This window comes from Agrobacterium tumefaciens (assembly GCF_013318015.2).
Taxonomy (GTDB): domain Bacteria; phylum Pseudomonadota; class Alphaproteobacteria; order Rhizobiales; family Rhizobiaceae; genus Agrobacterium; species Agrobacterium tumefaciens.
This window is the reverse complement of the sequence record NZ_CP115841.1, coordinates 170732-226851: the sequence shown is the minus strand read 5'-3', so window position 1 is coordinate 226851 and position 56120 is coordinate 170732. Positions and strand designations below refer to the sequence as shown.

The 56120-nt window shown below is 58.3% G+C and carries 59 protein-coding genes and 1 tRNA gene (2 of these 60 running past the window's edge); 28 read left to right on the top strand and 32 right to left on the bottom strand.

All coding sequences use genetic code 11. The features are described 5' to 3' along the window. From flgD to motA, 19 genes are all read right to left on the bottom strand, one after another. Positions 1-150 carry the 5' end (the start) of a flagellar hook assembly protein FlgD gene (gene flgD / locus G6L97_RS01130; RefSeq protein ID WP_003515114.1) on the bottom strand. Its footprint begins 321 nt before the window's first position, so 150 of the gene's 471 nt are visible here — the first part of the coding sequence; the start codon lies at positions 148-150; the stop codon falls past the left edge of the window. Then, positions 141-590, bottom strand: a complete 450-nt coding sequence (gene flbT / locus G6L97_RS01125) for a flagellar biosynthesis repressor FlbT (RefSeq protein ID WP_097171503.1) — start codon at positions 588-590, stop codon at positions 141-143. The genes flgD and flbT overlap by 10 nt, the downstream gene beginning before the upstream one ends. Continuing rightward, a complete protein-coding gene (gene flaF, locus G6L97_RS01120; RefSeq protein WP_003515112.1) occupies positions 587-931 on the bottom strand; it encodes a flagellar biosynthesis regulator FlaF in 345 nt (114 codons plus the stop codon). The genes flbT and flaF overlap by 4 nt, the downstream gene beginning before the upstream one ends. A 34-nt stretch (positions 932-965) precedes the next feature. Further along, positions 966-2069 (bottom strand): flagellar hook-associated family protein, encoded by a 1104-nt coding sequence (locus G6L97_RS01115; protein WP_003515111.1) that lies wholly within the window; start codon positions 2067-2069, stop codon positions 966-968. A gap of 3 nt (positions 2070-2072) precedes the next feature. Further along, positions 2073-3551, bottom strand: coding sequence for a flagellar hook-associated protein FlgK (flgK, locus tag G6L97_RS01110; RefSeq protein WP_003515109.1), 1479 nt, complete (start codon positions 3549-3551; stop codon positions 2073-2075). A gap of 22 nt (positions 3552-3573) precedes the next feature. After that, entirely contained in the window at positions 3574-4854 is a 1281-nt protein-coding gene (locus G6L97_RS01105; RefSeq protein ID WP_174002635.1) for a flagellar hook protein FlgE, read from the bottom strand. 104 nt (positions 4855-4958) lie between these two features. Next, positions 4959-5630 (bottom strand): transcriptional activator Rem, encoded by a 672-nt coding sequence (gene rem / locus G6L97_RS01100; protein ID WP_003515107.1) that lies wholly within the window; start codon positions 5628-5630, stop codon positions 4959-4961. A 282-nt stretch (positions 5631-5912) separates the two neighbouring features. Beyond that, positions 5913-6479: a lytic transglycosylase domain-containing protein gene (locus G6L97_RS01095; RefSeq protein WP_019564301.1), complete on the bottom strand. Its 567-nt coding sequence runs from the start codon at positions 6477-6479 to the stop codon at positions 5913-5915. Next, the gene (gene fliK, locus G6L97_RS01090) at positions 6427-7782 is read right to left on the bottom strand and encodes a flagellar hook-length control protein FliK (protein WP_065703822.1); all 1356 of its coding nucleotides are present in this window, start codon (positions 7780-7782) and stop codon (positions 6427-6429) included. Before fliK ends, G6L97_RS01095 begins: the two co-directional genes overlap by 53 nt. Then, complete coding sequence (gene motC / locus G6L97_RS01085) at positions 7779-9056, bottom strand: chemotaxis protein MotC (protein WP_003515101.1); 1278 nt, start codon at positions 9054-9056, stop codon at positions 7779-7781. The genes fliK and motC overlap by 4 nt, the downstream gene beginning before the upstream one ends. Further along, positions 9053-10336 carry a MotB family protein gene (locus G6L97_RS01080; RefSeq protein ID WP_019564303.1) on the bottom strand — a complete coding sequence of 428 codons (1284 nt, stop codon included), beginning with the start codon at positions 10334-10336 and terminating at the stop codon, positions 9053-9055. Before G6L97_RS01080 ends, motC begins: the two co-directional genes overlap by 4 nt. Then, on the bottom strand, positions 10333-10983 hold the full coding sequence (locus tag G6L97_RS01075; protein ID WP_111782816.1) for a hypothetical protein: 651 nt from the start codon (positions 10981-10983) through the stop codon (positions 10333-10335). The genes G6L97_RS01080 and G6L97_RS01075 overlap by 4 nt, the downstream gene beginning before the upstream one ends. A 251-nt stretch (positions 10984-11234) precedes the next feature. After that, the gene (locus G6L97_RS01070) at positions 11235-12527 is read right to left on the bottom strand and encodes a flagellin N-terminal helical domain-containing protein (protein ID WP_111782817.1); all 1293 of its coding nucleotides are present in this window, start codon (positions 12525-12527) and stop codon (positions 11235-11237) included. A 306-nt stretch (positions 12528-12833) separates the two neighbouring features. After that, positions 12834-13271, bottom strand: coding sequence for a hypothetical protein (locus G6L97_RS01065; protein ID WP_003515097.1), 438 nt, complete (start codon positions 13269-13271; stop codon positions 12834-12836). Between the two features lie 5 nt (positions 13272-13276). After that, the gene (gene flhB, locus G6L97_RS01060) at positions 13277-14359 is read right to left on the bottom strand and encodes a flagellar biosynthesis protein FlhB (RefSeq protein ID WP_003515096.1); all 1083 of its coding nucleotides are present in this window, start codon (positions 14357-14359) and stop codon (positions 13277-13279) included. Positions 14360-14485: 126 nt separating this feature from the next. Beyond that, complete coding sequence (gene fliG, locus G6L97_RS01055; protein ID WP_003515095.1) at positions 14486-15529, bottom strand: flagellar motor switch protein FliG; 1044 nt, start codon at positions 15527-15529, stop codon at positions 14486-14488. 27 nt (positions 15530-15556) lie between these two features. After that, positions 15557-16096: a flagellar motor switch protein FliN gene (fliN, locus tag G6L97_RS01050; protein ID WP_025592471.1), complete on the bottom strand. Its 540-nt coding sequence runs from the start codon at positions 16094-16096 to the stop codon at positions 15557-15559. 64 nt (positions 16097-16160) lie between these two features. Then, positions 16161-17120, bottom strand: coding sequence for a FliM/FliN family flagellar motor switch protein (locus G6L97_RS01045; RefSeq protein WP_003515092.1), 960 nt, complete (start codon positions 17118-17120; stop codon positions 16161-16163). Continuing rightward, positions 17117-17989, bottom strand: coding sequence for a flagellar motor stator protein MotA (motA, locus tag G6L97_RS01040; RefSeq protein WP_003515090.1), 873 nt, complete (start codon positions 17987-17989; stop codon positions 17117-17119). The genes G6L97_RS01045 and motA overlap by 4 nt, the downstream gene beginning before the upstream one ends. Positions 17990-18173: 184 nt before the next feature. Between motA and G6L97_RS01035 the strand changes: the two genes are divergently transcribed. From G6L97_RS01035 to G6L97_RS00955, 17 genes are all read left to right on the top strand, one after another. Further along, the gene (locus G6L97_RS01035; RefSeq protein WP_003515087.1) at positions 18174-18953 is read left to right on the top strand and encodes a DUF1217 domain-containing protein; all 780 of its coding nucleotides are present in this window, start codon (positions 18174-18176) and stop codon (positions 18951-18953) included. Position 18954: 1 nt separating this feature from the next. Next, entirely contained in the window at positions 18955-19689 is a 735-nt protein-coding gene (gene flgF, locus G6L97_RS01030) for a flagellar basal-body rod protein FlgF (RefSeq protein WP_003515085.1), read from the top strand. 11 nt (positions 19690-19700) lie between these two features. Continuing rightward, complete coding sequence (gene fliI / locus G6L97_RS01025) at positions 19701-21107, top strand: flagellar protein export ATPase FliI (RefSeq protein WP_003515084.1); 1407 nt, start codon at positions 19701-19703, stop codon at positions 21105-21107. Between the two features lie 3 nt (positions 21108-21110). After that, entirely contained in the window at positions 21111-21683 is a 573-nt protein-coding gene (locus tag G6L97_RS01020) for a hypothetical protein (RefSeq protein ID WP_174002633.1), read from the top strand. A 238-nt stretch (positions 21684-21921) separates the two neighbouring features. After that, entirely contained in the window at positions 21922-22314 is a 393-nt protein-coding gene (gene flgB / locus G6L97_RS01015) for a flagellar basal body rod protein FlgB (RefSeq protein WP_003515082.1), read from the top strand. A gap of 3 nt (positions 22315-22317) precedes the next feature. Continuing rightward, positions 22318-22737, top strand: coding sequence for a flagellar basal body rod protein FlgC (flgC, locus tag G6L97_RS01010; RefSeq protein WP_003515081.1), 420 nt, complete (start codon positions 22318-22320; stop codon positions 22735-22737). Next, positions 22734-23069: a flagellar hook-basal body complex protein FliE gene (locus G6L97_RS01005; protein ID WP_003515080.1), complete on the top strand. Its 336-nt coding sequence runs from the start codon at positions 22734-22736 to the stop codon at positions 23067-23069. The genes flgC and G6L97_RS01005 overlap by 4 nt, the downstream gene beginning before the upstream one ends. Positions 23070-23191: 122 nt before the next feature. Then, a complete protein-coding gene (flgG, locus tag G6L97_RS01000; protein WP_003515079.1) occupies positions 23192-23980 on the top strand; it encodes a flagellar basal-body rod protein FlgG in 789 nt (262 codons plus the stop codon). 20 nt (positions 23981-24000) lie between these two features. After that, positions 24001-24489: a flagellar basal body P-ring formation chaperone FlgA gene (flgA, locus tag G6L97_RS00995; protein ID WP_013635474.1), complete on the top strand. Its 489-nt coding sequence runs from the start codon at positions 24001-24003 to the stop codon at positions 24487-24489. Continuing rightward, on the top strand, positions 24486-25607 hold the full coding sequence (locus G6L97_RS00990) for a flagellar basal body P-ring protein FlgI (protein ID WP_174002631.1): 1122 nt from the start codon (positions 24486-24488) through the stop codon (positions 25605-25607). The genes flgA and G6L97_RS00990 overlap by 4 nt, the downstream gene beginning before the upstream one ends. Continuing rightward, a complete protein-coding gene (locus tag G6L97_RS00985; protein ID WP_003515063.1) occupies positions 25604-26140 on the top strand; it encodes a MotE family protein in 537 nt (178 codons plus the stop codon). Before G6L97_RS00990 ends, G6L97_RS00985 begins: the two co-directional genes overlap by 4 nt. After that, complete coding sequence (gene flgH, locus G6L97_RS00980; protein ID WP_003515062.1) at positions 26137-26853, top strand: flagellar basal body L-ring protein FlgH; 717 nt, start codon at positions 26137-26139, stop codon at positions 26851-26853. The genes G6L97_RS00985 and flgH overlap by 4 nt, the downstream gene beginning before the upstream one ends. Positions 26854-26881: 28 nt before the next feature. Next, positions 26882-27382, top strand: a complete 501-nt coding sequence (locus G6L97_RS00975) for a flagellar basal body-associated FliL family protein (RefSeq protein ID WP_013635471.1) — start codon at positions 26882-26884, stop codon at positions 27380-27382. Beyond that, positions 27379-28116, top strand: a complete 738-nt coding sequence (gene fliP / locus G6L97_RS00970) for a flagellar type III secretion system pore protein FliP (RefSeq protein ID WP_003515060.1) — start codon at positions 27379-27381, stop codon at positions 28114-28116. The genes G6L97_RS00975 and fliP overlap by 4 nt, the downstream gene beginning before the upstream one ends. Before the next feature lie 372 nt (positions 28117-28488). Next, entirely contained in the window at positions 28489-29499 is a 1011-nt protein-coding gene (locus G6L97_RS00965) for a flagellin N-terminal helical domain-containing protein (RefSeq protein ID WP_003515059.1), read from the top strand. A 591-nt stretch (positions 29500-30090) separates the two neighbouring features. Further along, positions 30091-31434, top strand: a complete 1344-nt coding sequence (locus tag G6L97_RS00960; RefSeq protein ID WP_065703815.1) for a flagellin N-terminal helical domain-containing protein — start codon at positions 30091-30093, stop codon at positions 31432-31434. Between the two features lie 262 nt (positions 31435-31696). Further along, positions 31697-33034: a flagellin N-terminal helical domain-containing protein gene (locus tag G6L97_RS00955; RefSeq protein WP_065703813.1), complete on the top strand. Its 1338-nt coding sequence runs from the start codon at positions 31697-31699 to the stop codon at positions 33032-33034. 196 nt (positions 33035-33230) lie between these two features. Here G6L97_RS00955 and G6L97_RS00950 read toward each other — a convergent pair. Further along, positions 33231-33305: transfer RNA gene (locus G6L97_RS00950), tRNA-Thr, on the bottom strand. Positions 33306-33460: 155 nt separating this feature from the next. Between G6L97_RS00950 and G6L97_RS00945 the strand changes: the two genes are divergently transcribed. The 10 genes from G6L97_RS00945 (at position 33461) to G6L97_RS00900 (ending at position 40364) form a co-directional block, all read left to right on the top strand. Then, a complete protein-coding gene (locus tag G6L97_RS00945) occupies positions 33461-33727 on the top strand; it encodes a hypothetical protein (RefSeq protein ID WP_013635467.1) in 267 nt (88 codons plus the stop codon). Positions 33728-33829: 102 nt separating this feature from the next. After that, positions 33830-35122, top strand: coding sequence for a UDP-N-acetylglucosamine 1-carboxyvinyltransferase (gene murA / locus G6L97_RS00940; protein WP_013635466.1), 1293 nt, complete (start codon positions 33830-33832; stop codon positions 35120-35122). 115 nt (positions 35123-35237) lie between these two features. Continuing rightward, positions 35238-35678 carry a DUF2948 family protein gene (locus G6L97_RS00935; RefSeq protein ID WP_065703811.1) on the top strand — a complete coding sequence of 147 codons (441 nt, stop codon included), beginning with the start codon at positions 35238-35240 and terminating at the stop codon, positions 35676-35678. Between the two features lie 131 nt (positions 35679-35809). Further along, complete coding sequence (hisD, locus tag G6L97_RS00930; RefSeq protein ID WP_003515053.1) at positions 35810-37108, top strand: histidinol dehydrogenase; 1299 nt, start codon at positions 35810-35812, stop codon at positions 37106-37108. A gap of 3 nt (positions 37109-37111) precedes the next feature. Continuing rightward, the gene (locus G6L97_RS00925; protein ID WP_003515052.1) at positions 37112-37585 is read left to right on the top strand and encodes a UPF0262 family protein; all 474 of its coding nucleotides are present in this window, start codon (positions 37112-37114) and stop codon (positions 37583-37585) included. A 2-nt stretch (positions 37586-37587) separates the two neighbouring features. Beyond that, positions 37588-38076, top strand: coding sequence for an arsenate-mycothiol transferase ArsC (locus tag G6L97_RS00920; protein WP_065688347.1), 489 nt, complete (start codon positions 37588-37590; stop codon positions 38074-38076). A gap of 210 nt (positions 38077-38286) precedes the next feature. Continuing rightward, on the top strand, positions 38287-38505 hold the full coding sequence (gene infA / locus G6L97_RS00915; RefSeq protein ID WP_003493814.1) for a translation initiation factor IF-1: 219 nt from the start codon (positions 38287-38289) through the stop codon (positions 38503-38505). 34 nt (positions 38506-38539) lie between these two features. Further along, positions 38540-39163, top strand: a complete 624-nt coding sequence (locus G6L97_RS00910; protein ID WP_003515050.1) for a Maf-like protein — start codon at positions 38540-38542, stop codon at positions 39161-39163. A gap of 3 nt (positions 39164-39166) precedes the next feature. Then, positions 39167-39394 (top strand): DNA gyrase inhibitor YacG, encoded by a 228-nt coding sequence (gene yacG / locus G6L97_RS00905; RefSeq protein ID WP_003515047.1) that lies wholly within the window; start codon positions 39167-39169, stop codon positions 39392-39394. A 148-nt stretch (positions 39395-39542) separates the two neighbouring features. Next, the gene (locus G6L97_RS00900) at positions 39543-40364 is read left to right on the top strand and encodes a DUF6030 family protein (protein ID WP_111782819.1); all 822 of its coding nucleotides are present in this window, start codon (positions 39543-39545) and stop codon (positions 40362-40364) included. Positions 40365-40391: 27 nt separating this feature from the next. On the opposite strand, the gene galE is transcribed toward G6L97_RS00900, so the two are convergent. The 3 genes from galE to mscL form a co-directional block, all read right to left on the bottom strand. Further along, entirely contained in the window at positions 40392-41423 is a 1032-nt protein-coding gene (gene galE / locus G6L97_RS00895) for a UDP-glucose 4-epimerase GalE (RefSeq protein ID WP_111782820.1), read from the bottom strand. 326 nt (positions 41424-41749) lie between these two features. Next, complete coding sequence (locus G6L97_RS00890) at positions 41750-42916, bottom strand: pyridoxal phosphate-dependent aminotransferase (protein ID WP_019564317.1); 1167 nt, start codon at positions 42914-42916, stop codon at positions 41750-41752. Between the two features lie 152 nt (positions 42917-43068). Then, a complete protein-coding gene (mscL, locus tag G6L97_RS00885; RefSeq protein ID WP_003515034.1) occupies positions 43069-43497 on the bottom strand; it encodes a large conductance mechanosensitive channel protein MscL in 429 nt (142 codons plus the stop codon). A 216-nt stretch (positions 43498-43713) separates the two neighbouring features. Here mscL and G6L97_RS00880 point away from each other — a divergent pair, with 216 nt between their 5' ends. Further along, the gene (locus G6L97_RS00880; RefSeq protein WP_174002629.1) at positions 43714-47223 is read left to right on the top strand and encodes a PAS domain-containing hybrid sensor histidine kinase/response regulator; all 3510 of its coding nucleotides are present in this window, start codon (positions 43714-43716) and stop codon (positions 47221-47223) included. 55 nt (positions 47224-47278) lie between these two features. Here G6L97_RS00880 and G6L97_RS00875 read toward each other — a convergent pair whose 3' ends face one another. The 9 genes from G6L97_RS00875 to cheR all read right to left on the bottom strand — a co-directional run. Continuing rightward, complete coding sequence (locus G6L97_RS00875) at positions 47279-49126, bottom strand: methyl-accepting chemotaxis protein (protein ID WP_111782822.1); 1848 nt, start codon at positions 49124-49126, stop codon at positions 47279-47281. A gap of 151 nt (positions 49127-49277) precedes the next feature. Then, positions 49278-49979 carry a transcriptional regulator VisR gene (visR, locus tag G6L97_RS00870; RefSeq protein WP_003515015.1) on the bottom strand — a complete coding sequence of 234 codons (702 nt, stop codon included), beginning with the start codon at positions 49977-49979 and terminating at the stop codon, positions 49278-49280. Positions 49980-50037: 58 nt separating this feature from the next. Beyond that, the gene (visN, locus tag G6L97_RS00865; protein WP_003515014.1) at positions 50038-50769 is read right to left on the bottom strand and encodes a transcriptional regulator VisN; all 732 of its coding nucleotides are present in this window, start codon (positions 50767-50769) and stop codon (positions 50038-50040) included. A 372-nt stretch (positions 50770-51141) separates the two neighbouring features. Further along, positions 51142-52824, bottom strand: a complete 1683-nt coding sequence (fliF, locus tag G6L97_RS00860; RefSeq protein WP_003515013.1) for a flagellar basal-body MS-ring/collar protein FliF — start codon at positions 52822-52824, stop codon at positions 51142-51144. Positions 52825-52955: 131 nt separating this feature from the next. Beyond that, a complete protein-coding gene (gene cheT / locus G6L97_RS00855; RefSeq protein WP_003515012.1) occupies positions 52956-53339 on the bottom strand; it encodes a chemotaxis protein CheT in 384 nt (127 codons plus the stop codon). Between the two features lie 14 nt (positions 53340-53353). Then, complete coding sequence (gene cheD, locus G6L97_RS00850) at positions 53354-53899, bottom strand: chemoreceptor glutamine deamidase CheD (protein ID WP_003515010.1); 546 nt, start codon at positions 53897-53899, stop codon at positions 53354-53356. Then, a complete protein-coding gene (gene cheY2 / locus G6L97_RS00845) occupies positions 53896-54285 on the bottom strand; it encodes a chemotaxis response regulator CheY2 (protein ID WP_003515008.1) in 390 nt (129 codons plus the stop codon). The genes cheD and cheY2 overlap by 4 nt, the downstream gene beginning before the upstream one ends. Continuing rightward, a complete protein-coding gene (gene cheB, locus G6L97_RS00840; protein WP_013635453.1) occupies positions 54285-55340 on the bottom strand; it encodes a protein-glutamate O-methylesterase CheB in 1056 nt (351 codons plus the stop codon). The genes cheY2 and cheB overlap by 1 nt, the downstream gene beginning before the upstream one ends. Then, on the bottom strand, positions 55337-56120 hold the 3' portion of the coding sequence (gene cheR, locus G6L97_RS00835; RefSeq protein ID WP_019564320.1) for a protein-glutamate O-methyltransferase CheR. The gene runs 125 nt beyond the window's last position; 784 of the gene's 909 nt are visible here — the last part of the coding sequence; its start codon lies off the right edge, out of view; the stop codon is at positions 55337-55339. The genes cheB and cheR overlap by 4 nt, the downstream gene beginning before the upstream one ends.

The following is a 56120-nucleotide window of genomic DNA, read 5'->3' as shown; positions in this document are numbered from 1 at the left end:
CGGGCTGGTCGGATCCTGGTTTTTCATCTGGGCGATGAGAAGCTTCAGGAAGCTGTCGTAGTTAAGCGAGGCCGCGCTTTTGTCGTTGCTGCTCGCCCCGGCATTTGCCCAGGGATTAGAGGCTGCCGACGTGACTGCATCTACCGCCATGGTGCGATCTCCTTGCGAATCTGCTCGATCGTTGCGGGGGTCATTTCCTGATTGTTGAGGATCTTTTCCTCGGTCGGGTACAGGCCACGAATGGCCTTCAGCGCTTCGAAAGCCTTACCCGAGGCAACCAGACCGTCGATACGCTTGAGTTCGGCCAGAATCTCATCATGCTGGAAGCAATTCAGCAGCATGCTCACGGATTTGCGGAACAGGTTCGTCGACTGTTCGCGTCCTTCCGGGTTGATGAGGATCATCTGGGCGATGAAATAAAGCTGTCTGAGCGGCGTCGTCGCCTGCTCCGGCTGCAGGACGTGGTTTTCAAGCAGGAACGTGACATCGTTCAGGAATTCGAGGGCCACCTTGCGATCCACCCGCAAAACCGCGCCGTTGATGAAAATCTTTTCGCCCGATTTCAGCGAGATTCGAAGTGTACTTTTCATTTCAGTCCATCCCTGATGATGGTTGTCACGTCAATTATACCCTGGAAATTCGTCGACTGACGTTTCCGGATCAGTTCGCACTCTTTCAAAATCCAGATCGCGATCGAAATCAGATTTGCCCTGAGTTCCATGGCCAGCTGGTTTTCGGGCTGCTTGAGGTCCTCAATGAAGCGGATCCAGACCCGTCGAGTGTAAAAAAGCGCTTCGATCGTGTGGCGCTGGGAAGAGGAATCCTTTGCCTCCACCAGTAGATCGATCGATTTTGTCAACGCCTGCCGCTCGCGATCCTTCGCGTCTGCGACACCATCCTCCATGATTTCGGCGTAGGAAAACTGGTACATTCATGTATCCTTTATCTGCCGCCACCCCTGTTCATCAGAGGTAGTTTACCAGACTCATTTTTTGCAGACGCGACGTAAGGCTGTAGGCAATTTCAATCTGCTGCTGGAGCAGATCCAGGCGTGTCTTCACCTCGTAGGTATCGATCCCCTCGATATCCAGCAGATGAGTCTCGATGATCTTTTTCTGGGCGGCGAGCGAGTCGTTCGCTTTCGAAACACGGCTTTCGGAAAGGCCGAGCTGGCTCTGCTGCTGGTTCAAACCACTAATGACCGTGCCTATATTGGTCACCGACCTGGTCGCCACCAGTTCGCGAACGTCGCTTGGGACCTTGTCATCAAGGAACGTCATCGCCGTCATTGCTGTCATCGCGAAATAACGCATGCCCTGCGAGTTGCTGTTGGTCGATGTCTCGACCACCTCGTTCTGGCTGATGCGGCTCGTCATGTTCGTGTCGCTCGCCTTCGACCCATAGGTCGTCCAGAAATCGTAATTCTGGCCGGCCGTCAGATCGCTGTGCGGTGGGTTCGTAACCGGCGTAGTACCGTTGAACACGCCTTCGATACGGGTCATGAACGCCGCGGCCTGATCTTTGGACAGGTCGGCAATGTTACCGACCGCAGGTGTCTGTGCCGCCATGAACGCGTTCAGCTCAACCTCATAGGCTGCCTTCAGCGTCGATCCTTCGGCAAAGTAGTCATCGATAGGCTTCACATCCGTATTGATGCCGGAAAACAGAAATTCGCCACTGACTGCCGTATTGGCAAAACCGGTGAAGGTGTTGAACGCATTCGAAATGGTTTTGGCGACCGTTGCCAGCGTTGGTGCTGCGCTGCTGGTATTCGGAACAAGAACCTTCTGAATTTCCTGGGCGGCCTTTGCCATGCCATCAAGTGCCGCCTGAGAGGACTTGAGGCGCTGCGTGGCGATGGAATTGACGCTGACGAGCGAAGAGAGACGATCGACATCGCGATTAAGGTCAAGACTGCGGGCCGTGTTGGCACCCAGCGTCACGCCCAGGTCCGCATGTTTGCCCGTGGTCAGCTCGGTATTGAGGTTCGTCATCTCAAGCTGGGCCTTGAGGATGGTGCTGCGCATGCTGTTCTGCATCGCCAGCGATGAAATGAAGGACGTTTTCATCTATTACCTCACCATATCCATCAGCGACTTGAGCATGTCGTCGATGGTGGTCACCAGCTTCGTGGCGGCCTTGTAGGATTGCTCGATATCCATGAGCAGCGAAAGCTCCTCATCCAGGCTGACGGCAGTATTGTTCGAATAGGAGGTGGCGGAGCGCTCATAGAGCGCGCTTTTCGCTTCGTTTGCCGAAGTTGCGCCGGATCGTTCCTGTTCGAGCCACCCCACCGAGTTGGTGCCGTATTTCAGGATGCTTGTATTCGTATCGATACGTGTCGACGCGGCAAAATTCATGGGCGCGTCAAAAGCAGTGACATAGCTGTCGATCAGTGCGGAAAACCCGGTTCCGCCTGAAGTTGTGCTGTTGATTACATAAGCGGTACCGTTGATACCGCCGTCGCGCAACAATTCCGGGTTTCCACCTTTGGAAATAATTAACGCAGGGTTGACGGTAATGCTCGCAGCGAGCCCGGGAGAGACAACACCGCTTGCCGGAATGGTTGTGGCCGCAGGGGAGCCGTAGGTGAAGAGGCCTGGCATCTTCGGCAGCGTGCTGGTGGGGCTGGCCGGCTTTTCCGCAAACATGGTGATGAGGCCGCGCGCAATTTCGTCGAGCTGGCTCTGCATGGTTGGCGCCAGGTCGTCACGAACCTGCATCAGACCCTGAAGCGAACCTTCCGCTGTCGTGTTGCTGCCGCTGCTCGCCTTGATCGCGACGCCATCAACGTAGATCGCGTTCCCCGTGACCGTCGCGTCGTAGCCCGGCTGCGCCTTGAAAGTAACCTTGCGCGGCACGACTTCGAACAGGGTCGCGCCATCCGCCGTGTAGAGCGCCACGTCGTTGTTTTCACGATTGACGACATTGATCCCGATGATGGACGAAATGTCCTTCAGCAGCGTCTCGCGCTGGTCGAGAGCATCACTTGGATTGCCGCCGATCGCGGTCTGCGCCTTGACCTCGTTGTTGGCTTCCTCGAATTTCGCGAGCAGGCCGTTCAGCTTGTCGACCTGAAGGGACATTTCCTTGTCGGCACGCAGGCGCATCGCCTGCAACTCGGACGAAGCCTTGTTCAGGGAATTGGCGACGTCCACGGCTGATGTAACCGCAGTCGCAGCAAGCGCGGAATCGCTCGGCTTTGAGGCGTAACCGTCAAGGCTCTTCAGCAGTTCCTTCATATAGGTGGCAGGCGAACTCTCGTAATCGTTGCCGCCGAAAAGGCTTTTCATCTCCTCGAGCCCGGTCAGAACGGTTTTCTGGCCGGAAGCGAGGGATGCACTGGAGATCGTCTGCCTCAGGAGGCTCTCATTCTGGGCACGGCCGTTGGCGACAATACTTGCACCTGACATGGTCGTGCCGAGAATGGCGGTTCGCTTGACGTAGTTCGCATTACCCACATTGGCAATGTTTTTCGAAGTAACGTCCGTCTGCTTGCCTGTATTGTTGAAGATCGACTGCGCAGTATTCATTGCTGACGTGAGCGACATTCATTTGTCCTCGTGAGAATTACTATCTCTTCAGATTGATCAGGACATCCATCAAATCCGACCCGGTCTGGAAGACTTTCGAATTCGCTGTATAGATACGCTGGGATTCAATCATATCGGTGAGTTCGCTGGCGATATCGACGTTCGAGCCCTCAAGCGCACCCTTCTGGATGTAACCGAAGCTGCCCGTCTGCGGGAAACCGATGGTGACGACGCCCGAGTCGTTGCTCGGCAGATAAACGTTGCCGTTCTGAGGGGAGAGGTTGTCGACGCTCGGCACCGTGGCAACCGCCAGCTGGTAGATGTTGCGGCGGCCACCATCCTGATAGACTGCAGTCACTACGCCGTCCTTGCCGATTTCCACGTCCTTGATCTGGCTCGGGCCGTTACCGTTCAGGATCGCGGTGCCGGGCGTGAACTTCGTCGAGAACTGCGACATGTCGGACAGGTCGATACTTATTGCCTGCGGGACGCCGCTGACCGTGTCGTTGATGGTGATCGACTTTGGAGAGGTAGGTGTGAGCTTATTGGTCGCCGGGTCGAATGCCAGCGTGACTGATTCCTTGACAAGGTTCGCTGCTGGGGTCGCCGTGTAAGGGAAGCCGCCATTGGTCGACTGGTCCTGACGATAGACTGCCACTTCCCAGGTATTGGCGCCGGTCTTGGTGTAATAGAAATCGTAGAGAACCTTCGCGCCACCGCTGTCGTACGCCGTCAACGATGTCTTGTTACCGATCGTCGATGTTGCAAGGTTGTCGCTCGGACGCGAGCCCGCCGCAACAGCGGCTTCATCGCGATTGAGGTTGGCCGGGAAGCTGCCCTGCGTGGAGGGCGATGCTGTCAGGCCGAAATTATTGACGTTGACGGCCTCAAGGCCGGTAAAGCCGTTGACGACGGCAGCTGGCGCATTTGCCCCGTAGGGGTAACCCATCAGCTGGAAGCCCGCTGCGTTTTCCAGGTAGCCTTCCGCATTCTTCACGAACGAGCCGGCACGTGTGAGATAAGGCGTGCCGCCACCATCCTGAACCACGAAGAAACCGTTACCCTGAATGGCAAGATCGGTGCTCGACGTGGTGTAGGACAGGTTGCCCTGCTCTGAAATGCTGTAGCGAACGTTGGACTGCACGCCGCCGGAGGCATAGCTGCCCGACGAGGAGGGCAGAACGAGCGAGGAGAACGACGTCGATGCGCGCTTGTAGCCGGTGGTGCTTGCGTTGGCGATGTTGTCGCCAACGGTTCCCAGCTTGTTAGCCTGTGCATTCATGCCGGACACACCGGTTCGCATAGTGCCGAAAATACTCATTCAAAAACCCTCGTGGTCATCTTCAGGGAGAAGGTAAAGCGTTTGGCTTGCGTGAAGCTGTCTGAAATACCGCGTTTGAAAAAGACCACGCGGATGAATGAATATTATTGCCAATCAATGCTGTAACCGAGGAAACGCTTGGAATCGACCGGATCGTAGCCGAGCTTCTTGCGAAGCTTCTTGCGCAGCTTGCTGATATGGCTTTCCACGACGTTCTCTTCGACGTCATCATCGAAGATGCCGTAGATGGCATTGAAAATCTGCGCCTTAGAAACGCGGCGTCCGCGATTGGCAATCAAATATTCAAGGATGCGGCGCTCGCGCCGCGGCAAGGCAAAGACCTCGCCACCAACTTCGGGATCACGACCGTCGGAGAAAACCCGGATCGGTCCCGCATCGGTGAAATTCGAGATAACCTGCAGGCGGCGACGGATCGCCGCCGCACGCGCAAGGATTTCACGGGGGTGAACCGGCTTGCGCACGACGTCATCGACGCCGCTGTCGAACAGCGCCAGAGTCGATTCCAGCGAGGGCTGGTCGCTGACCGCGATCACCGGTGCCGTCGTGCGATCCCTGATCGCCTTCGGCAAGGAGAAGCTCCGGTCGCCCTGACCGATCAGGAATGCCTCTACGGCCGCCAGATCGCTGTCCGCTGCCGTCGAGACCCACTCCCCGAATTCGACCGGATCGAAACCGGTCGAGGGGATGCCCTCACGCCCAAATAGAGAAGTATAGCCGTCTTTAACGAGCTCGCGCTCATCAACCACTACGATCATTCGTCCGCCTCCGAATCAGTGTGGTGTTTTCCAATGCGGCATTGGTACGAATCGGGGGATTCAGCGACAACTGTAGGAAATCATCGATAGTTATTAATAATTGATTAACCATTTTGTGCCGATTTGATCTATATATAGTGGTTGTTAACCATATACGGTACAAAATTTTTGTGTAAAAATTTCAAAAATCCGAAAAAATCGCTTGCGGCGCCTTTTTTAGGGCTTTCTCTCGCCACATTTCAAATTGCGAGTCCTTGATCGCATCAAAACAATCGATGGTTGTTATCCGTCGCAGAAATTTTTCGCGTTGGCGGTCCATTTTCCGTAGCCCGTCGCCACCAGATTGGCGATCACCCGGCAGACATATTTCTTTTGAGCCGGGTCGTTGTTGGGCCCGGCATGATAGCGGGCGACCGCCATGGTCCAGGTTTCGTGCCTGTTGTGGAGATTGCGCAGGAACATGGCGGCATATTCGACATTGCGGCGCGGATCGAACATTTCACGCGCGGATGTGAAGTTTTCGCCATGGAAATAGTGGTTTATCTGCATGCATCCCAGGTCGATCAGCTTGGCGCCGTTGCGCTTTGCCGTCTCGAAAGTGGTCAATGCCTCCTCGGTGGAGGAGGCAAATACCGGTTTTCCCTCAATATTCATGGCGTTGGGGTCAAGCCGACCCTTGCGACCGGTCTCGGTCAGGCCGACAGAATAGAGAATTCCCTCCGGCACGCCGTATTTGCGGGCGGCGGACTGAATTTCCCTTTCACAGACACCTGACGTTGCCGAAGCGGAGGCGTTTTCAGAGGTAAACGCCGTTGTCAGCAGAAGTGCGGGCAGAGCCAAGAGCGCCATCCATGCCTTCATTATGCACCCCCAAATTATCACCATTGCCCTGCCGTCCGCCGCGTGTGCCGGACTCGTCACGGTTGCGCCCTGCGGCGGCCTGTTGGCCTTGCTGCTGCGCCTGCTGATTTTGCTGATTGTTGGCTTGTGTGCCCGTTTGGTCACTCTTGTCAGAAGAAGCAATGCTGATGGTGATGTTATCGACCGTCAGACCCTGCGCCTTGAGGCCATCGAGGATGCTCTTGCTGTCCTGCTGAAGCTTTTTGTAGGCGGCCACGTTCTCCACCGTCATGTGAACGGCAAGCTCATCGCCGGCAAGACGCAACGACATCGTCACCGATCCCAGCTCGATCGGCGTCATGTGCAGCTTCAGCGTATGGACGACTTTGCCGGTACTGCTCTGGGCCGCCTCATTGGACAGCGACGAGCCGGGCTGCATGGCGCTAACCCATTCAGAATCATTGGCGATGAGGCCAGTCAGAGCCGAGGCGTTGGATGAAGGTGCCAGACCAATGAACCGCCGCGAATCGAGAACCGTAATCGTCTCGGTCGCCTTGCCGCTGCTTTCCCGGGCATCGAACTCGACGCGGCCATCCCGCTGAACCGTACTCATATCGAGAGCGCGGGCTGTGCCGGAACGAGGAGATGCGAAGCGGAATGCCGAGGCGTCGCCTTCAGTGCCCGATCCGGATCCGGCTTCGTTTCCGGCAAGCTCGGTCCGTGCGTGCATGTCCTTCGCCAGAGGCTCAGCCTTACCCCTGACAGTTTCAACCTTTTCGGATTTGACATCGGCCTTACCGGCAATCGCCTGCGCAATTTCCTCAAGGGGCGTCTTGGCTGTCACGATATCGCCGACATTGGCCGTGAGCGTCTGCAGCTCTGCCAGCTTCGGATCGATTGCATCCGCCGCCGTCTGGCTCTCCTTGTCGGCGTCCTTGACCTTCTTGCCAGGTTTGCCGTTTTCAGGCGATGTGTGCGCCGTCTTAATCGCATTCTGAAGCTCCGCCAGCGCCTCGTGACCATGGCCTTCTCCGGAATGGTCCTTGACGATCACGTTCAGGAAGCTCGGAGGCCGCTTGACCGGCACATCCGTCTTTTCAGCATCGTCATCCGGTTGCACATTCTGCTCCTCAGCCGATCCCGCTTCCTGCTGATGACGCGAATGCGTTGCCTGCGGCGGGCGCTCTTCCCTGACCGTCGCGAGGGTGTCGCCGAAACTTCCGCCTTTGGCGTCGTCCCTCACACTGGCGCTGCCAGCGCGCGGATCGTTATATGGCGCATTCACTATCGCGTTGATGGTTGCGTCGATCATGGTGCCCCCTCGCCTTTCTTCAAAAGGCTGTCGATTTCATCGAGCTTACTGCGGCCGCTCGTCACGAGTTGCCGGACGTTCTCGCCCTCATCCTCAGCCTTGTGGTTTTCAACTCTCCATATGCCCTTGGTCTCGGCACTGGCCGCCTCATTCGCGGGCGCGCCCGACCCGGCCCCCTGCCCTGCCGTGACACCGGGATCGGCGCCAGGCTGCGGGGAAGGCGGACGAACCACCTGGTCGGCGATTGCCCTTGCCGCGTCCCGCAGGGCCCTGTCGCGATCCGAAAGCTGGGCCTCGGGAATTTGCCCGATTGTTTCAATCGCGCTCACCACATCGGGCGTGCCGATATTGGAAAGGCTTTCATAGAGATTTGCCTGAACTTGCGGCTGGTCCGGCATATCCGGCGACAGCGCTTTCGCCTTCAACGCCGCCATGCGCGCCAGCGAATCCTTGCCGCTGATCGCCGCGAGACGGGACAGGCGCAGATAAGCTTCCTTCTGCCTCTCCGCGTCCATCATGGCGAATGTTTCCTCTATCGTGTCGTGCCCGATGGAATCGACACGTTTGACCACAAGTGAGACCAGAAGGTCCGCGAACTGGCTGGCATAGGGCGAATGCAGGAACCGCCGCGCGTAACGCTGTGCATATTCGACGCCACGCCCGGCATCGCCGTCTTCAACGGCGATAGCAAGCGAGCGGCGGAGTGCAGCCTCCTCCACGATGGTACCGGGCGCTTCGAGCCGGGCTATGTCATAGAAACCGAGGGCAGCCACCGGATCGCGGGGGATCGTCACATTGCCGCCGATCAGTGCAAGATAGGCGCCAATTCTCGTGCCGCGATACTCGGGCACCATGGCCGCGATGCTCTGGGCGACCAGCGTTCCCTTGCCGGACAGATATTTGCGCAGAATATCGGCGACGCGGCTGTCGAAATTGCCGTCCACATCCCGCGCGACGAGCAATTCGAGCGTGGCCGGATTGCCGCCGCTCATCGCGTAGACAAGCGCCGCATCAACATTGCGCGGATCCTTGAAGATCGCCGAAGGTGCGCTCTTAAGCCGCTCGTCGATCGTCTGGAGCAGAAACCGCTGCATTTCGGTTGCCGAATGGTCTCCCATGGTGACGGAATCCTGCACGAACTGCAGGGAGCGCAACATGGCATAGGGCATGAGGTTGTCTTGCGATTGCGCAAAAACCTTCGCCGGTTCGGCACCGAGACCACACAGTGTCGCCGCAAGAAAAACCCAACGTTTCGAGGATTTCGTCACACTCACCCCCGATCGGCCTCAAGCAGGATTTCGATACGGCGGTTCGCATTCGCCAGCGGGTCTGCCGGCACCTGCAATCTGCGATCCGCAAAACCCGAAACCTGTTTCACCCGCTCTTCCGACAGGCCGCCGCGAACCAGCATGTAATAGGCGCTATGCGCGCGGTCCATGGAAAGCCGCCAATTGTCATTGGCCTCACCCTTGAACTGGCGTCCATCGGTATGGCCGCGGATCACCACGCTGCCGCCACGCTCCTGAAGCAACTTGCCGATCTTCTCCATGGCCAGGACCATTTCGCCGCGGGGCACAGCCGATCCGACATTGAACATCGGCGTTTCCGTCTGGTCGGAAATGGTCAACAGCAATCCGCCTTCGGCGGGCGTCACCACCAGACCTTCGGCGAGCTTGCCGCTGATGCCGGATATCTGCTTCTCGATCTCTTGGCGCAGCTCTTTGGCCTCTTCCTTCTGCGCAGCAGTACCTTGCTGCTGCTCCGGCTGAGGCTGCGTAAGTGCTGCCTGCTCTGCGGCACCCGGCCGCTGCTGCGGCACCACGGCGGCGACTTCCATGGCCTTGCCGTGATCTGCACCATCGGCTGGCTGCTGAGACGATTTAGCCGCAACCGCTTCATTATCCTTGGCAGCGTCCTGCTGCTTGTTCTCGGCAGATTGCTGCTGTTCGACCGGATTTTGCTGCTGGTCCGCACGTGTGATCTTCACCTGCTGGGTCCAGAAATCGGGATCGAAGGGATCGCGGTAAGCCTCACCGCCGCTCGCACCCGTCGCCGGGCCGGAATCGGCAGCACCACCTTCGCCCTTGGCGCTGACATTGGCCTGCTGCCCGACCTGCTGGGCAATTTCCGCCAGAACGGAATAGGGATTCTCGAAAAAGTCCGCTTCTGAGAAGTTCGACTGCTCCCCGGTCTGCGAGGTCAGGTCTTCACCTGTCGCGGCGGCTGAACCCTGGGTGACCTTTTCCGCCTTTATGTTGGACTGGTCTTTCTTCTCGACGCCCTCTTCCTTGTCCACGGGTTTTTCCAGCCCCTTGGACGAGGGTTTCTCATCGGACAGCTTTATCGGATTGAAATAGCTGGCGACCGAGGCCTTGGTTTCCTCGTTTGCGGCGTTGACCAGCCACATGACGAGGAAGAACGCCATCATGGCCGTCATGAAGTCGGCATAAGCGATCTTCCACGCGCCGCCATGGGCGCCATCGTGCCCGCCCTTGTGGCGTTTGACGATGATGATCTCGTTCTTGCCGTGGTGGTGATTTTCGCCTTCACTCATTTCATCACCTTGCGAAGACTGGACGCCCAGGCGGACATGCGCGTGACGAACACGCTTTCACCCAACTCAACGGAGAGATCGATATCTGCCGTCTCGGTAAATTTCATCGTCTCTTCTTCAAAGCCCGGCTGCGTCTTCAGCTGCTCAAACAAATCTTTCGGGCCTTTCACCACAAGGGTCACGGCCTCGCCATCCGGCATGGAAGCACGAACGACATCCGCAAGCGCCGAAACGGCCTTCAGCGACAGCTCTTCGGTCAGAACCGGGGCAAGGATATTGGCGGTCTGTTCGCTGAGATTGGTCGCGATCGCATCGATGCCTTCACGCAGCCTTAGCGACAGGAAAACGGCAATTTCTTCCAGATAGACGGAACGTAAGCCTACGAGTTCTGCGGCATGAGCGGCAAGAAGCTCCTCGCGCTCGGCCTGCATTTTCTCCGTGATCTCGCGGGTCGCATCCTCGTGACCACGGGCATAGGCGGCCTGTTTTTCGCTTTCGACGTCGAGCGGCTCGAATTCATCGAAACCGGACGCAATATCGCCAAAACCGGAAATGCCGTCGACATCCGCCAACGGTTCGCCGAACGTCAGTCCCGCGGGCTGCACGTCACCGAAATCCTTGAGATATCTTGCAATGGACGCGCTCATGCCGGCCCCCGGCGAGACAGGCCAAAGGGGCGAGACATGTTTCGTTGCCTGCGATCTAAGCCGTTTGGCGGCACCACCGTCATCCTTGCTACCCTGCCCGTCTCTTCAATTGTTTCCGGCCGGATCACGCCATGCGATCCACCCGATATTGCCCCGACGTTAGGTGTTCAAACTTGTGCGAGGATGAAGGCGGGCCCCGTTTTCAGAAACCTTGCAACCAACTCCCCCGAACCCGCCGGACCGACGCCGGTTTACTTGAAGAGCTGAAGGATGTTTTGCGCGTTGGCATTGGCGATCGAGAGCGCCTGGATGCCGAGCTGCTGCTGTGTCTGCAGAGCCTTCAGCCTGGTCGATTCCTCGTTCATATCCGCATCCACGAGACGGCCGATACCCTTGTCGATCACGTCCATCAGGCTCGAGACGAAGTTTTCCTGCATGTTGATGCGGCTCTGTAGTGAGCCGAGGCTGGAGGCCGTACTGGTCATGGCTTCGAGCTGCTTGTCGACAAAACTCATCATCACATCGATGGCGTCGGAAGCGGTGTAGTTCGTGGTGCCACCGGAAAAACCGCTCATGGCTGCCGCCACGACATCGAGATTGTCGAGATCGAGCGTGGAGACGGAAAGACCGAGGGATCTGGCAACGGAGGTCGGCGCACCGGTCGTGTCATAAAACCAATCGTTGCTGCCTGTGTCCCGATAGGCCGCCGCGACGGTGGTGGTGCCGCTCGAAGGGTTGGTCGCCGTCACCTTGACCCAGGTATTCTCGGACAAACGAAGATAATTCACCGTTCCGTTGCTGTAGACGCTCGGGTCGGTATTCGTATCCGGCGTCGCCGCATTCAGCGTGCCGATTTCCGCGTCCGTCAATTTCTTGACGACGTAACCCGCATTGGTGGTCACGCCGGCTGTCGTCGATGCTTGGGTGATCTGTTGTTCCGTCTTCGCGACAAAAACGGCGCTCTTGTCGAGAATACCGAGTTTTCCGCCGCTGAGGTCGAAAAGCACGGCACTGCCGTCCAGCACATAGTCAACCGTGGTGACGCCGACATTGCCCGAACCGGTGCGTGTGAAGGACGCGACGACCTTTTTGGTGATGGGTTCTACAACCGGCGGCGTGCCACCATTGCTGATGCTGGCCTGCAGCCAATTCTCGCCGGAGAAGGAGGCAGATTCCGACGTGCTCTTCAGCTGTTCCTGAAGCTGCTTGATTTCGTCCTGGATCTTGCCGCGGTCAGCCCCGACGCCATAGGCGGCGACAAGCTTTTCCTTGATTTTCTTGACGACCTCGATCGAGTTCGCAAGGGCGTCATAGGCCGTATCGACCTTGGCGGCGCCCAGTCCCAATGCATCCTGCACGGCCGAGAGCGCTGCATTGTCGGAGCGCATGGTTGTGGAGATAGACCAGTAGGCGGCATTGTCCGCCGCCGTTTCGACACGGTAGCCGGACGACACACGCGCCTGCGTCGTCTCGAGATTCTTGTCGATCATGCGCAAGGTTTGCAGCGCGGCCATCGCCGCCGCATTGGTCAAAATGCTGGTCATTGGGTCCACCCAATTGGTACTGTCAGGAAAAATCCGGCGCTGCGCCGAAAACGAGCAGAGGCATCATGCGCATCAGCGATGGTAAAAAGAGCCACCGCGACCTGCCGTTCGTTAACAAATCGTTAATTCGATAGGTACCAAACAACAACGCTGATTTGCAAGGCGTTCCTTGCCTTCACAGGCCGGTTTTGCATAAACCGACACGCTTCAGGCAAGGTCGGGTGAAAAAGTGCCCGAATGAAGCCATCGCGCCCGCGAATTCGGAAGGCGCAATGGATAATATATGAAAATGTCCGCTGGACTGGTTCAGGCAGCTTCGCCTTGGCGGGCCGACACGAATCGGGCAGCCGTCAGGCTCTGACGGAGAAATTCGGTGTTCTCGTCCGGATTTTCCGAAGGGTTCTGAAACGAAACATGATTGATCTCGACCGCAGCATGCTCGTTGGCCAGAATCAATTGCGCATAAACCGTCGCGCCGTGCGGTTTCAGTTCGAGATCGAGGACGATCTCCGGCGCCCCTTCCCATTCGAGCCTGTATTCGCCACCGGCACCGAAATTGATCGTGCCCGGATGATAATAAAGCTCCGCGGCCGACGAGACGAGGTCGGCAATGCTGCCGTAGCACTCGAATCTGAGCAATGAAATCAGGTCGGCCGGATCGAGCAGGCGCAGTTCGGTGGCGATCGGGTTGATCGCCTCTGCGACGATCATTTCCCGCTTTTCAGAATAGGCGGATTTTTTCATTGGTTTTATTGAACCCGTATTTTCGATGACTTCATGGCGTAAACCCGATGAACGAGCTCAGCTACAGCCTTGTAAAAAGCTGGTGGAATCACACTATCGATCGAGACTTGCGCAAACATGGAGCGTGCGAGCGGCGGATCTTCAAAAACGGGTATATTATTTTTTTCCGCAATCTCGCGGATTTTCAATGCGATAAGGTCCTGACCCTTGGCAACGACGACAGGCGCGTCGCCTTCTTCGCGAACGTAACGCAACGCCACTGCAAAGTGTGTCGGGTTGGCAATCACCAGTGTCGCGCGCGGCACATTGTCGATCATGCGGCGGCGGGCGCGGTCACGGGCGACCGAACGCTGACGGGCTTTGACCACCGGGTCGCCCTGCGATTGCTTGTACTCTTCCTTCACCTCATGCTTCGTCATTTTCAGCTGGCTGAACCAGTGGTGGCGCGTCCACAAAAGGTCGACGGCGGCAAGCAGCGCGGTCGAAAAGAGAATCACGACCATCATCTTTTTGGTGAGCTCGACAACCCTGACGAAAATGACCTGCGGGTCGGAGAACATCAGGTCGATGAGACTGTAGAAATCGCCGCGCAGAGACAGGAACATGATGATCGAAACGATCAAGATCTTGAACAGCGATTTGCCGAATTCCACAAATCCCTGCTTGCTGTAGATGCGGCCGAACCCCTTTGCAGGCGAGATGCGCGACCATTGCGGACGCACCCTCTCAAGCACCGGCGACGGCAGGTTCTGGAAAAACGAGGAGGCAAGGCCGAAGACGATGAACATGATCATGGCCGGCATGAGCAGATAGGCCATGGACGTGCCGAGGAAATAAAGCAGCGAAAGGGCATCCGGCCTGGTGCTGAGGTTCCATTGTTCGGGCTGGCCGAACAGGTCCTTCAGCGTTACGCCGAGGCGACCGGCGCCGTCGGGCAAAAAGAAAACCAGATAGCAGTAAAAGGCGAGTGACGAAGCAAAGATCGGCACCTCGCGGGAAAAGGGAAGATTGCCCTTTTCCGCCGCATCACGGAGTTTTTTCTCCGTTGGGTCTTCTGTTTTACTGTCCTTGTCCTGATCGTCTGCCAAGGCACGTTCCCGGGATAAAAAAAGGCCCGCCGATCGCGGCAGGCCGTCATTCCGAAACTAGCGCCCGAGACCGGCCATCGCAATGGCCGGCATTGCCTGTAAGGCGGGTTATCAACCGGCTTCCGCTCAGGCTGCTGCGGATTGTTCCTCCGTGGAGGCTTCCTTCAGCTGAATCTGACCGGAATTGGCCAGCCGGATCGCTTCCTGCGCCACGGCGCGGCGTGCAATCGCCACTTCGCGGGTGTTGATAGAAGCCTGCGGCACGGCGAGGTCCGATTCGATCATGCGGCGCTGGCGCGGGCTGATGCTGGACAGCACACATTCCTTGATTTCCATGGTTGCGCCACGCAGCGCCATGGTGAGAACGTCCGCCGAGACATCGTTGAGCAGCAGGACGCGGCTGCGCTGCGGCATGAACATGAGATCGTCGAAGAGGAAGATCTTCGGCTTGACCTTGTTGGCAGCTTCTTTGCTGAGCGTTTCGAGCGAGCTGAGCAGCGTATCGACCTGCGGCTTTTCCATTTCGTTCATCAGGTCGGCAACCTTCGTGGAACCGCCCGCATTGCGCTCTGCTTCGATCTCGTTGATGAGGTTGACCACACGCTTCTCGATGATCTGGGCAGCCGTGGGGCTGACTTCCTTCATGTTCACCGTGCGGTTCATGATATCGGCGCGCTGCTCTTCGGGAATGGTCAGAAGGACCTTGGCACCGAAGGACGAGGGCAGCATGGAGAGGATATAGGCGATGGTCTGGGGATGCTCGCGCAGCAGGAACTTGCCGACGAATTCCGGCTCCGCTTCCTGCAGGCGATCCCAGATCGACGCTTCATAGGCCTGGAAGGCTGCACGACGGCCGAGAAGGCTGTCCACCTCCTCCGGTGTCAGGCCCTCTTCGAGAATGCTTTCGATCGCCTTGGCATTGTCCATCAGACCCGTTCCTTCCGTGAACAGGTCTTCGAACTCCGCCACGATCTGGGCGAGTTCGTCAGGGGGAATGACACGCAGCGTCTGGGCCGAGGAAATGATCATCTGCAATTCGTGCTGCGTGAAAAATTTCAGCAGCTTGCCGGCGACGCCCTTGCCCATGGCAAGAAGCACCGCGGCCGCCTTGTCGGCCTGAGACAACGGCTTCCCTGCCAGCGGGTTACCGAAATCCTCGAAGTCCATCATGGTCTTTCCTCTCCGTCCCCACAGGGATCAGGCTTTTCTCGTACTCATTACTTCAATCAATTTTACGCCGAAGCGCGTATCGTCGTCTTCAAGTACCGTTATTTCACCGCGCGCAATACGGCGGCCATTCACCATGATCTCGACCGGTTCACCGATCTTGCGGTCAAGCGCGATCGTTGCACCCTCTTCAAGGCTCATCAGACCCGAGACGAGCATGCGGCTGGTCCCAAGAACGATCTGGACATCGATCGGGATATCCATGATCAGGTCCATATTGTCGGACAGGCCACTGCCGAGCGGCGCCTTGATGCCCGCGACCTGTGGGGTGGCCGCGAAATCGTTCATCGCAAAATCGCCCACTCCGCCACCGAAGGCGGAAAGGTCGCTGTCGGCGGAAGCGTCGTCAACGCTCCCGAAATCCCCGAAGTCGCCAAAGTCGGACAGCGAACCTTCCGCATCCGTCTTGAGGACGCCACGCAGATCGCCGATAGCCTGGTCGAGCTCACCGCCGTCTTCAAGCGACGGCAGCGCCATATCATCGGTCACAGGTGTTTTCTTCGTAGCCATGCGCTGATTATTCCCTTTGAAACTTGCGTCAGCCTGCCCAGAACCCAAAAAAGGTGGACAGGTTTTAACCCATCAGATGTCGCAAGATCTCGTCGTCCGTGCTGACATTGTTCTTTACCCGAACCATGTAGCGGTCGCCGGACTTGCCGAATTCACAATTATAGAGCTTGGAGCCGTTGGCGCTGACCTCAACGCCGATGTCGTCCTGCTTCAGATCCTGAAACGGAATGACGTCGCCGGCCACCAGCCTGGAGATCGTCCGCAGGGTCAAGGTTTCGAGCTTGATGCGCGCCTCGAGCGTTACCTGCGATCTCTTCACCTGCTCAGAGATCAAATCCACCCATTCCGCCTGCTTCTTCAGCGCCTGGGCTGAAGCCTTGGGAGCGGCGATGGAGGTCTTGAGAAGGGGCCGCTGCGGCACGATCAGCGCGAATTCCGAAGAAACCTTGCCGATGGCGATCTTCATGCGGACTGTCACGCCGTAGAGGCCGGCGATCATCTCCTCGAAGGCGCTTTTTCCATTGGCCGTAAAGGGCGGGTCGATCGTCGCCTCGAAACCGCCCGGCGCGTTGACGCCCGACCGCAGGACACCCCCGATGCGCCCGAGAACCATGGCCGCCAGGTCGAGTTCGATGTGGGAAAGGCTGCGCTCGTCCGGCTCGCCGATGGTGTCGGCGGCGGCGCCCAGCATGCGCTCCATGAGCGCGATGACGAAGCCGTTGCCGACCGCCATCATGAAATTGGGGCACCAGTTGCGCAGAGAACAATCCGCAACCGAGAAATTGCCGCCGATATTGGCGATGAGATCGGTCATCAGCCCCGATTCGGAGCCGATATATTCGACGTCTATCGCAATGCCGGTCTCGCTGTGAAAGATATCAGGCAGGAATTCGCTGTAGAGATGGCCGATATCGGAACCGACCTTCGCGATTGTCTTGCGGTCGGAAAGCCCGCCGGTAAGTTTCGCGAGCAGCGACGTGTCGATGACGGGTGCTCTTTGCTGTGCAGCTTTAGCCATGGTCATGCCGCCTTGTTTTCGCCGCCGGGGTTCATCATCTCCTGTTCGACGGCGTCGATGGACGGCCGCTCGTAGTTGGAGATGGTCTTGCGCCCGTATTCAAGCGCGACCTGCGGCACCGAGCCGTTCATGTAGGCGATCAGCGTCTGCTTGACGATGATGTAGAGGCGGTGCTGCTTGGTGCGGACGATCTTGACCTGCGAAGCGAGCGGGTTGCAGATCGAATAGGACAGGATGATGCCGAGCATGGTGCCCACCAGTGCGGCGCCGATGAGGCCGCCCAGCACTTCCGGTGATTCGTTGATCTTGCCCATGGCCTTGATGACGCCGAGAACCGCCGCGACGATACCGATGGCGGGGAAGGAATCGCCCATGGTGGTGATCGCGTGGTAAGGTTTCAGCTTGTCGTGCAGGATGGTCTCGATTTCCTCGTCCATCAGTGCTTCGATTTCGTGGCTGCGCGCGTTGCCGATGATGATGAGGCGGACGTAGTCGCAGATGAACGACGTCAGCTCCTTGTTCTTCAGCACCGAGGGTGCACTCTGGAAGATCGAGGATTCTTCCGGATTGTCGATATGCGCCTCGATCTCGTTGCGCGATTTCGTGCGCAGGTCGCGCATCAGCGAATAAAGTACGCCGAGTACGTCGAGATAGTTGCGCTCCTTCGGGACCGAGTGCTTGAAGGCCTCGCCGAGCGCCTTGCCCGAATCCTTCACGACCTTCATCGGGTTCGCCATGATGAAGCCGCCGAGGCCGGCACCGCCGATAATCAACAATTCGAACGGCTGAACCAGCACGTCCAGATGGCCGCCCATCGCCATGTAGCCGCCGATGATGCAGCCGAAGGTGATTATAAGTCCAATTACAATATTCATTGATCGACCACGCCCGAACAGTGTTCCATGCCGCCATCTCTAGAAAATGTGGCTTGCGTGAACCTGTCCGCGGAGCCTCTGTCCCTCGTCACTGCAGCCAGTTTCGCACAAGCAACATCCGGCATTATCCCGACAAAGGCGGACGTGCGCCTTGGTATCGGGATCAAACGAGAGCGGCGGTTCAGTGACTTCCACCTACACCAGCTACAGACTGATCAGTCAGGACATCGGCAAATCGCTTGAGCGTGTGTCGAAGCAACCCGACGTGGCGCGCGAAACCGAATATTACCGGTCGAAGATCGGCAGCGTGAAATCCGTCGACGACTTCATGGCCGATACCCGTCTTTACAATTATGCGCTGAAAGCTAACGGCCTCGAGGACATGGCCTATGCGAAAGCCTTCATCCGCAAGGTGCTGACCGAAGGCACGGCCGACAAGAACGCCTTCGCCAACAAGCTTTCCGACAGCCGCTATTCGGACCTTGCGAAATCGCTCGACTTTGCAAGTCTCGGTGCAGCTGCAACTGCGACCGAAGCGGCCCAGTCCGGCATCATCAGCAAATACACCCGCCAGACGCTGGAGCAGGAGGCGGGCGGCGACAATAACGGTGTCCGGCTTGCTCTTTACTTCGAGCGCAAGGCACCAACGATCAAATCGGGTCTCGATTTTCTAGCCGACGACGCGCTCGCGCAGGTGTTCCGCACCGCCTACAACCTGCCTGACGAAATTGCGGCAGGAAGCGTCGAAAAACAGGCCGCGCTCATCGAAAAATCCATCAATATCAAGGATCTGCAAAATCCTGAAAAGGTCGGCAAGCTGCTCGAGCGTTTCACCATCATGTGGGAGATGCAAAATCCCTCCACGACCTATGATCCTCTGGCCGTTTTCGGCTCCTCCAGCGGCTACGGCATTTCCCCGGACCTGCTGATCTCCATCAACTCCCTGAAACTCGGAGGCAAATGATATGCAATCCGGACTATACGTCGCCCTTTCCTCGCAGATTGCGCTGGAGCGTCGTCTCACCACCATTTCCGACAATATGGCGAATGCGAACACGGTGGGTTTCCGCGGTTCCGAAGTGAAATTCGACGAAATGGTCGCCAAGAACCACAATGACATGAATGCCAAGGTGGCGTTCGTATCGCAGGGTAACGACTATCTCTCCACCCGTCAGGGCGCCTTCGAACAGACTGGCAATAGTTTCGATTTCGCCATCAAGGGCGATGCCTGGTTCGCGATGGACACACCCGACGGCCAGATCCTGAGCCGCGACGGGCGTTTCACCATGCGCCCGGACGGCGCGCTCATCTCCTCAAGCGGTTATCCGGTTCTCGACGCCGGCGGCGGTCCCATCCAGCTCAATGCGAATGGTGGCCCGATCACCGTCAGTCTCGATGGCGCTATCAGGCAGAACGACAACATCGTCGCCACGCTCGGTATCTTCCAGGCGGATTTCTCGAAAGGCTTCCTGCGCCATCCCAATAGCGGCGTGAAGCCCGTGGCCCCGCCGACGCCGGTCGTCAACAATCACGAGGTCGGCGTCGTTCAGGGTTATCTCGAGCAGTCGAACGTCAACGGCATTTCCCAGATGACGCAGCTCATCCAGGTCAACCGGGCCTTCGAGAGCATTTCGTCGCTGATGCGCGATACCGAATCCACTTTCGGCGATGCCATCAAGACGCTTGGCGGCGCACGTTAAGGAACTGAGCGATGACAATGCCGGAATCCACGCTCACGGTCGAGGCGATTTCACCGAAGCTCGCCCAGCTCGCCAGCCTTGCCGGGCACTATGCCGATCCGGAGTTTTCGGTGGCGCCGGGCGGCCATGTCCGCACCATCGCCGCCGGACACTACACGGTTTCCGGCCTGTCGCGGCATGTGAGGCTGGGCGAGTTCGTCGCCCATCGCAGCGCGACCGGTATCCATCTCGGCGAAGTCGTGCGCGTGGAACCCGATATCTGCTACGTCTGCCCCATCGAACCGGGCGAGCCGATTGGCATTCACGACACCGTCATCCGCAAGGGTGCCTTCCGCGTTGCGCCTGACGACAGCTGGTGCGGCCGCACCATCAATGCGCTTGGCGAACCCATCGATGGCAAGGGTCCGCTTGCATCAGGCACGGAGCGCCGTCCGATTTCCAGCAATGCACCGCCGTCGATGACGCGCAAGCGGGTGGAGACGCCTTTCAAGACGGGTGTCCGGGCAATCGATATTTTCTCGCCTCTCTGCCTTGGCCAGCGTCTCGGCATTTTTGCGGGCTCAGGCGTGGGAAAATCCACGCTCCTATCGATGCTTGCCAAGGCCGACGCCTTCGACAAGGTCGTCATCGGACTTGTCGGCGAGCGCGGTCGCGAAGTGCGCGAGTTCATCGAGGATACGATGGGCGAGAATATGGGCAAGTCCGTCGCCGTTGTCGCGACCAGCGACGAAAGCCCGATGCTGCGCAAGATGGCGCCGCTTTCGGCCGTCACCATTGCCGAATATTTCCGTGACAGGGGCGACAACGTCCTTCTTATCATCGACAGCGTGACCCGTTTTGCCCATGCGATCCGCGAAGTGGCGGTCGCTTCGGGTGAACCGCCGGTGGCACGCGGCTATCCGGCCTCGGTCTTCACCGAATTGCCGCGCCTTCTGGAGCGGGCGGGACCCGGCGCCGAAGGCAGCGGTACCATCACCGCCATCGTCTCCATTCTGGTGGACGGCGACAACCACAACGATCCGATTGCCGATTCGACCCGCGGTATTCTCGACGGCCACATCGTGCTGGATCGCAGCCTTGCAGAAGAAGGCCGCTATCCTCCGATCAATCCTCTGGCCTCGATCTCGCGTCTCGCCAAGAAGGCATGGACACCGGATCAGGAAAAGCTGGTGTCGCGTCTGAAAGCGCTGGTGCACCGCTTTGAGGAAACGCGGGATCTGCGCCTCATCGGCGGTTATCGACCCGGCACCGATCCCGATCTCGACATGGCGGTGAAACAGGTTCCGATCATCTATGAAACGCTGAAACAGCTTCCGAATGAACCGGCGGCGCAGGACGCCTACGCCGATCTGGCGACCGCGTTGCGCGGTGGAGTGCAAAATAATCAGCCACAGGTAAACCCGAGAATGAGAGGCTGACCCGTGAAAAAGAAACAGATCGACAAGATCGACGATAACGACCTCGAGAACGTACAGCCGCAGCCTCCCTTCTTCACGCCCGACCGTATTCTGGCGTGGACGGGAATAGGACTTGCCGCCGCCGCCGCATTTTTCCCCTGGTACGTGTTCTTTAACGAGGACAAGTTTGGAATGAGAGTGGCAGACGGCGACCGCACGCGCGACTTGCCCCATACCGGTCCGCGCGAAGTCTTCAGCGTTTCGCCCCTGGCCATGACCAATCGCAACAAGGAAGACGCGCCAGCGCCCGGCGAATTGCCGGACATGCTGACGACGGCGACGGTCAGCGAAAAGGGTAAGGAAAAACAGAACAATCTCGCCGCAGGGCTTGAAGGCCAGCCCTTCCCCGGCCAGACCTCCTTCCGCCTGCTGCATGTCTCCAACGGCCGCGCCCTCATCGAGGACGGATCGGGCATGTATATGGTGCGGGTGGGCTCCACATTGCCCGACAATGCGCGCCTGACCAAAATCGAGCAGCGCGACGGCGAGTGGATGATAGAGACTTCTTCCGGTAAAACCTATCATCCCGAGAAGTAGTCAGACCGGCACTCTGCTGAAGTCTGCTGCCGTCGCCGGATCCAGTCAGGCAGGACGGAGACGTCTTCGCAATTCACTATTCGATCCCAAGGCGTGCCGCATTTAACGGCGCGCCATTTTTGTTTTCGCAATCGCCTTCGGGATCAGATTCTCCAGTGCTTCCGCACCTACGCGCCTCACCGCAAGTCTGACGCAAGATTAGCACCGTAGGTTCGGGCCATACGAGATGGAGAAGTCTATGCAACCGATTCAACTGTTCGATCTGGCCTCCCGCCAAGCGGAATGGCTGAGCGTGCGGCAGGAAGTCGTGGCGACCAACATCGCCAACGCCAACACACCCAAGTTTCACGCCAAGGATGTCAGTCCTTTCGAAGCGGTCATGCAGGCCACCAGCCAGCAGGTCGGCATGGCGAAGACCCATCCCGCCCATTTCGGTGCTAGCGAGCTCAGCGAAAATATCGCGGTGCGCGACAACCCGATCAATAACGAGATCGGCATGCAGGAGTCCGGCAATTCGGTCGCGCTTGCCGAGGAAATGACCAAGACCGGCGAGATCAAGCGGCAATACGACCTGAACGCCAGTCTCGTCAAATCCTTCCATCGCATGATGCTGATGACGGTAAAGAGGTAAACCATGGATCCCTTGAGTGCGGCGAGCAAGATCGCGGGCAGCGGCCTGGAAGTGCAGTCCACCCGACTACGTATCGTTTCGGAGAACATTGCCAACGCAAGATCGACCGGCGACACGCCTGGCGCCGACCCCTATCGCCGCAAGACCGTGACATTCGGCTCCGAGCTTGACCGCGTAAGCGGCGTGCAGCGCGTGACGGTAAAGAAGCTTGGCGTCGACCGCGGCGATTTCGTCCATGAATACGACCCCGGCAATCCGGCCGCCGACACCAGCGGCATGGTCAAGATGCCGAACGTCAACGTCCTGATCGAAATGGCGGATATGCGCGAAGCCAACCGCAGCTACGACGCCAACCTTCAGGTCATCCGCCAGACACGCGACCTCGTCGCCTCCACCATCGACCTTCTGAAAGCATCGCAATGATCGACGGCATCAAACAACTCGGTTCCCTCTCGCTCACGCGTGGCACGAGCAACGTCTCTTCGCTGACCGACAGCATTTTCGGCAGCCAGCAGACGACGCCCGCCCAGCAGACGGGCGCAAGCTTCGCAAGCGTTCTCGGCAATATGTCGACGGATGCGATGAACAACCTGAAGAAGGCGGAAGTGGCCTCCTTCGAAGGTATTCAGGGCAAGGCAAACACACGCGAAGTGGTCGATGCCGTGCTTTCGGCCGAGCAGTCGCTGCAAACGGCCATCGCGTTCCGCGACAAGATCGTGTCGGCCTATCTCGACATTACCAAGATGCAGATCTAGAGCGCGTCCGGTTTGAAGCCAATCGTTGGCCGCGCTCTAGGCCTTTGTTTTTAAGCACTTTCCGGACGCAGAACCGCTCCGCGCCTTTACTGGAAATGCTCTAGCCCCGCAGGAAAAATGACATGAGAGCTCTTGCCATCGCTGCCACCGGTATGGACGCCCAGCAGACCAATCTGGAAGTCATTGCCAACAACATCGCCAACATCAACACCACCGGCTACAAGCGCGCGCGTGCAGAGTTTACCGATCTTCTGTACCAGACCGAACGCATGCAGGGTGTGCCGAACCGTGCCAACCAGGCGATCGTGCCTGAGGGAGCGAATATCGGCCTCGGCGTGCAGACTTCCGCGGTGCGCAACATCCACACCCAGGGCAACCTGATCGAAACCGGCAACAAGCTCGACGTGGCAATCATCGGCCAGGGCTGGTTTCAGATCGAGGCGGCCGACGGTTCGACGCTCTACAGCCGCGCCGGCGCCTTCAACAAGAATGCTGACGGCAACCTCGTGACGGTTGATGGCTACAATGTCATCCCGAACATCAATATCCCGACCGACGCGCAGGACATCACCATCACCCGCACGGGTCAGGTGACCGCCCGCATCGGTAACGCTGCGGATTTCACTGAACTCGGCCAGTTGACCATCGCCAACTTTGCCAACGAGGCGGGTCTGAAGCCGCTCGGCGACAACCTCTTTTCCCAGACGCCGGCCTCCGGCGCCGCCGTTATCGGCGTGCCTGACGATCCGAGCTACGGCTACATCAAGCAATCCTACCTCGAAGGCTCGAACGTCGATGCCGTCAAGGAAATCACCGACCTCATCACGGCGCAGCGCGCCTACGAGATGAATTCCAAGGTCATCACCACCGCTGACGAAATGGCTTCGATTGTCAGCAAGAACCTGAAGTAAGAACGGAAAGGCAGGCGGACATGAGGTTTGGCCGGAAACATAGCAGCTGCAGAACGGCACTCGTCCGTATGTGCCTTGCGTCTGCCTTTTCACTGGGTGCCATGGCACCCGCTTTTGCACAGGCACCGACGGCGCTGGTTCCTACTCGCACGATCTATCCGGGCGAGACGATCACGCCCGAACAAGTGAAGCCGGTGGAAGTGACCAACCCCAACATTTCCGCTGGTTACGCGAGCGATATCAGCGAAGTGGAAGGCATGATCTCCAAGCAGACATTGCTTCCCGGCCGCACAATCCCCATTGCAGCGCTTCGTGAACCGTCACTTGTGGTGCGCGGCACGAGCGTCAAACTCGTTTTCCACATCGGCAACATGACGCTGATGGCATCCGGAACGCCCATGAGCGACGGCTCGCTCGGCGAGGTCGTAAGGGTACGCAACATCGATTCCGGCGTGATGGTCAGCGGTACCGTCATGAAGGACGGAACCATTCAGGTTATGGCGAAATGAAAGTGCTTCGTATCCTCTGTGTGGCTCTGGTCATTTCGGCCCTGCCCTTCATCTCGACGCCGCCAGCCCAGGCAGACACGTCCCGTATCAAGGATATCGCATCCCTGCAGGCCGGACGCGACAACCAGCTGATCGGATATGGTCTCGTCGTGGGCCTACAGGGCACCGGCGACAGCCTGCGCTCTTCACCCTTCACCGAACAGTCCATGCGCGCCATGCTGCAGAACCTCGGCATCACCACGCAGGGCGGCCAGTCCAATGCCAAGAACATCGCCGCCGTGATGGTGACGGCCAACCTGCCGCCATTCGCCAGCCCCGGCAGCCGTGTAGACGTGACGGTCAGCTCGCTCGGCGACGCCTCCTCGCTTCGCGGCGGCAACCTCATCATGACATCGCTTTCCGGTGCAGACGGGCAGATCTATGCGGTCGCTCAGGGAGCACTGATCGTCAACGGCTTTTCGGCCCAGGGCGACGCAGCGACATTGACGCAGGGCGTCACGACCTCGGCGCGCGTGCCGAACGGCGCGATCATCGAGCGGGAACTGCCGTCGAAATTCAAGGATTCGGTCAATCTGGTCCTTCAGCTGCGCAATCCCGATTTTTCGACCGCGGTGCGCGTCGCAGATGTCGTTAACGCCTTTGCCCGCGCCCGTTACGGCGATGGCATCGCCGAACCGCGCGATTCGCAGGAAATCTCGGTGCAGAAGCCCCGCACCGCCGACCTGACGCGGTTGATGGCGGAAATCGAAAACCTGACGGTCCAGACGGATACGCCGGCGAAAGTCGTGATCAACGAGCGCACGGGCACGATCGTCATCGGCGCGGATGTGCGTATTTCCCGCGTGGCGGTGAGCTATGGAACGCTGACCGTGCAGGTGACGGAATCGCCGCAGGTCATCCAGCCGGCGCCCTTCTCGCGCGGCGAGACGGCGGTGCAACCGCAGACGGATATCATGGCACTGCAGGAAGGCAGCAAGGTCGCCATCGTCGAAGGCCCTGACCTTCGCACGCTGGTTGCCGGTCTCAACAGCATCGGGCTCAAGGCGGACGGCATCATCGCCATTCTGCAAGGCATCAAATCCGCCGGCGCCCTTCAGGCGGAGCTCGTGCTGCAATGATGGAACTTCAGAAGAAAACTGCTTTCAGGAACGGCTTTACCCGGTTCGCGGCCATTGCCTCGCTGCTTTTCCTGCTGCCCGCCGCCGGCGCCGAAAGCCAGCAAAACGTGGTGTCCGAACTCAGCACGCAGGATGAAATCCAGAAATTCTGCACCAATATTGCCGATGCGGCCCGCGACCAGCGCTATCTCATGCAGAAGCAGGAGCTGGAAAAGCTTCAGGCTGACGTCAACGAGCGCATTTCCGCGTTGCAGGACCGCAAGGCGGAATATGAGGACTGGCTGGCACGCCGCAATCATTTCCTCGAGCAGGCGAAAAGCAATCTGGTCGATATCTACAAGACGATGAAGGCGGATGCCGCAGCACCGCAGCTCGAGAAGATGCATGTGGAAATCGCGGCTGCCATCATCATGCAGCTTCCGCCGCGCCAATCGGGCCTCATCCTCAGTGAAATGGATGCTCAGAAAGCCGCAATCGTCGCCGGCATCATGTCGCAGGCAATCGACAAAAACACTTCGAAGGATCCTTCATGACCCCGCGTCTTCCGGCCCTCCTCCTGCCGCTTGCCCTGCTTGCCGGCTGCCAGAACAACCAGACCCTGAAGGAAATCGGCAACGCTCCCGCGATGAGCCCGATCGGCAGCGGCCTGCAATTCAGCCAGACGCCGCAGATGGGCATGTATCCGAAGCAGCCAAAGCACATGGCGAGCGGCTATTCGTTGTGGAGCGACAGCCAGGGTGCGCTGTTCAAGGATCTACGTGCGCTTAACATCGGCGACATCCTGACCGTCAACATCCAGATCAACGACAAGGCCGATTTCGACAACGAAACCGAGCGCAACCGTACTAATTCCAGCGGCCTGAACTGGAAGGCAAAGGCGGAAATCTTAGGTTGGACGCCGGAGGCAGATTCCAACATCAAATACGGCTCCGATACAGACACCCAGGCCAAGGGCAAGACCAAGCGTTCCGAAAAGCTGACGCTGATGGTGGCGGCCGTGGTGACCGGCATTCTCGAAAACGGCAACCTCATCATCAGCGGTTCGCAGGAAGTGCGCGTGAATCACGAAATCCGCATCCTCAACGTCGGCGGTATCGTCAGGCCGCAGGATGTCGATGCGCAGAACATGATCTCCTACGAGCGCATCGCCGAGGCGCGCATCTCCTACGGTGGCCGCGGCCGCCTGACGGAAGTGCAGCAACCCCCGGTCGGTCAGCAGGTCGTCGACCTGTTCTCGCCGCTCTGACGCCGACATGCGAAAGCGGGACTGACCCATGGAAAACGAACAGACTGAGGGCAAGAAAAAATCCTCGCCGATGGTCATGACCATCGCTGGCGTTGCAATCCTCACCCTGCTGGGTGCGGGCGGCGGCTGGTTCGTGGGCGGCATGGTCGCCCCGAAGATCGCCGGCGCCGAGGCGCATGCCCCGGCTGCCGCTGGCGAACATGGCGAGAAGAAGGGCGAGGGCATCGATAAAATCCCGGCAGAGGCGAACGGTATCGTCCAGCTCGATCCCATCACCACCAACCTTGCATACCCCTCCACGAACTGGGTGCGGCTTGAAGTGGCGCTGATGTTCAAGGGTCCGGTAGAGGTCAATCTCGCGGAGGATATCCATCAGGATATCATGGCCTACGTCCGCACCGTTTCCCTTCAGCAGCTGGAAGGCCCGCGCGGCTTTCAATATCTTAAGGATGACATTCAGGAACGAGTTGACCTGCGCTCTCAAGGGCGCGTATCCAAGGTCATGTTCCGGACCTTTGTCATCGAATGATTCGATTTCTTGTTACCATCGCTGTTCTTCTGGCTTTGCCGGGCCTTGCCAACGCCCAGCAATTTCCGACCGATCTGTTCAATACACAGATAGACGGATCCGTCGCCGCATGGATCATTCGCACCTTCGGCCTTTTGACGGTCTTGTCAGTCGCGCCGGGCATCCTGATCATGGTCACAAGCTTTCCGCGCTTCGTGATCGCCTTCTCCATCCTGCGCTCCGGCATGGGGCTTGCCTCGACCCCGTCGAACATGATCCTCTTGTCGATGGCGATGTTCATGACCTTCTACGTCATGTCGCCGACCTTCGATAAAGCCTGGACAGACGGCGTGCAGCCGTTGTTGCAAAACCAGATCAACGAACAGCAGGCCATTGGGCGCATCGCCGAACCCTTCCGCACCTTCATGAACGCCAATACGCGCGACAAGGATCTGAAGCTGTTCGTCGATATCGCCCGCGAGCGCGGACAGGTCGTGATGACCGACAATGTTGTCGACTACCGCGTGCTCGTTCCGGCCTTCATGCTTTCGGAAATCCGGCGCGGTTTCGAGATCGGTTTCCTAATCATCCTGCCGTTTCTGGTCATCGATCTCATCGTCGCCACCATCACCATGGCCATGGGCATGATGATGCTGCCACCCACCTCGATTTCCCTGCCGTTCAAGATCCTTTTTTTCGTGCTGATCGACGGCTGGAACCTGCTGGTCGGCAGCCTTGTGAGATCGTTCAACTGACGGCAATTGTGCCGAAATAATCTTCGTTAATCCTGTTTGTTAACCCCGCAGCCCCACGGCTGCGGGGTTTTTGCGTTTTAACCCTTTAGTTACCGTTTTTGCTAGGGGTCGGATAACTATAATTTTAAATTAAAAACTTACCAATTAAATATACTTCGCAGTAACCATAAGTATTTTCTAGTACTTCTTAATGCTCAAATTAACAATTGGGCAATTCTTTGCTGCCAAATTCTCCCTACACACAGCGGGTTTGGTTTCCAAAGGCAAGTAATTCGGAACCGAGTGGCATGAAGCCGAAACGTTGTGACCGGTAATACAAAGTCCGGAATGTCCCCAACTCCAGTATCTCGTAAAAACAAGGGACAAAATACTATGGCAAGCATTCTCACCAACGCCTCCTCTATGGCTGCTCTCCAGACGCTGCGTTCGATCGGCAACAACATGGAGACCACGCAGGGTCGTATCTCGACCGGCCTGAAGGTAGGCTCCGCCTCCGACAACGCCGCTTACTGGTCCATCGCGACCACGATGCGTTCGGACGCTTCGGCGCTCTCCACCGTTTCTGACGCACTCGGCATCGGCGCAGCCAAGGTCGACACCGCGTACTCCGGCATGGAAGCGACGATCAAGGTCGTTCAGGAAATCAAGGACAAGCTGATCCTTGCCCAGGACCCGACTGCCGACAAGAAGAAGATCCAGAAGGAAATCGGCCAGCTCCAGAAGCAGCTGACGTCGATCGCCGACTCCGCGACCTTCAACGGTGAAAACTGGCTGAAGACGAAAGCATCCAACGACGGCGCAGCATTCGCTGCCGGTACTGACGATGCGGCTATTGCCAACCTGAAGAAGCAGGTTGTTGCTTCCTTCACCCGTGACTCCGCTGGCGCCGTCAAGGTTCAGCGCGTCGATCTGCAGCTCAGCGGCTCGAACGTTCTGTTCGATACCGGCGCTGTAACAGACGGCAAGGGTACGGGCATCCTCGACAAGGCAGCTGTAGCAGACGGCGTTAAGCAGTCGGTTTCGAACCTCGATATTTCCGACCTGAGCATCTACAAGGGCGCTGGTGCCACCATGCTCGGCACTGCCGCTGCAACGGACAACGACATCCTCGACAAGCTCATCACCCACGTTGACAAGCAGCTTGAAACCCTCAACAGCGCTGCTGCCGATCTGGGCGCGGTCTCCAATCGCATCTCGATGCAGGGTGACTTCGTTTCCAAGCTGACGGCAACGATGGAAAAGGGTATCGGCCGTCTGGTTGACGCTGACATGAACGAAGAGTCGACCCGCCTCAAGGCTCTGCAGACGCAGCAGCAGCTGGCAATCCAGGCTCTGTCGATCGCCAACAGCGACTCGCAGAACATCCTGTCGCTCTTCCGTTAATCGGACCGAAAATTACAAAAGTCGAGCCGCGCCCGAAAGGGCGCGGTTTTGCATTTGTGGAGTGCTCCGCAAACGGGAAGATTTCGTTTACCATCCTTGCTTTGAAAGCATTTACCACGATTTGAGCGAAGCGCCGGGAGCGCCCTGAAATTAGGGAATTGGAAAGCACCGGCTGTCAGATTTTGGGCATGGACAAGCGGATAGCCGCTGGCCTGAATGACACTACACGCAGGATCGCAAGCGGAGGCTGACCGTCTTGCAATTGCGTGAAACAGGCAAACGTGACGGAGGCTGACCCAAGCGTATTGCCCTTTTATCAAAGCCGCATCCGGAAACGGGTGCGGCTTTATTATTTTTTAAACATTTCAGGCTACGCGCGCATGCGCGCGAAGATTGCATAATAAAATCTCAGCGTGTGCATTTTTTTGCGACCCTTAGCTCTTCATTAACCATATGGAGGTTAGCTAGAGCCATCGAAACGGCGAGCTAACCATTAAAAATCAGCAGGTTAGCAGGCATGATGCTGTGCGCTGTTCCCGGTGAGACCGGAATGTCCCTTCTTTAATCAGCCATTCAAGGGGCAAATTTACTATGACGAGCATTCTCACTAACGTAGCAGCTATGTCTGCACTCCAGACCCTGCGCTCCATCGGCCAGAACATGGAAACGACGCAGGACCGCGTGTCTTCCGGCCAGCGCGTCGGCGAAGCTTCCGATAACGCCGCTTACTGGTCGATCGCGACCACCATGCGTTCCGACAACGGCGCTCTTTCCGCTGTACAGGACGCCCTCGGCCTCGGTGCCGCCAAGGTTGATACCGCCTATTCGGGTATGGAATCGTCCATCGACGTCGTCAAGGAAATCAAGAACAAGCTGGTTGCCGCCCGCGAACCCGGTGTCGACAAGTCCAAGATCCAGGAAGAAATCACCCAGCTGCAGGATCAGCTGAAGTCGATCTCCAGCTCCTCGTCTTTCTCCGGTGAAAACTGGCTGCAGGCAACCGTCAGCAACGGTGCTGGCGAACTGAAAAACGTCACCAAGCAGATCGTTGGCTCCTTCATCCGCGACGCTGCCGGCAACGTGTCCGTAAAGACCGTCAACGTTGACCTGAGCCGCAACACGGTGCTTTTCGACACGTCTTCGGGCGCTGCAAAGGACAAGCAGGGCGTCCTCGACTCCTACGCCTATTTTTCTTCCACGGGCAGCTACAAGCTGTTCGAAATCACCAATGACTCGGACGGCGTAGGCGCCGCCCAGCCGGTGACCAAGGTTGCAGCAGCCAAGGTTTACACTGAAGCCCAACTGAAGGGTCTGAAGGAAGCAACTGCCGGCACCCCCGTCACCTTCACCACCGCTGCTGCAACGGGTATCGTCACGATCGCTAACGCCGATGCGACAGTCCCCGACGTCAACGGCACCTACTTCAATCTTGGCAACGACCAGTATGTGAAAATCAACACGACTGCGCCGACTTTGCCGGCAACCAAGACCAACATTGCCGTTGGCCTCGACGGCACCACCAAGATCTACCTGGAAGAAGGCGCAACCGCCCAGCTCGCAACGCAGCTCACCTACTCCCTGACGTCTCTGGACATCACCAAGGACCTGACCGGCACGTTCAAGAACAGCGACGGCTCGGCAGTCTCGGAAAACCAGTACCTCGACGCCATGGTTTCCTTCGTTGACAAGCAGCTCCAGAGCATGACGTCCGCCGCTGCCGACCTCGGCTCGGTCAAGATGCGCATCGAACTGCAGGAAAACTTCGTCAACAAGCTGACCGACTCGCTCGACAAGGGCATCGGCCGTCTCGTCGACGCTGAAATGAACGAAGAATCCACGAAGCTGAAGGCTCTTCAGACCCAGCAGCAGCTGGCTGTTCAGGCCCTGTCGATCGCCAACAACGACTCGCAGAGCATCCTGTCGCTCTTCCGTTAATCGGAAAAGACATCGCCAAAAAATCGAGCCGCATCCGAAAGGGTGCGGCTTTTTCCGTCATGGTTAAGAGAAATTATTATTTCCTAATTTTTATTAACAACAGTTTAGGCTTTGTTAACCATTCGGGCCCTAAAACCTAGCCATCGAAACGATTGGTTAACCAAGACGAAAAAGAGGTTAACAGGCATCAAGCCGCGCGATCGTTACCGGCGGCAATCCGGAATGTCCCTTTTCATTTAAGCCAATCAAGGGGCAAATAATTATGACCAGCATTTTGACGAACGTCGCGGCAATGGCCGCCCTTCAGACCCTCCGCGCAATCGGCAGCGACATGGAAGAAACGCAGTCGCGCGTCTCCTCCGGCCTGCGCGTCAAAACCGCGTCCGACAACGCCGCCTACTGGTCTATCGCGACCACCATGCGTTCGGATAACGGTGCTCTTTCCGCTGTTCAGGACGCCCTCGGCCTCGGCGCCGCAAAGGTCGATACAGCCTATTCCGCCATGGAAACCACTGTCGATGTCGTCAAGGAAATCAGCAAGAAGCTGGTTGCCGCCCGCGAGGCCGGCGTCGACAAGGCAAAGATTCAGGAAGAAATCCGTCAGCTCCAGGACCAGCTGAAAAGCATCGGCGAATCCGCCTCCTTCTCCGGCGAAAACTGGCTTAAGGGCAAGATCAGCGACGCATCCGGCAACCTCACCCCCATAACGAAGCAGATCGTCGGCTCCTTCATCCGTGACGGCGCGGGCAATGTTGCAGTCAAGACGATCAACGTTCAGGTCGACAACAAGACTGCCCTTTTCGATACCTCGACCGGTGCGGCGAAAAACGGTATCCTCGATAGCGCCGCCTATTATTCCGATACAGGCTCCCTGCGCAATTTCGAGATTACCACGACCACACCCGCAGGTGTTGCCACAAACACGCCCTCTACCGCAAAGGTGTTCACGCAATCCCAGCTTCTGGGTTTCCCCTCGGGGACGACGACCACAGTTTCTGCTCCAGACGCAGTAACCGGCCTCGTAACCGTTGCTGCGGCGACAACCGCACGAAACAACGGCACCTACTTCAAGATCGGCGAAAACGCAGCGGGTGAAGCCCTCTACGTAAAAGCCAACAATACCGCGCCGATGCCTGCAGGCACCACTGTAACGGCAATCGGAACCGGCGGTTCGTCCAATAACAATATTTACCTCGAAACCGCCGCCGCAGATTCCCAGATGGCACAGAAGCTCGGCTACTCGCTGATCGATCTCGACATCACCAAGGATCTCAGCGGTTTGCTGGACGCCAAGGGCCAGCCGTTGACGGACAATGACGGCCTCGACAACATGATCCAGTTCGTCAACACCAAGCTGGAATCGCTGATCAGCGCGAGCGCCGATCTCGGCTCCATCAAGATGCGCCTCGATCTTCAGGAAGATTTCGTCAACAAGCTCACAGACTCCATCGACAAGGGCGTCGGCCGCCTCGTCGACGCAGACATGAACGAAGAGTCCACCAAGCTGAAGGCTCTGCAGACACAGCAGCAGCTGGCAATCCAGTCGCTCTCCATCGCCAATACCAGCTCCGAGAATATCCTGTCGCTATTCCGCCAGTAAGCGGCGCCCGTTGGCTACGGGCGGTTTCGTCCCGCTCTGGCAGCAACAGAATATTCGGAAATGGAAACCGCGCTTCGCAAGAGGCGCGGTTTTCACATTTACCGAGACCAGTGCAGAATGCTGCGAAAAAGCAAGCCGACATCGTGGACAAGACCCACCGGCACGTTGCGTAAATTTCTGATTTTATTGGGGAAAATGGTGCTGCTAGAGAGATTTGAACTCTCGGCCTCTCCCTTACCAAGGGAGTGCTCTACCCCTGAGCTATAGCAGCATCCGGTGCCGAAGCGTTTGCTTCAGCATCAAGCGTGGCGGCCTATTGCCATAGGTTTTTGACGAGCGCAAGTCGCAAAACGATATTCTTCAACAAGCGGGGCAAAAAAGCGTTCCCCCTGTTGAAAAACGTATTTTTCGGATATTGCTGAATTTATGAACGAACATCATGACAAACAGGCAAAGGCGGCGGTTTCCGTGAACGCTTCAGAAGACCCCGTTGCCCTTGCGGCAAGCGGCAACGCGCAGGCAGGTCCCGGCGAGAAGGCGCGGCAACGCGAGGCGGAGCGCAAGGCGCGGGCAGCGAAGAAGCTGCGTGAAAACCTGCAGAAGCGCAAACAGCAGGTTCGCGCGCGCCGGGCCGGCGATGCGGATGAGACGATTGGCCTGCCTGCCGCAAAAACGGACGAATCATCCTCATAGAGAATTCACCAGCATCATTTGAAACGCCGCGGAAACTCGTCTAAGGACGCGCATTTCCGCAAGGCATGATTAAGAAAGGCGGGCACAGGCCCGTAGGGACGCATGGATCGCATCAGAATTACGGGTGGTAACAAGCTCAACGGCATCATTCCCATCTCCGGCGCGAAAAACGCCGCCTTGCCGTTGATGATCGCTTCGCTTCTGACCAGCGACACGCTAACGCTCGAAAACGTGCCGCATCTGGCGGACGTCGAGCAGCTCATCCGTATTCTCGGCAATCATGGCGTCGATATTTCGGTCAATGGTCGTCGCGAAAGCCAGGGCGAAGCCTATTCCCGCACGGTCCACTTCACCTGCCGCACCATTGTCGACACCACCGCACCTTACGAGCTGGTTTCCAAGATGCGCGCCAGCTTCTGGGTCATCGGCCCGCTTCTGGCCCGTGAAGGCCGTGCGCGCGTTTCACTGCCCGGCGGCTGTGCCATCGGCACACGTCCGGTGGACCTGTTCATCGAGGGCCTGCAGGCGCTTGGCGCAACGATGGAGATCGATGGCGGCTATATCAACGCCAGCGCTCCGAAGGGCGGCCTTATCGGCGCTGTTTATACCTTCCCGAAAGTCTCCGTCGGCGCGACGCATGTGATGCTGATGGCCGCGAGCCTTGCAAGAGGCACCACCGTCATTCACAACGCCGCCCGCGAACCGGAAGTCGTCGATCTAGCGCACTGCCTGATTGCGATGGGCGCGAAGATCGAAGGCGCTGGCACCTCCACCATCACCATCGAGGGCGTCACATCGCTTTCCGGCGCACGCCACCGGGTGCTGCCTGACCGTATCGAGACAGGCACCTATGCCATGGCCGTTGCCATGGCTGGCGGTGATGTGGTGCTGGAAGGCACGCGTGCATCGCTGCTCGACAATGCGCTGGACACGCTGCGGCTTGCCGGAGTGTCGATCAGCGACACGGAGACCGGTCTGCGCGTCGTGCGCAACGGCAACGGCATTCAGCCGGTCGATATCGTCACCGAACCCTTCCCCGGCTTCCCTACCGACCTTCAGGCGCAGTTCATGGCGCTGATGACCCGGTCGCAGGGTGTATCCCACATTACCGAAACCATCTTCGAAAACCGCTTCATGCATGTGCAGGAACTGGCCCGTCTCGGCGCGAAGATTTCGCTCTCCGGGCAGATGGCCCGTATCGAAGGCGTTACCCGCCTGAAGGGTGCGCCTGTCATGGCAACCGATCTGCGCGCCTCGGTGTCGTTGGTCATTGCGGGCCTGGTGGCGGAAGGCGAGACCATGGTTTCGCGCGTCTACCACCTCGATCGCGGTTTCGAACGGCTTGAAGAAAAGCTCACCCGCTGCGGTGCGCTGGTCGAACGCGTCAGCGATTGATCCTTTCATCGCCGCTCATTCGTTTTCTCCCCGTTGCAGAGCGGGCCGCGACTGCCTATTTCCTGTACAAGGAATAGACATTGCGGGCGCGGCCCCGCGGAAAAGGAAGAAAACGATGAGCGGCCTGAAATTGCTCGCGCTGGATACTGAAGATCTCTCCGTCATTTCGACGCACATGCAGGACAGCGTCTTCAAACTGAAGGACGTTGCATTCGAGGCAAAGCAGGGCCAATTTACACTTTCCGCCAATCGTTTCGTCTGGGAAAGCGCGAATAAGAAGAACCTGCCGCCGGAGCGATGCCGCAGCGTGGTTTTCCTGAAGCGGGTCTCCGCCGTCCGCTCGCACGGCATCAATCGCAATGATAAGGAACAGGTGCTTTCGCTCCTTGCAATCCGCTTCGTGCAGAACGGCGAAGGTCCTGATGGCGCCGTCGAACTGACGCTTTCGGGCGGCGGGGCTATCGCACTCGATGTCGAATGCATCGAGGCGCAGCTGACGGATGTGAGCGGCGCCTGGGAAACTGCCGCCAAACCGCATCATCCCGATAGCGAATAAGCTCTCCACGCCATTGCAACGGTTGCCTTTCGTCACTGTTTCGATTTATGCCACATACCAGAGCCGCATTTTTCTGCGGTGAGTTCGTGCACCTCGCGGGATCGCCGCGAGGAAAATGAGAGGGTAATGGCGTGGCAATCTGGCTGGAGCGGGCATCGGCTGATTTCGAACAGAAATTCGCTGCCTTCCTGACAACCAAGAGGGAAGTTTCGGAAGACGTCAACGCGACCGTTCGCGACATCATCGATGACGTCCGCAATCGCGGCGATGCGGCCCTGGCCCACTACTCCATTAAATTCGACGGGATCGATTTCTCGAAGGTCTCGATGCGGGTGACAGCGGAAGAGATCGATGCGGCCGTCGCAGCCGTTGACAGAAGTGTCATCGAAGCTCTCGAACTCGCAGCCCGGCGCATTGAAAAACACCATGCGCGGCAGATGCCGAAGGACGATATCTACGAAGACGAGATCGGTGTGGGCCTAGGTTCACGCTGGACGGCGATCGAAGCTGTCGGCCTTTATGTGCCCGGCGGCACCGCGAGCTATCCAAGCTCCGTCCTTATGAATGCTGTCCCCGCCAAGGTTGCCGGTGTAGAGCGTATCGTCATGGTCGTGCCGGCGAATGGCGGCGTGATAAACCCCGCCGTTCTTGCCGCCGCGCGCATCGCAGGTGTTGAGGAAATCTACCGCATTGGCGGCGCACAGGCCGTGGCTGCACTCGCCTACGGCACGGAAACAATCACGCCTGTCGCCAAGATTGTCGGCCCCGGCAATGCCTATGTGGCGGCCGCGAAACGGCATGTCTTCGGAACTGTCGGCATCGACATGATCGCCGGGCCTTCCGAAGTGCTTGTCATTGCCGACAAGGACAACGATCCGGATTGGCTGGCCGCCGATCTTCTGGCGCAGGCGGAGCATGACCGTGGCGCGCAGTCCATCCTCATCACCGACAATGCAGAACTCGGCAAGGCGGTGGAGGCGGCGGTGGAACGGCAGCTGAAACGGCTGTCGCGCGCCGAGACGGCAGCGGCGAGCTGGGCGGATTTCGGTGCGATCATTCTCGTCGAAAAGCTCACCGATGCCATTCCCTTGGCCAACCGCATTGCGGCCGAGCATCTGGAGCTTGCCGTTGACGATCCGGACGCGCTGATGGCGCATATCCGCAATGCCGGCGCGATCTTCGTCGGGCGCCATACGCCTGAGGTGATCGGCGATTATGTCGGCGGCTCCAACCACGTTCTGCCGACGGCGCGCTCAGCGCGCTTCTCTTCCGGCCTTTCGGTGCTGGATTTCGTCAAGCGTACCTCGATCCTACGTCTCGGGCCTGAGCAGCTGCGGCAGCTTGCGCCGGCGGCGATCACCCTTGCCCGTTCGGAGGGGCTGGACGCGCATGCGCGCTCCGTCTCCATTCGCCTCAACCCGGAAAGTTAAGAGATGGCTTCAGGCGATTTCCGGCTCTGCGATGTGGTTCTGGACGATAGCATCGGCCGGTCCACGCCGGACGTGGAGCATGAACGCGCCGTCGCCATTTTCGATCTGATCGAGGAAAACACGTTCGAACCATTCGGCCATGAGGGCGGCCCATACCGGCTGCACATATCGCTGGTCGATGCCAAGCTGGTTTTCTCGATCAAGACCGAAGACGAGAAGGATGTCTCGACCCATATCCTGTCGCTGACGCCGTTCCGCCGCATCATCAAGGATTATTTCCTGATCTGCGAAAGCTATTACGAGGCGATACGCTCCTCCACTCCAAGCCAGATCGAGGCGATCGACATGGGCAGGCGGGGCATTCACAATGACGGCTCGCAGACTTTGATGGACCGGCTTTCCGGCAAGATCAAGATCGATTTCGATACTGCGCGCCGTCTCTTCACCCTTGTCTGTGTGCTTTATTGGCGGGGTTAGAGATGAGAGATCCCGCCACGGCTCCAAATGGGGGACAGGCTCCCAAATCGGTCCTCTTCATGTGCGGTATGAACTCCATCCGTTCTCCCATGGCCGAGGTCATCGCCAAACGACTGGTGGCGCCCGGCATCTACATCCAGTCGGCCGGCGTGCGTGCGGGCGAGCGTGACCCCTTTGTGGATGCGGTGCTGGAAGAACAGGGATTTTCGCTCGGCAAACACAAACCGCGCACATTGGACGAGATCGAGGATGATTTTTTCGATCTGATCATTACATTGACACCCGAAGCTCATCACGCAGCACTTGAACTGACACGCTCCAACTCGCTCGACGTTGTCTATTGGCCAACCATGGACCCAACCGTCATCACCGGCACGCGGGACCAGATTCTGGATGCCTATCGCGAGGTGCGGGACCATCTTGCCAGGCTGATTACCGAACGCCTGCCAGGAAGGCCGCAGCCGGCAGCAGATACGCTTTCAAAAGACTGAGGTTGATTGTCCGCTTCGATCGGACCAGACACTTCAAACGCCGCACAGGACAGGCATTTATTCGATCCGCACCTCTCACCTGGCGAAAATCGGTTCCGATTTTCGCCGTGATGCTTTAGAGGTTCACAAATGTGCCGGGATTGTGTAGTTTCCGCGCAATTTTCCCGGACACGACAGGTCCGGCACTATCAACAGGAAGAAAACCCTTACATGACAAAAGAAGAAGTCCTCGAATTCCCGGGCATCGTAACCGAATTGCTGCCGAACGCAACATTCCGCGTGAAGCTTGAGAACGAACACGAAATCATCGCCCACACGGCGGGCCGCATGCGCAAGAACCGTATCCGCGTTCTGGCGGGCGACAAGGTGCTGGTCGAAATGACGCCTTACGACCTGAGCAAGGGCCGCATCACCTATCGCTTCAAGTAATCCGTTTTCGGCATTCGGAAGCCCGGGCAGCGCAATGACCAACTCAAAACAAAAGCTCGTTCTGGCATCCGGTTCGCCGCGGCGTCTGGAACTGTTGCACCAGATCGGCATCGAGCCGGCACGTCTGATGCCGATGGATATCGACGAGACGCCCGTAAAGCTTGAGCATCCGCGCACGCTGTGCCGTCGCCTGTCGCTACAGAAGGCCGAGGCTGCGCATGCGGCGCTGAAGAGCGAGCAGACGTGGAAAGACGCCTATGTTCTCGGCTCCGACACCGTGGTGGCCGTGGGTCGCCGCATTGTCGGCAAGGCGGAATATACCGAGGAGGCTTCCGCAGCGCTGCATCTTCTCTCGGGGCGCAGCCATTGGGTCTATACCGGCATCTGCCTTGTGACGCCCGGCGGCAAAATCCGTCAGAAGGTTGTGGAAACCAAGGTGCGTTTCAAACGCCTTACCACGCGCGAGATCGACGCCTATATCGCTTCCGGGCAATGGCGCGGCAAAGCCGGGGCCTATGGTATCCAGGGCATTGCCGGCTCATTCGTGCAGAAACTGACCGGCTCCTACACCAATGTCGTCGGCCTGCCGCTGTATGAGACCATGTCGCTTCTTTCCGGTGAAGGATTCGAGGTGACGTCGGGCTGGCTCGAAGGATAGACCATGACAAAATCATCTCCTGAAGGTTCGGGAAATGTCACGCCGCTTCGGAAAACGAAGCCATGTCCGGAGTGCGGGCGGCCCTCGACACGGGAAGACTATCCGTTCTGTTCGGATCGCTGCCGCTCGCTCGATCTCGCCCGCTGGCTGAACGGTTCCTACGCCATTCCTGTCGCCGACGACGAAAGCAGCGCGGACGAGCAGGACTCGTTCAAAAATTCCTCCGAATAACGTTGCGCCGCCGGAAAATCCGGCGGTGGAATACAGAATATTTTTAATGACCTTCAGCTCGCAGTACATTCACCGGGTTACCGACAGCCCGAAAGCCATATCAAAAACCGGTTGACGCCCCTCCCCCGGCAGCCATTAGGGTTCCCCGATGGACGCAAGCCTGCAAAAAAGAGTAAGGCCTGGCGCGCTGCTGTTTGCGGTGCTGGCAGTTTGTCTTGCCATATTGGCAACGGTGCTGCTTGCCAATGACAAGAAACATCTCAAAAGCCTGCTGAGCTATCTCAACCTTGCGCCTGCCACACGCTCCGCCGAGCAGCCAGCCCGGATGAAGCCCGTCAAGCGGCAAAAGGTTACCGCCCAAAAGCTCAATCTACCGCCGCATCTGCTGAAATTCGAGCAAGGCGGCGACAGGGCATCCTTTGCCCGCGACTTCGTTCTGTCCGGCAAGGACCTCTGCGACCGCTTTACCGCGGCGGGCTTTTCCAACCCGCAAGGCTGGCACGCAAGCCCGGTGAAGATCCGCAATTTCGAATGCATGGCCGATCTTGTGGTCGGGGACACGGCGAACGCGTCGGAACGGGCATCGCTTTTTCTCGACATCAGAGGCGAGGCGTCCGACGAGGTTCGCTCTATCAGGATGAAAGTGGTTGCGCCGCAGACACCTGATGGTGCCGTTATTCTGACGAAGCTTGAGGACGCGTTGGCGATGATCATCGAGCAGACCCGCTGGGCGGACCTTGCCAGCATGCTTGAGCCGGCACGCAGGCTGCAACCCTATCAGGCAGAGCATTTCGGTATTTCGGTCTCCCTAAAGCCGGAGCTGTCTGCGCCGCATCGGCTGAACCTGATTTTGCTGGCAACGGAACAATTGCCGGGACTGAAGCTCACGCGCAGCTTTTTCGACAGCGAGAAATGGCTTCCCGCTGCCACTCTTTCGGATCGACCGGTCCTCTATTTTTCCGTCAGGTAGAACCGCATCCCGAAAACCAACGGCTGCTCAGCCTATCGCTGCCAGTTTATGCTGCCCAGGCAGAATCCTGTCGCTTCGCTGGGCTTGACGTTTGGCCTCCCACTGAAGGGCCGTGCGAACGATGGTTGTGAGATCATTGAAACGCGGCGACCATCCGAGTTCCGACTGGATGCGGCTCGAATCCGCAACCATCGCGGCAATGTCGCCGGCGCGGCGGGGACAATGGATAACCGGGAAATCGTTTCCAGATTCCCGCTGCACGGCATGTAGCACGTCCAGTACCGAATAGCCGACGCCATAACCGCAATTGAGCGTTCGTGTGCCGCCACCAGCACGCAGATGCGCCATTGCGAGCACATGCGCGTCGATCAGATCGCTGACATGGATATAGTCGCGAACGCCGGTGCCGTCAGCGGTCGGATAATCGGTTCCGTAAACCTCAACCTTGTCGCGCCGGCCGGTTGCCGCTTCGCACGCTACCTTGATGAGGTTCGCCACACCCGTGGGGGACGGCCCGGCACGGCCCTTCGGGTCGGCGCCGGCAACATTGAAATAACGCAGCGCCACATAGTTGAAATCATGTGCCTGCACGACATCGCGCAACATGATTTCTGAGGCGAGTTTCGACAGGCCGTAGGGATTTTCCGGGCTGAGAACTGCCGTTTCCGGCACCGGGCCATCAAAGGGTTGGTTCCCATAGACCGCGGCAGTTGAAGAGAAGATGAAATTGCGGATACCATGACCGACTGCCGCCGCAACAAGGGCGCGGGTCGTGCCGGTATTGTTTTCGTAATATTCGAGCGGCTGGCTGATCGATTCAGGGACGCTGACGGAGCCAGCGAAGTGGAAAATGGTCTCGATCTGGTTGTGTTCGAAAATCTGGCCGAGCAAGTCGCGATCGGCGACGTCGCCGAGATAGAAACGCGCCGCTGGCGCGACCGCCCAACGTGATCCGGTCGAAAGACGGTCGACAACAACGACGTCTTCACCGGCGTCGAGCAAAGCCCACACCATGTGGCTTCCTATATAACCGGCCCCACCGGTGACCAGAACAGCCATGACATTACTTCCCTGTTTGCTTTTGTTGCGTCCATCAAAGCCAATAATTCTTCATCATTGATTACTTGCACAGCAAATACCCCACCTATCCCTCGCCCCTATGAAAAGGTGGCTTACGATTGGTTAGCGCAATGAAGTGTGTTTTATTTATTAGATGAAAATGTTCTCATAAATGGAACACAAGGCGCATAGCACAGAAAAGCCCGCACGTCGATTGGTACGCCGTGAGGTTGTAGTTTTAGCGGCTCGCCATGATTCTTTTGGCAGAACCTGTGCCTGCCGCGGCCAGATTCGGCGCGGCAGGGCGGGCTATCGCAGGATTGCGGTTATCTGCCGAGAATATAGGACGCAAGCCGATCGGCTGCGTCTTCGATCTGCTTTGGGTTGCGCAGGAAGCAGGCACGGAGAAACAGCTCTCCGCCTTGGCCGAAGGCGGTGCCCGGCGCGAGGCCGACGCCGGTCTTGTCAACGATATCCAGAGCCGTGGCGCGGCTGTCGGTCACGCCGTCCACCTTGAGGAAGGCATAAAGAGCGCCATCCGGCTTCAATGTTTCCACGCGGTTCGTCGCGATCAGCGCATCGCAGAGAATGTCGCGGGATGTCAGAGCGCGTTCGTAGTTCTCGCGGACGAAACCGTCGCCATGGTCGAGAGCCGCGACTGCGCCGCGCTGCATGAACTGCGCCACGCCGGAGGTGGAATATTGAATAAGGTTCTCGATCACCTGGCCGATGACCGGCGGCGCCACAAGCCAGCCAACACGCCAGCCCGTCATGGACCAGTTCTTCGAAAAAGAATTGGCGAAGACGATTTTGTCATCCGGTTCCATCACGTCGAGGAACGACGGCGCACGGGTGCCAGTATAGTGATAAAGTGCGTAAATCTCATCCGCCACGATCCAGAGGTCGTGTTTGCGGGCGAGTGCCAGAACATCGCGAAGATTGTCTCGCGTTGCGGTCCAGCCGGTCGGGTTGGACGGCGTGTTGATAAAGAGCGCCTTCGTCTTACCGGTGATCGCACTTTCCAGCTTGCCGATATCGAGATCCCAGCGACCATCGTGGAAATCGATGCCGGCTGCGACCGCCTTTGCGCCCGCCACGCCGATGGCGGCAACAATATTGGGCCAGGTGGGCGTGAGATAGATCATCTCGTCGCCCGGCGAGGTCAGCGCCTGCACGGCAAGCGCAATCGCCTGCATGCCGGAACCTGTTACGTAAAAATGATCTGCGGATAGAGAGGCTGAAAAGTGACGCTCGTAGTAGCTGCTGAGCGCCTGGCGCAATTCGGGAATGCCGCGTTGCCAGGTATAGAAGGTCTCGCCATTGTTGAGTCCGTCGATGGCCGCCTTGTTGATGAAATCCGGGCTTGGCAGATCGCCTTCGCCGACCCAAAGCGGCAGAAGATTGTCCCGTCCCCGGGCATAATTCACGACCTCGACAATGCCGCTCTCGGGAGCCGCCAGAGAGCGCGCACTCAGACTGTTCAAAATGGACATTAAAGACACTCCGTTTGGTGTCTTCTTATCGCATCGAACGGGCGATATGCATGATATTCCGTGCAACAGTCATGGATTTTCTTTATGGATGAATGCCCGGCGAGAGGAAGCTGACCCATGGTCAGCAATATCGCGCCGGGACAATCTAAGCTTCAGCGCGTCTTCAGCAGATCGCGGATTTCGGTGAGAAGCTTGACGTCTTCCGGCGGCGGAGCCGGTTCTGACTTTTCCTCGATCTTTTTCCGGTCGACAGAAGCGCGAAGCTTGTTGACCCCTTTGACCATCAGGAAAATGATCCAGGCGAGAATGAGGAAGTTGATGAGGACCGTGAGAAAGTTACCATAAGCGAAGACAGCGCCCTGATCGCGCGCGGCGGCAAGCGAGCTTGCGGTGACGCTGGAACTGAGCGGCAGGAAGTAGTTCGAAAAATCGAACCCGCCGAAAATCGCACCGACGATCGGCATGATAAGGTCGTTGACGACGGAATCGACGATCTTGCTGAACGCCGCCCCGATAATAACACCCACGGCCAGATCCATGACATTGCCACGGGCAATGAAGGTTTTAAATTCGTTAAGCATCAGATGGTCCCTCTCCTGCTTCGCGAGCTGAAGCTATGTGACTGTCCCTACGGGTTCAACCATATAGATTCCCTGTCCCATTTGGAATTCGTCAAGATTGCATTTATTAGGCTTTTTGCACGGTAGTCTTGAACTTTATGATCAGACCGCGCTCATTCTCAACGGCCCGGAATTCGCCTATGCTCGTTTTCAGGGATTGTTGCATGGGGAGGATGCGTGCTTCCTGGGTGGATCATATTCGGTTCGGCCTTCGCTTATGTCCTGCTGCTGTTTGCGGTTGCAAGTTATGGGGACAGGAACAGCCGGAAAAGAAACGCTCCCAAAAAGGGGCGGCCGTTCGTCTATGCGCTTAGCCTGGCGATCTATTGCACCTCCTGGACCTATTTCGGCGGCGTCGGGCTTGCGGCTGACAAGGGGCTGGAATTCCTTGGCATCTATACCGGGCCGATCCTTGCCTTCACCATCGGCATGCCGATCATTCGCCGCATAGTGGAGCTTGCCAAAACCGAAAAGCTGACGTCGGTTGCCGATTTCATTGCCGCCCGCTACGGCAAGAACTCCACCGTGGCGATGATTGTCGCCATCATCGCGCTTGTCGGCGCCATTCCCTATATCGCGCTGCAATTGAAGGCCGTTTCCAGTTCGGTGGCGACGATGGTCGATCCCGGCGATTACGGCATTGGCAGCGGCAACCTCTATTTCCTCGATCTGCCGCTGCTCGTCACCATCGTCATGGCGGGCTTCGCCGTCATGTTCGGCACCCGGCATACCGACGCCACCGAACATCAGGACGGGCTTATTCTGGCGATTTCGATGGAATCGCTCGTCAAGCTCGTGGCCATGTGCACCGTCGGCTTTTACGTTCTGTTCGTCCTCTTCGACGGCCCCTCGCATTTGTGGGAACTTGCGTCGGGCAATGAACGGGCTATGCGGGCCATATCCTATCACACGCCCATCAGCCGCTGGATCGTGATGACCCTGCTTTCCGGTTTCGCGATCATCCTGTTGCCGCGCCAGTTCCATGTCACCGTGGTTGAAAATCGTACGCCGGAAGAGCTGCGCATGGCGGGGTTCCTGCTGCCGCTTTATCTGATTGCGATCAACATCTTCGTGCTGCCGATAGCGCTTGCCGGAATTTTGACGCTCGGCGCCAATGGCAACGCCGATCTTTACGTCCTGCAATTACCGCTCTCGCATCAGATGCCGGTCGTTTCGCTGATTACCTTCATTGGCGGATTTTCAGCGGCGACCGCCATGGTGATCGTTGCCTCGGTCGCGCTGTCGATCATGATTTCCAACGACATCGTCATGCCGATCTTTTTGCGGCAGAAGCTCTTGAACCGCTCGCCGCACCGGGACAACTTTGCCAAAACGCTTCTCAACATCCGCAGAACAGCGATCTTTGCGGTGATGCTTCTCGGCTACGGCTATTATCGTGCGGCCGATAGTGCCACCGGGCTTGCCTCCATCGGCCTCCTGGCATTTGCCGCCATCGCCCAGATGGCACCTGCCCTTTTCGGCGGGTTGTTCTGGCGGCGCGCCAATGCGCGCGGTGCGATTGCCGGTTTGAGTTCAGGCTTTTTTGTCTGGGCCTACCTGCTGTTTCTGCCAAGCTTCGGCGGGCCTGATAACTCAGAGGTCGCGGCCACCGTTCTCGGCTTCCTGTTTTCCGGCAGTACGGTCTTCAACGGTCCCGAGGCCGACCCATTTGTGAACGCGGTCATCCTCAGCCTGCTCGTCAACAGCATGGCTTTCGTGCTTGGCTCGCTTTCACGCAACCCGCGACCCGTGGAGCGCATCCAGTCCGGCATCTTCGTGAAGCGCCATTCGAAATCACAATTCGCCACGCGCGGCTGGAAAACCCGCGTCAGCGTCGGCGATCTCAAAAGCGCGATTGCCCGTTATCTCGGTGAAGAGCGCATGCTGCGCTCACTGGCGACCTATGAAAAGACGGCCGGCAGGAAGCTCAATGACGACCAGCCCGCCGACATGGCGCTGATCCATTTCTCCGAACAATTGCTGGGCAGTGCCATCGGCTCCTCCTCAGCCCGTCTCGTGCTTTCGATCATTCTCCAGAAGGCGGAGGACACCAGCGCTGACACGGCCTGGCTGCTGGATCAGGCAAGCGAGGCGCTGCAATATAATCAGGACATGCTGCAAACGGCGCTGGCGCAGATGGACCAGGGCATCGCCGTTTTCGACAGCTCGCAGCAGCTGACGATCTGGAACCGGCGCTTCCGCACCCTTCTCGATCTACCTGAGCAATTCGGGCAGGTGGGGCTGCCGCTGACGGACATCGTTTCCATGCTGCAGGAGCGCGGCGACATGCCGCCGGGCGACACGGAACAGCTTATCACCAGTTTCCTGACCATGGACCTGCCTTTCTCGCTAGTGCTTGGCGGCGGCGAGCGCATCATCGAAGTGCGCTCCAACACCATGCCGGACAAGGGTATCGTCGCCACCTTCACCGATATCACGCAGAGAGTGGCGAGCGATCAGGCACTGAAACAGGCCAATGAAACGCTGGAGCAGCGGGTGGCGGAGCGCACCGTGGAGCTTACCCGCGTCAATCGCGAACTTGCGGAGGCAAGGGCATCCGCCGACGAGGCGAACATCGGCAAGACACGGTTTTTCGCTGCCGCTGGCCACGATATCCTCCAGCCGCTGAATGCCGCCCGGCTTTATTCCTCCTCGCTGGTCGAGCGGCTTGGCGCCTCGGGGGAAAGCGATCTCGTCCAGAACATCGATTCGGCGCTCGAGTCGGTAGAGACCATTCTCGGCGCGGTGCTCGATATTTCCCGCCTCGACACCGGTTCGATGAAAGCGCGCATGACATCGGTGCCGCTGAACGAGCTGCTGAAACGCATCGAAACCGATTTCGCGCCTATGGCGCAGGAAAAGAACCTCGATCTCGTGGTCATGCCCACCTCGCTCACCGTCCGCTCCGACCCGAACCTGTTGCGGCGGCTGATACAAAACCTCGTCTCCAACGCCATCAAATACACGCTGAGTGGCAAGGTCATCGTTGGCGCGCGCCGCCGGGGAGGCGATGTCGTCATTCAGGTGACGGATTCCGGCATCGGCATTCCCGCATCCAAATTCCGCACGGTTTTCAAGGAATTCGCCCGGCTGGATGAGGGTGCAAAAACGGCCTCCGGCCTCGGACTTGGCCTTTCCATTGTCGACCGGCTGTCGCGCATGCTGCACCATCCGGTACAGCTGATTTCCGCACCCGGAAAAGGTACGACATTCCGTATCCACCTGCCGCGCGAGGCAGACCGCCTGACGCCAGCCAAGGCCGCTGGCGGGATCGCCAATCCGGTGGCGAGCGACCGGCTTGCCGGCGTCAGGGTACTCTGCATCGACAACGAGCCGAAAATCCTCGAGGGCATGACGTTATTGCTGACGGGATGGGGCTGTGAGGTGTTGCCCGCAGGTTCGGTGGCCACACTCGAAGAACCGTTCCTGACAATGTCAGCGGTGCCGGATGTCATCATTGCCGATTATCATCTCGACGACGGCGACGGTATCAGCGCCATCCGCCTGATCAGGACATTCTACGGCAAAACGATCCCGGCCCTGCTTGTGACGGCGGACCGCAGCCCGGAAGTGCGCAGCGATGCGGAAAAATATGGGATTTCCGTCCAGCATAAGCCGGTCAAACCGGCGGCGCTGCGGGCCTATATCAACCAGATATCCAGCACGGCCCGCGCAGCGGCAGAATAAAAAAGCTCCCGGACCTTGCGATCCGGGAGCTCTTCGACTTTCAAAAATTCTACTGTCAGGCTGCGCGGCTCAGTCGATCCTGGCCAGTCGCTGAGCCCTGCTCCATCTGAAAACGCTGAACCAGATCGAGCAACGCTTCCACTTCGCCCGACAGCACCCGGCTGGCTGCGCTCGACTGTTGGGCAAGCGCCGCGTTCTGCTGGGTCATCTGGTCCATCTGGTTGACGGACCCGTTGACGTTGTGGAGCGCGGAGGACTGATCCTGCGTCGCCGTCGCGATGGTTTCGACATGCTGGCTGACGGCGACAATCTGATGGCTGATGGCTGAAAGAACCGTGCCCGCTTCCTGCACCAGCTTCGATCCGGAGCTCACCTCATGCGTTGACTGGTTGATGAGTTGCTTGATTTCACGGGCCGCGTCCGCGGAGCGTTGTGCAAGTTCACGCACTTCCTGCGCCACGACCGCAAAACCTTTGCCCGCCTCGCCCGCACGCGCAGCCTCGATGCCGGCATTGAGGGCGAGAAGGTTGGTCTGGAACGCGATGTCATCGATGACCTCGATGATCTGCTCGATCTTGCGCGAGGCGTCTTCGATACGGCCCATGGCGTCCACGGCATTGCTGACGACCGAACCGGAACTGTCGGCGCTCTGTTTGGTGATGCGGACGGCTTCGTTGGCTTCGCGCGCCCGCTCGGCCGACGATCTGACCGTTGCGGTGATTTCCTCGACAGCGGCTGCCGTCTCTTCCAGCGAGGCCGCCTGATTCTCTGTGCGCTTCGACAGATCGACCGACGATTGCTCGATTTCAAAACCGCTATGCTGGATGACCAGGGTGCGCTCGCGGATTTGCCCCAGCGCATCGCGCAGGTTGAGAAGGGATTCGTTGAAGTCCGTGCGAAGACGATCCAGACGGCCGCTAAAGGGTGTCTCGATCGTGCGGCTCAGATCACCGCGCGAAAGCCTGCCGAGGCCGGACGCGATCTCGCTGACCGCGAATTCGATCTGGCCGTCCAGCTCCTGCTTCTCGGCATCGTTGCGGTGACGCTCCGATTCCGCCACGGACCGTTCCTCGGCGCTTTTGCCCTCGATCGCGAGTTTCTCAAGCGCATTCTCGCGGAATATCACGAGAGCGCGGGCGATGTTGCCGAATTCATTGGTATTGGTGGCATAGGGGATCGGCGTATCGAGATTGCCGTCCGAAAGGGACTTCACCGCATCGGTAAGCTTGCCTAGAGGCTGCAGGGTGCGCCGGATGACGAAATAGGCGAGCAATCCCACGCCGACCATGGCAACTGCGCCACAGATCAGCATCAGGTCGCGCAGGCCGAAAATCTGGGCTTCGTAGACGGCCATGGGAACGCCCACGAAAAGAATACCGACGGTCGCTCCGGACTTGTTGAGAACCGGCATGTATCCGGTCATGTAATTGGTGCCGAAAAGCGTGGCGGCGCCGAAATAACCCTCACCCTTGGAAACCTTTTCGAAAGCGGGATGGTCGGTGGCGAGCTTCGTGCCCGCTGCTCTCTCGCCCTTTTCGTTCTTCAGATTGGTGGTCATGCGAATATAATCGCCGGCCTTGGCTTCAAAAACCGTGGCGATGCCGCCATTACCGGCAGCCGTGCGGTCGACGAGATCATTGTCGCGCAGTGTCCCGATGCTGGCGCGGCCGATACTCTTGAGCTCTCCATCCACCATTTCGAGGGCCACGCCGCCGACCTTCATCTCGTAAAGGATCGCCATGCCGCGCATCGCGCTGTGCGTGTCACGCAGCGCAGTGGTGATGATATTGTCCTTCAGGCGAATGTATGTCGAAAAACCAACTGCCGCGACGCTGAGCGCAATCAGGCCGATCGTCAGCACGACGACCTTACCCGCAACGGACTTAAAGAGCCGGTTGTGCATGAAACAGTTCCCCAAAACCAAACTTATAAAAGTTCTAGTTGGCAACTGTTAAAAAAACGCGAAGTACCGATAGCAGCTTTTAGGGTGGATTATACAAGCGGCGCCAGCGCCTGCCGGCTTACAGGGACGGGAAAGCCCGCCCCCTCCTCAATCAGTGGATATAGCCGAGCCGGATGGCCTTTGCGATCGCCTGGATACGGTTGACGGAATCGAGCTTGATCGTCGCTGAACCCAGATAGGCGTTGACGGTGTGTACCGAAAGCCCGAGCTTCACCGCGATTTCTTCGCTGATACGGCCATCACCCGCCAGTTGCAGACAGGCGATTTCCCTTTCGCTCAACGCTTCAGACGGTGCCACCTTGCGCTCATCCAGCGCCAGCATATCGACCATGATCTCGCAGCATTTGATGTGCTGTTCGATGACGACCTCGTTGTCGAGAACGAGGTTGCTGCCACAGAAAACGATGTAGCCGTTGCCGATCGTGCCGAGCCGCACCGGCAAAGCCAGTCCCGCATAGGGCAATGTATCGTTCTCGATCCGGCGCATCAAAGCCGGCACGTCAGGAAGATCGGCAAAACCGCCGGCGTTCTTGTTACGCCAGATGACCGGCAGCAGCGATGTCTCGATATGATCCAAAAGAATATCGCCGACCGCGCGGATGAACTGCGCGCTCTGTTCGGCGGCATTCATGCCCCAGTTCTCCAGCTCACAGGTCAGCTTCTTCTTGTTGGGGAAGCCGGAGGCGGCAGCCTTCGTCACCACGAAATTACGTGCGCCGACCAGTTTCTGCATGGCGACCAGCTTCGGAAACAGATCCGACCGGCTTGTCACAACAGGGCTGCGGTAAAACATACCGCTGCTTTGGCTCGTACCCTCATTATCTTTCGTCTGTACCATGGGTCCCGACCATCTATACGAGGTTGTTGCGCACGGCGTAGGCGATTGCCTCCGAGCGGGTTTTCGTCGCGGTTTTCCGCATCACGCTTGTAATGTAATTATTGATCGTATTGCGCGAAATGCCAAGTATCATCGCAATTTCGTCGCTTGTCTTGCCTTCCGCGATCCAGAACAGGCACTCAAGCTCACGTTCTGTGAGGTCGATGTCACGCACGGCCTTTGCTTCGCTGGCAATGCCGAAGCTGACGCAATAGCCGGTCAGAAGCGCGATTTCGCGCAGACGGTCCGGCGAAGGAACCGAGTGTTCTGGAAACAGCAGCAGAAGCGAAAGACGGATGCGGCCCACACAGAAGGAAAGCGCCGAATATTGCCGGTCGATGCCGAAAGGGACAGAAACGTCGTCCGGAAGAACAAGCAATCGCGGCTGCAGAAGCGAAAGGCACTTTTCCATTTCGCTCGATCTGTTCTGGCTGTTGGCGAGTTCGGCACCAAGCCTGCGCACCAGATCGAAAGGCCAGTCGGATGTGATGATGAATTTCAGTCCGGTTTCTTCGAGAAGATCCTCCCGCGCCAGCAGATAATGCGAGGCGCCGGCGTAGGTTACGAGCAGATCCAGCGCGCCTGAAACGTTGCCGGCAGCGGCCGAGGCTGCGACGTTCTTGGCAAGCTGGTCGCGTGGCAAGGGCTTACCCATGCCCTCCATAGGCTTGGCAGACAGCCTGCGGATATCAACATCGACTTTCAATCGCCTACGCCCTCTTGCTCCCAATGGGGAGATTATACCTCGGGATGGAATCATTCCATTCGAGAAGCTTACCAAAATGGGATGGTGAGCCCCCGGAGACCGAATCACTTCATTTTATGGAACGGACTGGGATTTGCCATTACCTGACACCAGCCTTTCCACGTATTTCCTTGTTCGTCTATTCCTAAAAAACATACTGAAAAGCTGACCAATCCATAAACGGCATTCTCAGCCTATTCCCAGCAAACTGTATCGTTGCTGAATTTTTTGTAAACAGTGTCCCGAAGCGGGAATGCGACGGCGCGCGGCGCCAAGATACCAAAGAACCCGGAAATGCGCAAAAGGCCGGTATAACCCCGGCCTTTTTCAAAATCATGCAGCTTTTTCCACTGCCCATTTGCGAAGTATCTTGGCTGCGCGTTCTTCGCTGATTTCCACCATGCGGGAGAGCCTGCGCTCGGGTCCTTCGCGAACCCGGCGGTTGAAGGTGCCTTCGCTGTCGCCACCCGCCAGAAGATCGTCGGTGCTGTCGAAGCCGAAATCCGCCCCAAACCCTTCCATGAGACCACCAGCACCCGCATCCATGCCGGGAGAGAAATCCGGCAGTTCGAGGCCTGCGGTCTCCTGGCTGATCTGGCCTGCTGCCGCGCCGTTGCCAGTGACCGTACGAACCAGAGGGCGTACACCGAGCCAGACGACGAGGAAAGCAACAGCGACGAAGGCGAGCGAGTTGATGATGCCTGCCGAATTGCGGCTGAGCACTTCCATGATGCCCGGCCCGCTTGCGGCTTCGTCGAGCAGCTGCGTTTCGAGGAAGTCCATCGCCGTCAGCGTGACGATATCGCCGCGATCGGAGGAAACCCCCGCAGCCGAGGTGACGATCTTCTGCATTTCGGCAAGATAGGCGTCGATCTTGGCCTGGTCGACGGGTTCGCCGACCATCTTGGCGATGCGACCCTTGTTGACGACCACGGCGACCGAAATCTTCTCGACGGTATAGCCATTCTTGACGGTGGCGACCGTTTTGGAATTGATTTCGTAGTTGGTCTGCTCTTCCTTCTTGGCAGACTGGTCGGAAGACTGCGGGCCACCTGCGCCGCCCTGGGGCGCTGCCTGCGGTACGTTCTGTTCCACGGTCGCGGCCGTATCGGGCTGCGTTTCCTGGGACTTCTGGTCTTCCTTAACGGTGCGGACGGAGCGCTCGACGCGCGATTCCGGATCGTAGACAGTTTCCTGAATCTGCCGGCTGTCGGTATTGAGCTGCGCCGTCACGCTGGAGCGGAAATTGTCCATGCCGAGGAAAGGCGCCAGCGCCTTGTCGATATTGGTGGTGATTTCCTGCTGAACGTTCTGCGCCAGCGTCAGCGAGCGGTTCATGGCGGCGTTGGTGACGTCGTCACCGGAAGCGAGGAGCTGGCCGGTGGAATCGAGCAGCGTCACGTCATCGACTTCAAGGCCGGGAACGGCCGAGGCGACGAGATGACGGATGGAAGCGGACGCCTTGCGCCCGGCGGTGGCATTGGCTCGAATCATGACCGATGCGGTGGGCTTCTGCTCACCGCGGCGGAAATTACCGACATCCGGCATGACGATATGGACGCGTGCGGCCGCAATTCCGTCGATCTGCTGAATGGAGCGGCTGATCTCACCCTCAAGCGCGCGAACCCGGGTCACTTCCTGCATGAAGGAAGTCAGGCCGAGAGAACCGACATTGTCGAAAAGCTCATAACCGGCATTGGCACTGTCAGGCAGGCCGCGCTCGGCCAGAAGCAGCCTTGCCTTGCTGGTGAGGCCGACCGGAACCTGGAGGCTGGCGCCATCCGTTCCAACCTGAAAGTCCAGCCCCGCTTCGGCGAGTGCAATGCTGATCTTGTTGAGGTCGCTTTTTTCAAGTCCCACATAAAGGGTCTCGTAAGCGGGACGGTTCACGTAAAGTGCTGCTGCAAGGATAATGGCCATGGACAAAATGCCCACGCCGCCCAGCATCAACAACCGTGTCTGACCCAGCGCCGCGAAATTCTTCAAGACCTGAGGGATTTGATTTAACAGATTCATTCTGTTCCGCACCGTCATTCATAGAGTCCGAGACCTTTTGGCCCCGTAATGACAATAGGGTGCGAAGCTTGCGCGAGCGTTGCCTTTATCCGCAATCCGCGAAAGGAAGGGAACCGCCAGATGAATGCTGTCTAGAACAGATCGAAGTCTCCGGCGACCTTGTCCAGCGGCTGCGAATGGCCATGGCGGATGGCTGCGCCCAGCGCCTTTTGCATTTCTGCCAGCTTGACGAGGCTGAGCGCGGTCGAGACATCCACGATCCAATCACCGGGAATGGAGCCGGTGACGGTATCGATGAACTCGGCAAGGCCGCGGGTTTTCTGGACGGCAAGGTCGATGCCCTGCAAGAGCTTGACGCCATCGCTGGACAATTCGCCGCTTGTCGCTTCCAGCAGTTGCGGCTCGATGCGCTCGATCAGATAGGCGACATCGTGCAGTTCCGATACCACGCGCATCAGAACGTCGGGCAAGGCTTCTTCGAACGGAGTGGTGCCGGTGTTGTTTGCAATCTGCATTGGAAACTCCGTGACTAGAAAAATTCGATGTCGTTGGCGACGGGCTTGGGGGCCGGCACCGGACGCGTTTCCATGGCGACCGTCTTCTGGGTTTCCGCGCCGCTCAGCGGATGCTGTCGTGCACGGCCCGAAACCGGCCAGAACTCGATCTTACGGCCATGATCCCCGCCCGTGGAGGAGCTGATGACCGGTATGCCTTCATCCTTCAGAAACTGCATGGCAAAGATGGCGTTCTGCTCACCGACATTGGAGAAGCTGGCAATCGTTTTTGCGCCGCCGAAAACCTTCGCCTCCAGCCGGTCGCGGCGTGCGCCCTTCTTCAGAAGACCGTTGATCAGCAGTTCCATGAGATGCACGCCATAACGCGTCGCATCCCCACCGGTCACGTTGCCCGTTCCCGGCAGCAGGAAGTGGTTCATTCCTCCAATGCCGGCAACGGGGTCTCTCAGACAGGCGGCCACGCACGAACCGAGTATCGTCGTCATGACCACGTCGGGATCGCTGACAACCTTGTACTCGCCCTGAATGATATGTACGCGCTTGGCCGCAGCTTCAATCATTTCAGCGATCCGAAAACCGCTTCGATGGCTGCGCGCATCTTGTCGATGGTGAAGGGCTTGGCCAGCACGTTGTTTGCGCCGAGCTGCGCTGCCTTCTGCACCAGCGCACGGTCGCCCTGTGCGGTGAGGATGATGAAGGCCGCCTTTTTGAGGGTCGGGTTTGCCCGCACGGCGTGCAGGAAACCGAGGCCGTCCATCTTGGGCATGTTGAAGTCGGAGATAACGAGATGATGGGGCTGCTGCTCCATGATCTTCAATCCCTGCTCGCCGTCGCCAGCGGCAGTGATCTGCTTGAAGCCGAGCTGTGTCAGCGCATCGCTGAGCAGCAGCCGGCTGGTCACCTGATCGTCGACGATCAGAACTTTGATCTTTTCTGCGAGAGACATTAGTCAGCACCTTCTTTGCGGGCAGTGGTTAGTTTCAGGATTTCTTCGCCGATTGAGGCCAGCGGCAATTGCAGTTCAACGGCGCCAAGCTCAAAGGCCACTCTGGGCATGCCGTAGACGACACATGTTTTTTCGTTCTGGCCGACGGTTCGCGCACCGGCATGCCGCATTTTAAGCAGCCCGGCCGCGCCATCGCGGCCCATGCCGGTGAGAATGACGCCGACGGCGTTGCGTCCGGCAAGCTCGGCGACCGAATCGAACAGCACATCGACCGAAGGGCGATGGCCGTTGACGGGATCGCGCTCGATAAGCCGGCAGCAGGGGGCGTTGCGATTGGAAATCTGCAAATGGCGTTCACCGCCCGGCGCAAGGTAGATCTTGCCGGTCTGCAGGCGCGCCCCATCCGTCGCCTCTTCCACGACGGGTGCGCAGATGCGGTTCAGCCGTTCCGCGAAACTCTTGGTGAAAGTCGGCGGCATGTGCTGGGTGATGACCGTCGGCGGACAATTGGCCGGAAACTTCTGGAGCACGGCAATCAGTGCCTCAACACCGCCGGTGGAGGAGCCGATGGCGACGACTTTGCGGCCGGCACGATAATCGCTGACCGGGGTCGGCTGGGCTGCGACAACGGGTTCCGGGCGCGCCGCGCGGTAAGCTGCGTGCTGCGACCGTGCGGCGGCCTTCACCTTGTCGGCCAAGTCGCCGAAGGGGCGCGCATCGCCTGGAGCCGGCTTGCCGACACAGTCAAAAGCACCGATTTCAAGCGCGGCGAGCGAGGCATCCGCGCCGCGGTGCGTCAGGGACGAAACCATGATGACCGGCATCGGCCGCAGTCGCATGATCTTTTCGAGAAACTCGAGGCCGTTCATTTCCGGCATCTCGATGTCGAGCGTCACGACATCGGGATTGAGCTGCTTGATGGCGGCGCGCGCTTCCATGGCATTGCCGGCCTGCCCAACCACCTCAACCTCCGGATCGGCCTTGAGGACGGCGGAAATCAGGCCACGCATGGTGGGGGAATCATCGACGACGAGGACCCGTGCGAGTGCGCTCATGCCTTCCTCCCGGACGTGTGACCAATGTAGCGGTAGGTGGTGATGCCGGTATTGTCGAACAGGTTCTTGGCGTCGCCGGACACTCTTTCGGAATGGCCGATGTAAAGATGACCGCCTTCCGGCAGCAGGCCTGCAAAACGCGTCCAGATACGCATCTGGGTCGGCTCGTCGAAATAGATGACGACGTTGCGGCAGAAGATGACGTCGAAATTGCCCTTGAAGGGCCATTGCGTCATCAGGTTCAGTTCATTGAAGGTGATGAGGCGCTTGACCTTGTCATCGATGCGGAACTTGCGGCGACCGCCGGCATCAACTTCCGTGAACCATTGCTTGCGCATGGCGGGAGACACGGTTTCAAGCGCGTTGTCATCGTAAACGCCTGCACGGGCCTGCGCCAGGATTTTCGGGTCGATGTCGGTCGCCAGAATCTTGAAATCGTAGTCCGCCGCATTTGGAAACATGGCGAGCACGGTGAGCGCAATCGAATAGGGCTCCTGCCCGTCGGAACAGGCGGCCGACCAGATGCGGACGCGTCCGCCGGTCTTTGCCCTTGCAATTAGGCCCGGCAGGACCTCGTCGCGCAGGTGTTCGAAATGGTGGTTCTCGCGGAAGAAGCGCGTGAAATTCGTCGTCAGGTGCGACAGCATTTCGCGGCGTGCAGCCGCTCCATCGGGCGATGACACCAGTGCGCAATATTCCCGAAACCCGGCCAGTCCGAGATTGCGGATATGCTTGGACAAGCGCGAATAGACCAGCGACGCCTTGGTGTCGTTGAGATAG

Bases quoted from the DNA above. Each gene is read 5' to 3' on its own strand.
- flbT (WP_097171503.1), bottom strand. From the start codon at position 590: ATGAAAAGTACACTTCGAATCTCGCTGAAATCGGGCGAAAAGATTTTC.
- flaF (WP_003515112.1), bottom strand. From the start codon at position 931: ATGTACCAGTTTTCCTACGCCGAAATCATGGAGGATGGTGTCGCAGAC.
- G6L97_RS01115 (WP_003515111.1), bottom strand. From the start codon at position 2,069: ATGAAAACGTCCTTCATTTCATCGCTGGCGATGCAGAACAGCATGCGC.
- flgK (WP_003515109.1), bottom strand. From the start codon at position 3,551: ATGTCGCTCACGTCAGCAATGAATACTGCGCAGTCGATCTTCAACAAT.
- G6L97_RS01105 (WP_174002635.1), bottom strand. From the start codon at position 4,854: ATGAGTATTTTCGGCACTATGCGAACCGGTGTGTCCGGCATGAATGCA.
- rem (WP_003515107.1), bottom strand. From the start codon at position 5,630: ATGATCGTAGTGGTTGATGAGCGCGAGCTCGTTAAAGACGGCTATACT.
- G6L97_RS01095 (WP_019564301.1), bottom strand. From the start codon at position 6,479: ATGGCGCTCTTGGCTCTGCCCGCACTTCTGCTGACAACGGCGTTTACC.
- fliK (WP_065703822.1), bottom strand. From the start codon at position 7,782: ATGATCGACGCAACCATCAACGCGATAGTGAATGCGCCATATAACGAT.
- G6L97_RS01080 (WP_019564303.1), bottom strand. From the start codon at position 10,336: ATGAGTGAAGGCGAAAATCACCACCACGGCAAGAACGAGATCATCATC.
- G6L97_RS01075 (WP_111782816.1), bottom strand. From the start codon at position 10,983: ATGAGCGCGTCCATTGCAAGATATCTCAAGGATTTCGGTGACGTGCAG.
- G6L97_RS01070 (WP_111782817.1), bottom strand. From the start codon at position 12,527: ATGACCAGCATTTTGACCAATGCGGCGGCGATGGCCGCGCTGCAAACC.
- G6L97_RS01065 (WP_003515097.1), bottom strand. From the start codon at position 13,271: ATGAAAAAATCCGCCTATTCTGAAAAGCGGGAAATGATCGTCGCAGAG.
- fliG (WP_003515095.1), bottom strand. From the start codon at position 15,529: ATGATGGACTTCGAGGATTTCGGTAACCCGCTGGCAGGGAAGCCGTTG.
- fliN (WP_025592471.1), bottom strand. From the start codon at position 16,096: ATGGCTACGAAGAAAACACCTGTGACCGATGATATGGCGCTGCCGTCG.
- G6L97_RS01045 (WP_003515092.1), bottom strand. From the start codon at position 17,120: ATGACCATGGCTAAAGCTGCACAGCAAAGAGCACCCGTCATCGACACG.
- motA (WP_003515090.1), bottom strand. From the start codon at position 17,989: ATGAATATTGTAATTGGACTTATAATCACCTTCGGCTGCATCATCGGC.
- flgF (WP_003515085.1), top strand. From the start codon at position 18,955: ATGCAATCCGGACTATACGTCGCCCTTTCCTCGCAGATTGCGCTGGAG.
- fliI (WP_003515084.1), top strand. From the start codon at position 19,701: ATGACAATGCCGGAATCCACGCTCACGGTCGAGGCGATTTCACCGAAG.
- flgB (WP_003515082.1), top strand. From the start codon at position 21,922: ATGCAACCGATTCAACTGTTCGATCTGGCCTCCCGCCAAGCGGAATGG.
- flgC (WP_003515081.1), top strand. From the start codon at position 22,318: ATGGATCCCTTGAGTGCGGCGAGCAAGATCGCGGGCAGCGGCCTGGAA.
- G6L97_RS01005 (WP_003515080.1), top strand. From the start codon at position 22,734: ATGATCGACGGCATCAAACAACTCGGTTCCCTCTCGCTCACGCGTGGC.
- flgG (WP_003515079.1), top strand. From the start codon at position 23,192: ATGAGAGCTCTTGCCATCGCTGCCACCGGTATGGACGCCCAGCAGACC.
- flgA (WP_013635474.1), top strand. From the start codon at position 24,001: ATGAGGTTTGGCCGGAAACATAGCAGCTGCAGAACGGCACTCGTCCGT.
- G6L97_RS00990 (WP_174002631.1), top strand. From the start codon at position 24,486: ATGAAAGTGCTTCGTATCCTCTGTGTGGCTCTGGTCATTTCGGCCCTG.
- G6L97_RS00985 (WP_003515063.1), top strand. From the start codon at position 25,604: ATGATGGAACTTCAGAAGAAAACTGCTTTCAGGAACGGCTTTACCCGG.
- flgH (WP_003515062.1), top strand. From the start codon at position 26,137: ATGACCCCGCGTCTTCCGGCCCTCCTCCTGCCGCTTGCCCTGCTTGCC.
- G6L97_RS00975 (WP_013635471.1), top strand. From the start codon at position 26,882: ATGGAAAACGAACAGACTGAGGGCAAGAAAAAATCCTCGCCGATGGTC.
- fliP (WP_003515060.1), top strand. From the start codon at position 27,379: ATGATTCGATTTCTTGTTACCATCGCTGTTCTTCTGGCTTTGCCGGGC.
- G6L97_RS00965 (WP_003515059.1), top strand. From the start codon at position 28,489: ATGGCAAGCATTCTCACCAACGCCTCCTCTATGGCTGCTCTCCAGACG.
- G6L97_RS00960 (WP_065703815.1), top strand. From the start codon at position 30,091: ATGACGAGCATTCTCACTAACGTAGCAGCTATGTCTGCACTCCAGACC.
- G6L97_RS00955 (WP_065703813.1), top strand. From the start codon at position 31,697: ATGACCAGCATTTTGACGAACGTCGCGGCAATGGCCGCCCTTCAGACC.
- G6L97_RS00945 (WP_013635467.1), top strand. From the start codon at position 33,461: ATGAACGAACATCATGACAAACAGGCAAAGGCGGCGGTTTCCGTGAAC.
- murA (WP_013635466.1), top strand. From the start codon at position 33,830: ATGGATCGCATCAGAATTACGGGTGGTAACAAGCTCAACGGCATCATT.
- G6L97_RS00935 (WP_065703811.1), top strand. From the start codon at position 35,238: ATGAGCGGCCTGAAATTGCTCGCGCTGGATACTGAAGATCTCTCCGTC.
- G6L97_RS00925 (WP_003515052.1), top strand. From the start codon at position 37,112: ATGGCTTCAGGCGATTTCCGGCTCTGCGATGTGGTTCTGGACGATAGC.
- G6L97_RS00920 (WP_065688347.1), top strand. From the start codon at position 37,588: ATGAGAGATCCCGCCACGGCTCCAAATGGGGGACAGGCTCCCAAATCG.
- infA (WP_003493814.1), top strand. From the start codon at position 38,287: ATGACAAAAGAAGAAGTCCTCGAATTCCCGGGCATCGTAACCGAATTG.
- G6L97_RS00910 (WP_003515050.1), top strand. From the start codon at position 38,540: ATGACCAACTCAAAACAAAAGCTCGTTCTGGCATCCGGTTCGCCGCGG.
- yacG (WP_003515047.1), top strand. From the start codon at position 39,167: ATGACAAAATCATCTCCTGAAGGTTCGGGAAATGTCACGCCGCTTCGG.
- G6L97_RS00900 (WP_111782819.1), top strand. From the start codon at position 39,543: ATGGACGCAAGCCTGCAAAAAAGAGTAAGGCCTGGCGCGCTGCTGTTT.
- galE (WP_111782820.1), bottom strand. From the start codon at position 41,423: ATGGCTGTTCTGGTCACCGGTGGGGCCGGTTATATAGGAAGCCACATG.
- G6L97_RS00890 (WP_019564317.1), bottom strand. From the start codon at position 42,916: ATGTCCATTTTGAACAGTCTGAGTGCGCGCTCTCTGGCGGCTCCCGAG.
- mscL (WP_003515034.1), bottom strand. From the start codon at position 43,497: ATGCTTAACGAATTTAAAACCTTCATTGCCCGTGGCAATGTCATGGAT.
- G6L97_RS00875 (WP_111782822.1), bottom strand. From the start codon at position 49,126: ATGCACAACCGGCTCTTTAAGTCCGTTGCGGGTAAGGTCGTCGTGCTG.
- visR (WP_003515015.1), bottom strand. From the start codon at position 49,979: ATGTTTTACCGCAGCCCTGTTGTGACAAGCCGGTCGGATCTGTTTCCG.
- fliF (WP_003515013.1), bottom strand. From the start codon at position 52,824: ATGAATCTGTTAAATCAAATCCCTCAGGTCTTGAAGAATTTCGCGGCG.
- cheT (WP_003515012.1), bottom strand. From the start codon at position 53,339: ATGCAGATTGCAAACAACACCGGCACCACTCCGTTCGAAGAAGCCTTG.
- cheD (WP_003515010.1), bottom strand. From the start codon at position 53,899: ATGATTGAAGCTGCGGCCAAGCGCGTACATATCATTCAGGGCGAGTAC.
- cheY2 (WP_003515008.1), bottom strand. From the start codon at position 54,285: ATGTCTCTCGCAGAAAAGATCAAAGTTCTGATCGTCGACGATCAGGTG.
- cheB (WP_013635453.1), bottom strand. From the start codon at position 55,340: ATGAGCGCACTCGCACGGGTCCTCGTCGTCGATGATTCCCCCACCATG.